Consider the following 57,671-nt stretch of genomic DNA (forward strand, 5'->3'; position numbering starts at 1 on the left):
ATTTAAGACTTCAAAGTTTTTGAGAAGTCTCCAGCAAGCGCCCACACAAATTATCTGATTATCTATTTTAAAGAGCGTTGACACATTCTCTTAACCTTTAGGGTTAATCGCTTACCGTTTCCAGTTCGCTGTGCAGTCCGTGGTGGTCTGCCGTGTCAGTGGAGGCGTATAATACGCATCAGAATTTTCAGCGCAAGCACTTTTTGAAATAATTTTAAAAAAACGTCATTTAATGCGTCAAAACCACCAAATCGTTCATTTATTGATCACAAACAAGCATTTAGTGATCAATAAATAGCCAGAGCAGTTTTTAATGGTCTTCCGTGGAGGTTGCACGACCTCCAACCCCACCCTAACCCTCCCCTTACTAAGGGGAGGGAACACGAAACATCGCAACACAACAAGACTAAGCTCCTCCCCCTTGCCAAGGGGGAGGCTGGGAGGGGGTTAAAAAATTAGCCGTGCCCCTTAAAAAACAAAAAGCCCGATACTGATTTCAGTAGCGGGCTTTTAAGTGAATGAATGCTTCTATTACATATTCGGGTAGTTTGGACCGCCAGTCCCTTCCGGCGTTACCCAGGTAATGTTTTGCGCAGGGTCTTTAATATCACAGGTTTTACAATGCAGACAGTTCTGCGCATTGATCTGTAGTTTAGGGCCCGCTTCTTGTTCCACGATTTCATAAACGCCCGCTGGGCAGTAACGCTGGGCAGGTTCTGCGAACTGCGACAAGTTACTGCCTGTCGGAATACTGTCATCCGCTAGCGTCAAATGGCATGGCTGATCTTCTTCATGGTTAGTATTCGATAAGAACACTGATGAAAGACGATCGAAGCTTAATTTGCCATCCGGTTTTGGATAGTCAATTTTCTTGGCTTCGTTGATTGTTTGCAGCTGCGCGTAATCCAACGAAGTATCGTGCAGAGTAATCGGCATTTTACCGCCAAGGATATTCTGGTCGATGTAGTTGAAAGCACCACCTAAGAAAGTACCGAACTTATGCATCGCTGGTGCAAAATTACGGGTACTGTACAGCTCTTGCTTCAACCAAGAGGCCTCAAACAGCTCACTGTAAGTATCGGCGATAGATAGCGCATCATCCGCCAACACTTTATTAATGGCCTCTGCTGCTAACATCCCTGACTTCATCGCCGTGTGTGTGCCTTTGATTTTGGCAACGTTCAAAGTCCCCGCATCACAGCCTACTAATAACGCGCCTGGCATAGTCATGGTTGGCAATGCATTCCAACCACCTTTAGTGATGGCACGGGCACCGTAAGAAACCCGCTCACCGCCTTCTAGGTATTGTTTAAAGACTGGGTGATGTTTCAAACGTTGGAATTCTTCGTATGGACTCATCCAAGGATTTTTGTAGTTCAGATCAACAATCAGACCCACCACTACCTGGTTGTTATCCGTGTGATATAAGAAGAAACCACCACTCGCCTCTTCTAACGGCCAACCGGCACCGTGTACTACTAAGCCTGGCTGATGTTTACTTGGATCGATTTGCCAAAGCTCTTTGATACCTAGGGCGTAGTGTTGTGGATCAGCATCCTTGTCCAATGAGAATTTTTGGATCAGTTGCTTACCAAGGTGACCACGACAACCTTCAGAGAACACCGTGTATTTCGCATGCAACTCCATGCCTTCCATATAGGTTGGCAGTTTTTCACCGGAGGCGGACACACCCATATCACCGGTCGCGACGCCTTTTACACGGCCATCTTCATGGTACAGAATTTCTGCTGCAGCAAAGCCTGGAAAGATCTCAACGCCAAGACCTTCCGCTTGCTCTGCTAACCAACGACATAAGTTACCGACACTCACAATGTAGTTACCATCATTCTTCATCGAGTTGGGTACTAAAGAATGTGGAATTTCTTTACTCAGCTCACCGTCTTTTAACAGGTAAACTTCGTCTTTCGTAACGGGCGTATTCAAAGGAGCGCCCAGTTCCTGCCAGTTATCAAACAGCTCGTTGAGCGATCTAGGTTCCAGCACGGCACCAGAAAGAATATGCGCACCGACCTCTGACCCTTTCTCCAATACACAAACGTTCAATTCAGCATTTAGCTGTTTCAAGCGAATGGCAGTAGATAGGCCAGAAGGACCAGCTCCTACGATGACTACATCAAATTCCATCGATTCACGCATAACTGCACTCCTCTTATTACTTTATCGTTATAGTTTTTCAGTCAGTTCTGGGAGAACATCAAACAAATCACCTACCAAGCCGTAATCCGCTACTTGGAAAATCGGTGCTTCTTCGTCTTTGTTTACAGCAACAATGACTTTCGAGTCTTTCATACCCGCCAAGTGCTGAATCGCACCTGAGATACCAAATGCCATGTATAGACTTGGCGCGACGATTTTACCCGTTTGACCTACCTGTAGATCGTTTGCCACAAAGCCTGAGTCAACCGCGGCACGAGACGCACCAACCGCCGCACCAAGTTTGTCAGCTAATGCTTCCACAAGTGCGAAGTTCTCGGCACTGCCAACACCACGACCACCAGAGACAATACGTTCCGCCGCTGTAAGCTCTGGACGCTCAGATTTAGACAATTCATCGCCCACCCAAGTTGCTGCAGCGTTTGCCGCTGGCGCTGCAACCGACTCCACTGGCGCTGATCCACCTGTTGCCGCCGCTTTATCAAACGCCGCTGCACGTACAGTGATCACTTTCTTCGCGTCTTTAGAAGTCACGGTAGCAATCGCGTTACCGGCATAAATTGGACGCTGGAACTGAGCATCACTTAGTACCGCGGTAATATCAGACAGCTGGCCCACATCAAGTAGTGCAGCCACGCGTGGCATGGCATCTTTGCTCACTGAGTTAGAAGGCGCCATGATGTGAGAGTAATCACCCGCTAGAGAAAGAACTAGCTCACTTAGGTTTTCCGCCAAGTCATGAGCCAAGCTATCGCCTTCTGCCAGCAATACTTTGCTGACACCAGCGCATTGTGCTGCGGCATCGGCTGCGGCTTTTGCGTTCGCACCGGCCACCAAAACTGTAATATCCGAACCGATCTGCTGCGCAGCCGTCAAAGCACTTAGCGTTGCAGGAGCCAATTCTGTTCCGTTGTGTTCTGCAATAAGTAAAGTAGCCATTAGATCACCTTCGCTTCGTCTTTCAGTTTCTGGATAAGCTCATCAACCGAGCCAACTTTCACACCACCTTGGCGTGCAGCAGGTGCTTCCACCTTATCTAGTTGAATGTGTTGTTTCACTTCCACACCCAAGTCAGCAAATGTTTTCGTGTCCAGCGGCTTACGCTTCGCTTTCATAATGTCAGGAAGTTTCGCGAAACGCGGCTCGTTCAAACGAAGATCCGTAGTGACAATCGCAGGAAGCTCAAGCTTCACAGTGCGCAAACCACCATCGATTTCACGGGTAACAGAAACCGAGTTGCCATCCACTGCAACGTTAGACGCAAAGGTACCTTGTGGACGCTTAGTTAGCGCTGCCAGCATCTGACCCACTTGGTTGTTATCCGAGTCAATCGACTGCTTACCAAGGATGACTAGGCTCGCTTGTTCTTGTTCCATGATTTTGGCAAACGCTTTGGCCACGTTTAAAGGCTCAGCGCCGTCTTCTGATTCCACCAAAATCGCACGATCAGCACCCAGCGCCATCGCCGTACGCAGTTGCTCTTGGCTTGCACTTGTACCCACGCTCACTGCAATGACTTCGCTTGCAACGCCCGCTTCTTTCAAACGAATCGCTTCTTCGACTGCGATTTCACAAAATGGGTTGATCGCCATTTTCGTGTTGCTTAGATCTACATCTGTGTTATCTGACTTAACGCGTACTTTAACGTTGTAATCTATTACGCGTTTGACACCGACTAATACTTTCATAATCGTCACCTAAAGATACTTATTCTTATAACAATAAACGCCAGCTAGGCTTAAAGAGTCGCTGCTATACTGGCGTTCTTCAATAACATTAAACGCTAATTACGCTAACAGATTGAGGCTCTTGGTATAATTCCTCGACCTGATCTGCACGATGCGCTTGTACATTTCGCTGGTTTAGAGAGCCTTTATCGGTTACTTCATGAGCATTTAGACTAGGCGCTTCATGTTGCAACAAGATACGTTGTACCACAGTTGATGAACCCGTTCCTTGCGCTGCGAAGGCTTTTAGCTTTTCTGCAAACGCTGCTTTCACTTCAGGATGCTCAACCAACTGCTGCTCTGTCAACACATCACCGCCTTCAATCAATTTGCGGCAATGGACTAAATCAGGAAACACTAAACCAGTAATGTACGCACGGTTCGTGCCACAAAGCACCACGTCTTGAACCAAAGGCGCGCAGGCACTGATAAATTTCGCACGTAGTGTGCCGGCACTGACCCAAGTACCACTGTCTAGTTTGAAGTCTTCAGACACACGGCCATCAAAACGGAAACCTCGATCAGGGTTGTTTTCATCCAGGTAAGCAAAGGCATCCCCTAAACAGTAGAAACCTTCTTCATCGAATGCTTTCGCAGTTAGCTCTGGTTGACGCCAGTAGCCCGGCATCACGGTGACGGCTTTAACACGTGCTTCCAACTTACCTTCGTTTGGCACAAGCTTAAGCGTCACGCCTGGCGCAGGCTTACCAATCACTCCTGAAGCACTTTCTTCAATGGAAGCAAAGGTCACTGAAGGCGCCGTTTCTGTCGCACCAAGGCCAGTCAACATTGGAATTTTCTTGCCCGTGTACTTGATCGCTAGGGCATCAATATCGTCCCAAATATGCTGTGCCATACCCGCTGCAGCAAAGAACATAAACTGCAAACGTGAGAAGAATTTCTTCGCTAGTTCATCATCTTGCTGAAGCTTTTTCACCAGTAGTTCAAAGCCTTTCGGTACGTTGAAGTAAACTGTTGGCGCAATTTCAGCAAGGTTGTTAAGTGTTTTATGGAAATGGTTTTCGGTAGGTTTACCATCATCAAGGTAGAAAGCACCACCGTTGTACAAGGCAATACTCACGTTATGGTTACCACCGAAGGTATGGTTCCAAGGCAACCAGTCAACCATCACTGGCGGCTCTTCAGCTAAGAAAGCCATGGTGTCACGAATCATCACCGCGTTGGCACATAGCATACGATGTGTATTCATCACGCCTTTAGGCATACCTGTAGTACCGGAAGTGAAGAGAATCTTAGCCACGCTGTCGCCAGTGACTTCGGCATTGCGCTCTTCGATCGCTGGATCTTCTGCATGGTCCCAGAAATCAGCAAAGGACACCGTTGGGTTCTTAATCAATTCTGCTTTGGTATCGCCGTACATGACCGCTACTGGAACATCCGCGTCCGCTACCGCATTGATGGCTTTTTCGTATGGACCAAGCTTATCCACTACGATTAGACCAGGCGTCAGCAATTCAACGACATGCTTGAGCTTAGAGTAATCGGTCGCAATCAATGAGTAAGCCGGTGATACCGGTGCGTGGGGCACACCAATATAGTAGCCCGCCATTGCCAGCATCAAATGCTCTAGGCTATTACCAGATAGGAAAGCAATGGGGCGCTCTGGTGAAACCGGTTGTTCTAGCAACCAAGACGCCAATTGACGTACTTTCACCAAGGCCTCAGCGTAGGTGTAACGATCCCATTCATCGTTATCATCGCGCTGTGCGACAAACACTGCATCCGGTGTTTTTTCCGCCCAGTATTCAAGACGATCGGTTAGACAACGAGCGTATTCAGCAAGCGGCGTTGCGCAGCTGACGATTTGCTCACCATTATCGCGTTTCTCGATCGCAACAGAGTGACTCACCACCTTAATTGGATGGAATTCGCTGGTCATTTTATACTCCTGAGACTTGTTATTTTTATTCGTTCAAAGAAGGCTATGCACCTTGTGTTAGACGCTAAAACAGATAAGCATCGACCCCATTTTGTTCCTGTGTGACGGTTGTTAGAGCAGCTTGAGCAAGCGGTAGTTTGTAGGCACTGTAAAATTCCGCTAGTGCTTCTACGTTGCCAAAGAACTCTTCGTCTTGTGCTTTGCTTTCTTGCGCTTTAAGCGCTAAACGAGCCAATTGCCATGCGCAACAGATGCCTCCCATTGCGTTTAAGAAGGGTACTGCTACCGCATCCAATTGACCGATATCGGCATTAGGACTTAATACCGTGGTATCCAATACTTGCGCTAGTTGATCGACTGCAGCCGATAAACGCTGATTCACTACGTACTCTGGCGCTTGAGCGATATCGCCACGCATTTCCGCTAGCAATTCGCTGATCGCTTGACCTTGGTCCATACGAATCTTACGGTGAACTAAGTCTTTTGATTGCACACCCGTGGTGCCTTCATAAATCGTTGTGATACGCGCATCACGCATCACTTGCGCAATACCGGTTTCTTCAACGAAACCCATACCGCCATAAACTTGAATTGCATCACCCGCCAATTCGTTCGCTTGTTCAGTAGCAAAACCTTTAAAAATAGGCGTCAGCAAGGCAATACGTTTTTCCGCCGCTTTTACTGATTCTTCATCGTCTGATTGCTCAGTCACATCGATCAAGGCTGCAATTTGGTAGCCTAAAGAACGTAGCGCAAAGCTTTCTGAGCGAAGGTTCAGCAACATGCGTTTCACATCAGGGTGTTCAATGATGGCAACACGTTGACCATCAGCACCGGCGCCCTGCACACGCTCTTTTGAGTATTGCAGTGCTTTTTGGAACGCTAATTCACTTAAACCTACACCTTGCATACCACAGCTTAAGCGAGCTTCGTTCATCAATACGAACATCGCCATCAGACCTTGGTTTAAGTTGCCAATTAATTCACCAACACAGGCATCGTTATCGCCGTAGCTAATCGAGCAGGTTGGACTACCGTGTAGACCTGTTTTGTGCTCAATACCGGTACAACGGATATCGTTAAATTCGCCACAAGAGCCGTCTTCATTGACTCGATACTTAGGTACGGCAAACAAAGAAATACCGCGACTACCTGCTGGGGCATCTGGCGTACGTGCTAATACCAAATGCACGATGTTGTCGGCCATGTCGTGCTCACCGTAAGTGATGTAGATCTTTTGGCCTTTGATTTGGTAAGTACCATCCGCTTGTGGAATCGCTTTTGTCGTCAATGCACCTAGATCAGAACCCGCGTTCGGCTCAGTCAACGCCATAGCCACGGTCCATTCACCGCTGACAATTTGAGTCAGGTAACGGGCTTTTAGTTCATCAGAACCAAACTTCAATAGGATTTCAGAGCCACCTTGCGCCAATGCCGCGAACATGACGAATGCTAGGTTGCTAGACAACCACATCTCGTTCACAGGCTGAGCAATGTACTTTGGCAAACCTTGACCACCAAACTCTTCCGGTAGTGCTAGACCGATCCAACCTGAGTCACGGAATTGCGCGTACGCATCTTTCCAACCCGTTGGCGTGGTCACTTGACCATCAGAGAATTTACAACCTTCTTCGTCACCCACCATATTAAGAGGGGCAAGTACGCCACTGGCGAATTTATTCGCTTCATCAATAATGGCGTTAGCAAGATCTAGATCGAAATCTTGTAGCGATTCAAGGTTGCCAAGTTGTTGCGTTTGGTATGCTTGCTCAACCAACCATTGCATGTCTTTGTATGGGGCTTGGTAGCTCATCATCGATCTCCTATTTCGCCGCCATACGGATCGCGCCATCTAGACGAATGACTTCACCGTTCAGCATGCAGTTCTCAATGATTTGTTGTGCCAACATGGCAAATTCATCTGGATCGCCCAAACGTGGTGGGAATGGCACCGCAGCACCTAGGGATTGTTGCACTTCTTCTGGTAGCACATCCATCATAGGTGTTTTGAAGATACCAGGAGCGATGGTCATCACACGAATACCAAAACGCGCTAGCTCACGCGCAATCGGTAGTGTCATCGCCGTCACACCACCCTTAGAGGCAGAGTAAGCTGCTTGACCGATCTGACCGTCAAAGGCTGCGACCGATGCGGTATTAATGATCACACCGCGCTCTTGAGTAGACTGAGGTTCGTTGTGCTGCATCTTATCTGCTGCCAAACGAATCATATTAAAGGTACCTAGAAGGTTGATACGTAGTGCACGCTCAAAACCTGCCAGTGAATGCGGACCTTCACGACCTACGACACGCTCAGCACCAGGAATACCAGCACAGTTCACCACACCGTTGATTTCACCAAAGGCAGCAACCGCTTGATCTAAAGAGGCTTTAACAGAGGCCTCATCAGAGATATCCGTAACCGCGTACTGTACGCGCTCGCCTAGACTCTCAGCAACGCGCTTTAGGCCTTGCTCATTAATATCCGCTAGAGAAACGCTAGCACCTAAGCCATGTAGACGACGAGCAACCGCTTCACCAATACCGGAAGCCGAACCTGTAACTACGAAATGACGACCTTGAACTTGCATGACTTGACTCCTGAAATGACTTATTTTTTCTTACGATTTAGGAAGGACTCGATACGTGCTTTCACTTCATCACTGGTTTGCGTAATACCGCAAATGAGTGACTCTGTGTACAAACCATCATCAGCGGCCATGTTGCTGATGTGCGCTAGACCTGTGGTCATCGCCCAGTTTGAGTACTTCGAGTTTTTCGCGATGCTTGAAGCAAGTTCCATTGCTTTATCCAAAGATGCACCGTTTTCCACAACGTAATGTCCTAAGCCAATGCGGTAGCCCTCTTCGGCATCCACATCACGGCCAGTCAACATCATCTCAGTCATACGGCTAGTGCCGATCACGCGAGCCACATTTACTGAAGCGCCACCACCGACGAAGATACCGTGACGGCCTTCTGGCAAACGGTAGAAGGTGCCCTTTTCAGTGACACGGATGTGTGCACAGATCGCCAGTTCCAAACCGCCGCCGATGACAGCGCCTTGCATGGCAGCAATCACTGGGATACCCGAGTTTTGGATATGACCAAATACGCGGTGCCACATGTTGGAGTGTTTCACCACTTCAAATGGCTCACGAGCTTTGTGTTCCGCAAGATCTAGACCGGCACAGAATTCAGGGCCCGCGCCAGAGAAGACGATAACGTTGACGTCATCAGGAAGGTTGATGAACGCATGTTCGATCTCTAGACATAGAGAATCGTTGATCGCGTTCTTTTTTTCAGGTCGGTTCAGTCGAAGATGACCAATGCCATTATCTACTGAAAATTCGATGAATTGATAAGTTGTCATTCGCTTACCTCTTTTTTTTATGTTTATGGCTGAGGCGCCTTAATATAGGTTGAACCACTAATTGAAAACATAATAGTTGTATTGCTAAACAAATGTCAAACACAACTATTTAACTTTTTCTCAAAAAAAAGCCACACTCAGGTGTGGCTTAAAATGGAGACGTCTAACACTTAACGATCAGAAACTCGGATCACAGTGGCCATGCCGGTATCACCCGCCGCACAGCCAGTAAACAAGCCATAACCACCACCGCGCAGCGCCAATTCTTCAATCATTTCGATCATGGCACGCAGACCGGTTGGGCCTTGTGGGTGACCCCAAATCAATGAACAGCCGAAGTTGTTCATCTTCATTACATCAATATCCATGGCTTTCGCGAACGCCACATCATTTACCGCAAATGGGTTATGGGTCTTGATCGCATCCACTTGATCAATACCAATGCCAGCCATATGCAAAGCGCGCTTCGCTGCTTCAATCGGAGCGGCTGGCATGTACGCCAAATCATCACGCGCCTGACCAAAACCTACCACTTCCACCTTAATCGAGCTGTTCGTAGAAAGCTCTTGGGCTTTATCACTGTGACAAACAATGATTGCCGCGTTACCGTCCGCTGGGTGCGTCTGGTTACCAAAGGTAATCACGCCCCCTTCCATTACTGGCTTCAGCTTCGCTAGGCCTTCCGCAGTCGTCGGGAATACCCCTTCATCACCAGTAATGACACAGGCTTCTTTCTTGAAGTTAGGCGTTGGCACAGACAAAGGCAGTGTCATGTAACGCTTCTGGAACGCTTGCTCATCTTTCAAAGCTTCTTGGTATTGCTCGTAACGACGCAGCGTTACCGCATCCAGCTCTTCACGAGTGATATCAAAACGCTTAGCTACGTTCTCACCGGTTTGCATCATGGAATGACCACCCATTGGGTCATTCATCATGTTGTAAAATACTTGATCTTCTGACTGACCAGCACCACCGATACCTTGTGGGTTCGGGTAGAAAATGTGCGGACCATTGGAACAACGGTCGGCCGCCATCAATAGTGACACACTGGCCATACCACACATAACTTCTGATGCCGCTGCAAACAGACCACGCGCACTGGTCGCACACACTTGGTTCACCGCATGACCTGGGGTATGCACTGCACCGATATCAAATAGTGGCCAAGGCGCGCCGTTAAACGATTGGTATTGGTTAATGGTCATACCCAATACACCCGAATCAAACACGGTTGGATCAATCGAGCGTTTAGCCAACTCTTGTTTAGCAACGTGGGCTGCAAACTTCATCGAGTGCAGGTACTGCAAGGAACCCTGCCATTTCGTAAACGGCGTACTCCAATAGGCACCGTATGGAATTTCTACATTTTGCATTGTCATTTAGGTCACCCTTATTGTTATTTTGCTGTACCAGCCATGTACTCACCTAGACCACCCCAAACATCTTGGAAGATCGCCGCAGGCATTGTTTTCAGATCGTCGGCAATGATTGGCTTGAAATCCATCATACTTAATACATCTTTTTCTAGGTCAAGACCTGGTGCGATCTCCGTCAACACCATGCCTTCTTTGCGCAGTTCCAACACGCAGCGTTCAGTAATAAAGAACACTGGCTTGTTATTCGCTTGAGCAAATTCACCACTAAAGGTCACATGATCGACTTGCTCAACAAACTTACGGGTACGGCCTTCTTCTAATACCGCCACCTTGCCACCTTCAAACGACATTTTCGCGCCGTTCACCAAGGTGCCACAGAACACCACTTTCTTAGCGGTTTGCGAAATATTGATAAAGCCGCCAGGCCCCACTACCTTAGGACCAAACTTACTAACGTTTAGGTTGCCGTGCTGATCCGCTTGCGCCAGACCAAGGAAAGCGATGTCCAAACCGCCGCCATCGTAAAAGTCGAATTGCGCCTCGTGCTCAATAATGGCTTCCGCGTTCCAAGCTGCACCAAAGTCACCACCTGACGCTGGAATACCACCGTAAGTACCCAATTCAGTGGTGAGCATAAAACGGTTCGCGACTTTTTCTTCTGCGGCCACCGATGCCACACCATCCGGCATACCGATACCCAAGTTCACAATGGCGTTATCGTATAGCTCCATCGCCGCACGACGAGCAATGATCTTACGCTCGCCAAATGGCACTGGCGGAATGGCGTTTAGCGGAATGCGAGCATTACCCGCAAGACTTGGGTTGTATTCTGTGGTGATGGTTTGCATATGCTGTTCGGCTGGCGCCACGGTTACGTAGTCCACTAGCACACCAGGTACTTTGACATCTTTTGGCTTGATGGTTTTCGCTTCGGCTAGGTACTTCACCTGAGCGATCACAATACCACCTTGGTTACGAGCCGCTTGCGCCATTGGTAGGATTTCTGCCAACTGAGCTTCTTCTTCAACCGAAAGGTTACCGTGCTCGTCCGCCGTGGTCGCACGAATTACGACAACGTTTAGCGGGAACTTTTTGTACAGCAACCATTCTTCGCCTTCGATATCGATGCGCTTAACCAGATCTTCAGTGGCTTTAGAGGTCACCTTACCACCACTGTTTAGTGGATCAACGTAAGTACCCATACCGACTTTGGTGATCACGCCTGGCTTATTACCGGCAATTTGACGCCACATGGTGGTTAGAACACCTTGTGGCAATAGGTAGGCTTCGATTTTATCCTCCACTACCATACCCGCCATTTTTGGCGCTTGACCGGTGTGACCAGAAATCAATCGTTTAACTAGACCATCATGAGCAAGATGGGACATACCACCATCTTTACCATCACCACAACCACAATCGTGGATCAGGGTTAGGTTCTTTGGTTGACCCGTTTCTAGGAAGCGCTTTTCAAGCTGGCTCGCTACCGCTTCTGCGAAATAGGACATACCAATTGTCGACCAAGCGACCGAATCGCCATCTTTGATCAGGCCAGCAGCCTGCTCTAGAGAAATCACCTTGCTCATGTTTCACCTTCTATTTTTAGCATTGTTCCGGTGTTTAAAAAAATCGCTACATGCTGTAGTCTTTGTTTGTTGTACTATACAACAATTATTTTTACAAATAGTTTTGCTTTCTATTGTTAATTATTCTAAAAAGAAAAAGGGAGTTATCTTTTTTTCCGATGGGCATAGGAAAAATTCTATGATCCAGATTGTTGAAATGCTCAACAGTTTGTGCAAAAAATGTATAAATCGTCGTCAGCTAATGTGACTGCGACGGACCAAAAGCCATAAAAACACGAATAAAAAAAACAATGTGAGGTGGATAAATGAAGTATCTAGGACGCAAAAGCCTAGCTTTAATTGCAGGCGCAGTACTATCGGTAAACGCAATGGCGGAAGCGGAATACACGCTGAAGCTACACCATATGCTGCCGCCAATGGCGATGGCTCATGCCAAGTTCTTAGAGCCTTGGGCGGAAAAAGTCGAAGCCGAATCTAACGGCCGTATTGATATTGAAATCTATCCAGCGATGCAGCTGGGCGGCAAGCCACCTCAATTGTTTGACCAAGTTCGTAAGGGTATCTCGGATATCACTTGGACTGTGGGCGGTTATACGCCTGGCCGTTTCCCGAAAGCAACGGTTTTTGAACTGCCGTTTATGCCTGGCACAGCCAGAGCCACTAGTATGGCGCTACAAGAATACGCCGAAACTGAAATGCAAGATGAAATGAAAGATGTTCATCTGCTTGCCATGCACACCCACGCTCCAGGCTCCTTCCACTCACGCGAAAAAGCCATTAAAACGGGCGCTGACCTTGACGGCCTAAAAGTGCGTGCACCGAACAAAATCATGTCTGAAGGCTTCAAAGAATTTGGCGCCAATACCATCTTTATGCCGGTAACAGAAATGGCCAGCGCTATATCTAAAGGCGTTTTGGACGTAGCTGTTCTGCCCTATGAAGTAGTGTTACCGACCAAGATCTATGAACTCGTGAAACATCACACCGAAATCAAGGCTGATCGTGGTCTCTACACACAGTTCTTTGTCTTCGCTATGAACAAAGATGTTTACGCCAACCTACCCGCAGACCTTCAAAAAGTCATCGACGACAACTCTGGCGTTGAACTAGCAGGCCACATTGGCGGCTTGTTTGACAGCTACGAACAGCACGCTCGTTCTTACGCAGTCAACCAAGGTAACAGCTTCGATTACATCGAAGGTGCCGAATACGAAGCTTGGAAAGAAAAGCTAGCACCAGTGCGTACTCAATGGATCAAAGAGATGAAAGGTGACGATTACGACGCCGAGCGTTTGATTGAGAAAGCAGAAGGCTTGATCAAGAAATACGAAGCGATGTAATGCGATTAGCGCTAGGCGGGCAGGGACTCCTTTCCCCTACCCGCCCAGCGAGTATCAAAGTTACCCATATTTTGCGACTCAAACCCAAATACACATATAAAAAAAACAATGTGAGGTGAACAATGAAATATCTAGGACGGAAAGGTCTAGCCTTAATAGCTGGTGCAGTACTTTCGGTGAACGCGATGGCTGAGGCGGAATACACACTGAAGCTTCACCACTTCCTTCCCCCAATGTCGATGGCACATTCTAAGTTCTTAGAGCCATGGGCGGAGAAGATCGAAGCGGAATCAAATGGACGTATCGACATTGAGCTTTACCCAGCCATGCAGTTGGGCGGCAAACCACCTCAATTGTTCGACCAAGTACGCAAGGGTATCTCGGATATCACTTGGACAGTAGGCGGCTACACGCCTGGTCGTTTCCCGAAAGCGACCGTTTTCGAGCTACCTTTCATGCCAAGTACTGCGCAAGCAACCTCTATGGCACTGCAAGAATACGCCGAAACTGAAATGCAAGAAGAGCTAAAAGATGTGCATCTGTTAGCCATGCATACACACGCTCCAGGCTCTCTTCACTCTCGTGAAAAAGCCATTAAAACCAGTGCTGACCTAGAAGGTCTGAAGCTTCGCGCACCGAACAAGGTAATGTCTGAAGCATTTAAAGAATTCGGCACTAACACTATTTTTATGCCAGTCACCGAAATGGCCAGCGCGATTTCTAAAGGTGTACTAGATGTTGCCGCTTTACCTTACGAAGTAGTGCTACCAACTAAAATCTACGAATTGGTTAAGCACCACACTGAGATCAAGGGCGATCGTGGTCTTTACACCCAGTTCTTTATCTTTGCTATGAACAAAGAAGTGTATGAAAGCCTACCAGCCGATCTACAAAAAGTGATCGACGATAACTCTGGCGTCGCGCTTGCGGGTCACATCGGTAACCTATTCGATAACTACGAGCAACACGCTCGCACCTATGCGGTAAACCAAGGCAACAGCTTCGATTACATCGAAGGTGCTGAATACGAGTCTTGGAAAGAGAAACTTGCTCCAGTGCGTACACAATGGATCAAGGAAATGAAAGACGATAACTATGATGCAGAACGTTTGCTTGATAAAGCGGAAAGCTTGATCAAGAAATACGAGTCTATGTAACAGCTGTTCGGTGATTAAGCATGAAGCTATCCGTTGTTGATGTTGTTGGAGTTGGGCTAAAGCGCGTTGCGCACAGCTTTGCTCTGTTAGGGGGTCTGATCATGCTGTCGCTGGCAATCATTACGGTTGCCAGCATCATCGGCAGGACATTTTTTGGCCAATCCGTAGAAGGCGACTATGAGCTGACAGAAGTCGGTCTTGCCATGTCTGTTTTCCTATTCTTACCTGAATGTTATTTACGTAATGGGCACATCATTGTTGACTTGTTTACAGCCAACTGCCAACCCAAAACGCTGTACCTTCTGGACCAGTTAGGAAACCTTATTTTCACGTTCGTATCGATAGCCTTTGCCTACCGCATGGTATTAAGCGGCATCGAGTCAAAAGATTACTACGAACAAACCATGATTCTCGAGCTGCCAATATGGTGGGTTTACGTTGTCGGTGTGATCTGTTTTAGCCTTTGTGCCCTATGTGGTATCAATCGCCTACTAACATGCCGTTCGGGAGAAGGTGATGAGTAACGTTGAATTAGCATTCTTGATGATGGGGATTCTATTGGTCCTCATGAGTATCCGTATTCCAATTGCACTGTCTATGATGGTCTGTGGCGCAGCGGGTTACGTGATGATCGGTGGCTTACCTGCCCTACTGGAATACTTGGGTACAGCACCTGTTGCTAAGTATTCCACTTACGACTTATCGGTGGTGCCATTATTCCTACTAATGGGGGAGCTCGCGACACGTTCGGGGATTACCACCGAGCTGTTTCGAACTTGTAATACCTGGGTAGGCCGCCAAAAAGGCGGTATCGCCATGGCCGCTGTTGCAGGCTGTGCAGCGTTCGGGGCTATCTGTGGTTCCTCACTAGCCACCGCTTCAACCATGGGTAAAGTAGCACTACCGGAAATGCGTCGCCTAAATTATGCCGGTAGTTTGGCTGCAGGCGCTCTAGCGGCTGGTGGTACCTTAGGTATTTTGATTCCACCATCTATGGTGTTGATCATTTTCGCAGTACTAACCGAGCAAAACATTTCTAAAATGTTTATCGCGGCTTTTATTCCAGGTTTCTTAGCGGCGGCTGGTTACATGCTAACCATTGCTATCTATGTACGCATGTACCCACATACAGGTCCACGTGGTGAGCAAACCACTTGGGCACAAAAATTTCGTTCAACCAAAGATGTGTGGCACATCACCACTATCTTCTTGATTGTACTGGGCGGTATTTACTTTGGTGTCTTTACACCAACAGAAGCTGCGTCCGTGGGTGTGGTACTCACATTAGTACTGGCAGTCACGCACGGCAAGATGCGTATGGAAGGCCTGCTTTCTAGCTTGATCCGTACTGCAGTGTCATCTGCGATGATCTTCTTTATCGTTCTTGGTGCAGACTTATTCAGTGTCTTTATTGCCCTGTCTAAATTACCTGAAATCGGTGTGGAAGTACTGACTAACTCCGGTATGTCGCCTTATACCATCCTTGTGGTGATGCTGATCACCTATCTGATCATGGGTTGTTTCTTGGACAGTCTGGCGATGATTTTGCTGACCATTCCAATCTACTTCCCAATCATTATGGCAATGGACTTCGGCATTCCTGCCGCTGACCTAGGTATTTGGTTCGGTATCATTGCCCTAGTGGTGGTAGAGGTCGGGTTAATCACACCACCGGTAGGGATGAACATCTTTATCATCAAATCATTTGATAGCACTCTACCACTGAAAGAGTGTTTCAAAGGGGTGGTACCCTTCTTGATATCTGACTTTGTCCGCGTGGCACTTTTGGTCATCTTCCCAGGCATTTCGCTCTGGTTAGTTCATGCCATCGGATAGTTAAACGAGTGAGTGACTGTAGTAGTCGAAATTTGAGGGCTCTTCTGAGCCCTTCTTTTTAACGATTTTATATGCATTTTCGCTTATAAGTCCGCTAACTTCGCCCACTTTTATAGCTTTTACCAAACTAACGCGTTGGTATACAATACAGCGCTTTATATTTGACCATGCTAGGAACTCTACACATGCAAGATCAACCAAAAAAGTCTGATCAAGAAATTGATTTTGGTGTTTTAGACGAATTTTTGGGTTATCGCTTGCGTCGCGCTCAGATGAACTTTTTTGCAAAGTTCGGTGAGGTTTGCGAAGACTTAGGCATTAGCCCTGGATTATTTGCAGTGCTAGCGATTGTCGAACGTAATCCTGGATTAACTCAAACGGCCGTCGCTCAAGCTTTGGGCAACGATCGTTCTGCCATGGTGGCAGCGGTCGATAAGCTAGAAAGTAAAAATTTGTTAGAACGCCGCCCTGCTGTCAATGATCGCCGTTCATACGCTTTGTTTTTGACCGCAGAAGGTGGTCGCTTTTTCGATAATGCAGTAAAACGCGTAAGCTGTTACGAAAATGAGATGGCAAAATGCTTGGATGGCGAAAACGAAAAGCAATGGCTACTCAATGCTCTAGAGCGTTTGGCAAATAAATCTTTATAAAAAATCTATTTGCCCAACACTTTGCACGTTATCAGCGTCGTAATTAAAAAAGCCCCTTGCGACACAATCGCAAGGGGCTTTTTAGTCAATTCTTAGAACATTCTATGATGACGAATTAACACTCAATGGCGTTAACCGCTAGACCACCACGAGAAGTTTCTTTGTACTTGTCTTGCATATCTTTACCGGTATCGCGCATGGTACGAATAACTTTATCCAATGAGATAAAGTGTTCGCCATCACCACGCAAGGCCATTTGCGTTGCGTTGATCGCTTTCATCGCCGCAATTGCGTTACGTTCAATACATGGCACCTGAACTAGACCACCTACTGGATCACAGGTCAGACCAAGGTTATGCTCAAGACCGATCTCAGCTGCGTTTTCTACTTGGGCTGGAGTACCACCCAAGACTTCACATAGACCCGCTGCCGCCATAGCACAAGCAGAACCCACTTCGCCCTGACAACCCACTTCGGCACCAGAGATCGAAGCATTCATCTTACACAATGAACCGATGGCCGCCGCCGCTAGGAAGAAGTCCACCACGTTTTCATCCGTTGGGTTTGGTACGAATTCCATGTAGTACATCAATACTGCAGGAATAATACCTGCCGCACCATTGGTAGGCGCAGTGACCATGCGACCACCGGCGGCGTTTTCTTCGTTTACCGCTAGCGCGTAAAGGTTCACCCAATCCATAGCACTCAGCGTAGAACTGATGATGTTTGGGCGAGTGGCACGAATCAAAGATTTATGCAGCGTCATAGCACGGCGACGAACATTCAGACCGCCAGGCAATTTGCCATCTTTGTGAAGACCGTTGGCGATACATTCTTTCATCGCGCCCCAGATCTCCATCAAGCCTTCACGTACTTCTTTTTCAGTACGCAAAACCTTTTCGTTTTCCATCATCAGCTGACTGATACTCAAATTATTTTCTTTACATAATTTAAGTAGTTCAACTGCGTTTTTGAAGCTGTAAGGCACATCCACTTGAGGTACCAAACGCGCATCCGCAGTCGCTTCAGATTCATCGATAACGAAACCGCCACCGATGGAATAATAAGTGTTTTGATACAACACATTTTCGGACGCATCGTACGCCGTCAAACGCATCGCATTTGGGTGATATGGCAGATCTTCGTTCAGAAGCAGCATATCGCGAGCCCAAATGAATTCAATTTCATGACCGCCTGCTAACAACAAGCGATTACTTTCTTTCAGTGCTTCGATACGACCTAATACACATTCAGGATCGATACGGCTTGGGCGTTCGCCCATTAAGCCCATAACAACAGCATTGTCGGTACCATGACCTACCCCTGTCGCACTCAATGAGCCATAAAGATCACAAACCACTCGTACAGTATTTTGTGTTGCTTCCTTCGCTGTCAAAGCGTCCACAAAATCTGCCGCGGCTGCCATAGGGCCAACAGTGTGGGAGCTTGAAGGACCAATGCCGATTTTAAAAAGGTCAAATACACTGATAGACATAAAGCCTCCAGAAGATTCCTATCTCGGAAATATATAGATGTATTATTATAAGAATATCCATATTAAGGCAAGGTCGAGATATTTCCTCGACCCAGCCTTAGCTATGTACGACATGGTTAAATGCAGATAATTAGAACAGCAAATTTTGGAAGGAATTAAGTCTTAGCGACCGAACACTACCGTACGCTTACCGTTTAAGAATACGCGTTTTTCAACATGACATTTGATCGCATTAAACAATGTAATACGTTCAATATCTTGCCCTTTTGCGACCAAATCCTCAGGATAATGCGCATGATCCACTGATTGGATACCTTGAGCGATGATTGGACCTTCATCAAGGTCGTCGTTTACGTAGTGCGCTGTCGCACCTACCATTTTCACACCTTTTTCCCATGCTTGGTGGTAAGGACGTGCGCCTTTGAAACCAGGTAGCAATGAGTGGTGGATATTGATCGCACGACCATCTAGGTACTGACACATTTCAGAAGACAGAACCTGCATGTAACGTGCTAACACAACTAGCTCAGCATCGTATTGTTCGATCAGTTCACGAACTTTTGCTTCTTGCTCATGTTTTGTGTCGGCAGTGATTGGCAAGTGGTAGTAAGGGATGTTGTGCCACTCGGCCAATGACTCTAAATCTGGGTGGTTAGAAATAATAACCGGTACTTCGATATTTAGCTGACCTGTACGGTAGCGGTAAAGTAGATCGTTCAAACAGTGATCGTACTTTGACACCATGATTGCAACACGAGGGCGATGATTTGGTGGAGTCAGTTCCCACTCCATCTCAAACTGCTTAGCACGTGGCATGAATTCAGCCGTGAATTCGTCTGCAGTGAAGTCTGCAGATTGTGGGTAAAACTCAACACGGATGAAAAAACGATTCGCTTCGCGGTCGTCAAAAGAATGAATTTCTTCAACATAGTTGCCTGCTTCTGCCATGTAACGTGTTACCACGTCTACAGTGCCGATAACACTTGGGCAGTTAGCGGTGAAAATCCATGGTTTTGTAGTTGCTTTCATAGGAAGTTCTCTCTGGAAAGAAAAGCCGACCTGCTTTCACAGGTCGGCTTATGGGAGGGGGATTTACTTAGGCTTCAACAACCAAGCCGTATTCGCGGCTCGCGTCTTGGAGCCACAGCCATAGGTAGTCTGAGAAACTACGGCGGATCACCAACTCGAATTCGTTTTCACCAGAGCGGCGGATGATCGCAGAGCTCTTAGCGAAAACAGAAGTAACAACTTTACCCACTGGGAAATCGCTTGGGTGAATATCAATCGGTGAAGATTTCTTAATCACGTACTTAGCGTCTTTGCCAGAAAGCTTAACGATTGTTTGACCGCCACTAACGTTAACCACTTGGAAATGACCTTTCATTTCTTTATGGAACGCAGCTTCAACTTCAAACGCTTTCAAGCCAGGAACTGTGATCAACCACTCGTCTGGAGAAATCCAACGAGCTACCACATCACCTTTGCTAGCAGAAGTCAGTGGCTGAGTTGGCAGAGCCACACCTAGTACTTTCTCTGCAGCTTTTAGCTGATCAGCATTTTCTGGGTTCATTCGAAGCGTTAGGTGACCCAACAACGCTTCTTCTTTGAATGTAACACCACCAGTTTTTGGGCCGCTCTTAGCAATCGTTGCTAGGTCAGCGTGAAACAGTGGAGACTGGCCTTTGATTGAAGCATCAGCCAACTGATTCATTACTGCAACAGTTACTGTTTCGTTTTTAACATCAGACATTTTGACGTTCCCCTTTTGGATCTAGGAAAATTGGGCTGCAGATTTCTGCTTCAACAATACGGCCATCTGCTAGTGGGTAGTAAACTTTTTCGCCCATCTTGTCTAGGCCGCCTTTAACGAAGCCCATTGCAATAGAACGACCCAAGTTTGCAGACCAGTAACTAGAAGTTACGTGACCAACCATTGGCATTGGGATTGGCGCAGTAGGATCGAATACACCTTGAGCACCTTCTGGCAATACAATGTTTGGATCAATAGTCTTCAGACCAACTAGTTGTTTACGATCTGCACGTACACAGTCTTCACGCTTCATACCACGTTTACCGATGAAGCTGAATGGCTTGTTCATAGATACTGCCCAACCCATACCTAGGTCGTAAGGGTGTACTGAACCGTCTGTGTCTTGACCAGCGATAATGAAACCTTTCTCTGCACGAAGGATGTGCATTGTTTCAGTACCGTATGGTGTTAGGTTGTACTTAGCACCTGCTTCGAACAGTTTTTCCCAAACATGTAGGCCGTAGTTCGCTTGTACGTTGATCTCGAAAGACAACTCACCAGTGAACGAGATACGGAATACACGAGCTGGAACGCCAGCAACTGACATTGGTTTCCAATCCATGTAAGGGAAAGCTTCTTTAGAAACATCCGCATCAGTAAGCTCTTCTAGAAGCTTACGGCTGTTTGGACCAGAGATAGTCATAGTCGCCCAGTGGTCAGTTACAGAAGTGAAGTACACTTCTAGTTCTGGCCATTCTGTTTGATGGTAAAGCTCCAACCAACCAAGAACTGTTGCAGCACCACCAGATGTTGTTGTCATCAAGAAGTGGTTTTCACCAAGACAAGATGTAACACCATCGTCAAATACCATGCCGTCTTCTTTCAGCATTAGGCCGTAACGACATTTACCAACAGGTAGTTTCGCCCAAGCGTTTGAGTACACACGACCCAAGAACTCACGCGCATCCTTACCTTGGATGTCGATCTTACCTAGTGTAGAAGCGTCTAGGATACCTACAGATTCACGAGTCGCTAGACACTCACGGTTCAATGCTTCTTGCATTGACTCGCCAGCTTTCGGGAAGTACCAAGGACGTTTCCATTGGCCTACATCCTCAAACTTAGCGCCGTGCTCTAGGTGCCACTTGTGCATCGCAGTGTAACGCTCTGGATCGAACAACTCTTTACAATCACGGCCAGCAATCGCACCGAAAGTGATTGGAGTGTAGTTCGGACGGAAGATCGTTGTACCAGTTTCTGGAATAGACTGGTTCAAGAACTTCGCAGCGATCGCCATACCGTTGATGTTACCCAATTTACCTTGGTCAGTACCAAAGCCCATTGCAGTGTAACGTTTAACGTGTTCGATCGACTCAAAACCTTCACGACAAGCAAGCTCGATACCAGAAGCGGTTACGTCGTTTTGGTAGTCAACGAACTGCTTAGGTGCTTGTGAAGTCGGTTTAGTGTGCGGAATGTGGAACAAAGCCATTGGCTTAGATTCTTTGATTTCCGCAGTTGCAGGTACTGCAACGTCAGCAACTTTAAGGCCAAGTTTCTCAAGTGCGTCAACACCTGCTTGTTTACCTTGCTCTAGAGCACCAGAAGTTGTGAAGTTACCGTTGATCGCACCAGCAGTAAGTTGTTTCTGTACTGTTGCACCTGGAACGAAACCGATGATTTCGTCGTTCCACTGAGGACGTGAACCAGTGTGACAAGATAGGTGAACAACTGGGCTCCAACCACCAGAAGAAGCAACAGTGTCAGCACTTAGTTTCTTAACAGAACCAGTTACTTTAGAACCGTCTTCACTGATAGAAGCAACAGATACGCCAGATACGCGTTTGCCACCTTGTACGTCGATTACTGCAGAACCAGCCATCACAGTGATGCCACGCTCGCGCGCTGCTTCAACTAGTGCACCTGTTGGGTTCTTACGAGTATCAACGATCGCTTGTACTTTACGACCCGCATCGTGCCAATCAATAGCTGTACGGTAAGCGTTGTCGTTAGTTGTCATAAGAACAAGTTCGTTGCCTGGTACAACACCGTAACGGTTGATGTAAGTAGACACCGCACCTGCAAGCATAACGCCTGGTACGTCGTTGTTAGCGAATACTAGTGGACGCTCGTGCGCACCAGTCGCTAGCACAACCCATTTCGCACGTACACGGTGGTAACGAGCGCGCACTTGACCATTTGGAGCACGGTCAGCTAGGTGCTCAGTCATACGCTGGTGGATTGTTAGGAAGTTGTGGTCGTGGTAACCGTTCACAGTAGAACGTGGTAGAACCAAAACGTTTTCGTTTGCTTCTAGCTCTTTCGTTACACTTGCAACCCATGCAGCAGCCGCTTTACCGTCAACAGTTTCTTTACTGCTTAGTAGGCTACCACCAAATTCGTTTTGTTCGTCAGCGATGATAACGCGAGCGCCGCCACGAGCAGCAGTCAACGCAGCCATCAAACCAGCAGGGCCTGCACCGACAACCATCACGTCACAGTGCTGGTTCATTTTGTCGTAGATATCTGGATCGTATTCTTTTGGAGAACGACCTAGACCCGCTGCTTGACGAATAACTTTCTCGTATGTTTCCCACATTGATTGTGGGTACATGAAGGTTTTGTAGTAGAAACCAGGAGGCATCATCTTGCCACCGATCTTACCAACAAGACCCATCAAGTCCATTTCAACGTTCGGCCAACCGTTAGTTGAACCAGCAACAAGACCAGAGAAAAGTTCTTGTTGAGTAGCACGTACGTTAGGTACTTGAGTTGCTTCAGTCGCACCAAGCTGCATGATTGCGTTTGGCTCTTCTGCGCCTGCTGCAACGATACCGCGTGGACGGCTGTATTTGAAACTACGACCAACAAGGTCAACACCGTTTGCTAGAAGTGCAGACGCTAGTGTATCACCAGCGAAACCTTCTAGTTGCTTACCATTGTAGGTAAAAGTAAGTGGCTTAGAACGGTCAATTCGGCCACCGCTTTGTAGACGATTTTTTTGAGACATGATCCGCTCCCTTTACGCAACCACTTTTGGCTGCTCGCCGATTTTGTAAACTTCTTTGATTTCATACGTTGCAGTGTTACGTGTAACGTTGAAGAACTTACGGCAGCCAGCCGCATGAACCCAAAGCTCATGATGAAGACCTTTAGGGTTCTTACGGAAGAACATGTAGGTACCCCATTCTTCGTCAGTGCAAGAATCAGGGTCTAGTGGACGCGCAATGTGCGCTTGACCGCGGTTTTGAAACTCTTCTTCTTCACGGTACTCACCACAGTGCGGGCAATAAATAAGAAACATGAAATAACTCCCCGTTAGTGTGCTACGCCAGCTGCGCCGTGCTCGTCGATTAGCGCGCCGTTGTGGAATCGGAACATAGAGAATGGCTTAGCCAACTCATGCATTTCGCCTTTCGCAAGAGATGCTGCGAATACGTTGCCAGAACCAGGTGTTGCTTTAAAGCCACCAGTACCCCAACCACAGTTGAAGAATAGGTTCTTAACAGGCGTTTCCGAAATGATCGGACATGCATCAGGACATGTATCTACGATACCACCCCATTGACGGTTCATACGTACGCGGCTGAAGATCGGGAACATTTCAACAATCGCTTGGATTGTGTGTTCGATCGTAGAGTAAGAACCACGCTGGCCGTAACCAAGGTAACTATCGATACCCGCACCGATTACCAAGTCACCTTTGTCAGACTGAGATGCGTAACCGTGTACGTGGTTAGACATTACAACTGTGTCTAGGATTGGTTTGATTGGCTCAGATACCAATGCTTGTAGTGGGTGAGACTCAAGTGGTAGTTCGAAACCAGCTTTCGCCGCCATCACACCAGAGTGACCAGCAACAACACAACCTACGCGGTCAGCTTTGATGTCACCGTAACGGTCAGTTTTAACACCAACAACAGTGCCGTCTTCAATGATGAAGTCAACTACTTCTGTTTGTTGAATTAGGTCAACACCGTGCATATCTGCACCACGCGCGAAGCCCCAAGCTACTGCGTCGTGACGTGCGATACCAGCACGTGGCTGCCAAGATGCACCCATTACTGGGTAACGAGCATTGTCAGAACAATCCAACGCAGGAACGATTTCTTGAACTTGCTTAGCATCTAGAACTTCACCATCGATACCGTTTAGACGGTTAGCGTTTACACGACGCTCGATGTCACGCATGTCTTGTAGCGTGTGGCCCAAGTTTAGACAGCCACGCTGAGAGAACATTACGTTGTAGTTAAGGTCTTGAGATAGGCCTTCCCACAATTTCATTGCGTGCTCGTATAGGTGAGCCGCTTCGTCCCATAGGTAGTTAGAACGAACGATAGTCGTGTTACGAGCTGTGTTACCACCACCTAGGTAGCCTTTTTCAATTACGGCAACGTTAGTCACGCCGAATTGCTTAGCTAGATAGTAGGCTGTGGCCAAACCGTGACCACCACCACCAACGATGATTACATCGTATTTTTTCTTCGGTGTCGGGTTGCGCCAAACCCGTTGCCAATTTTCATGATGGCTTAGACTGTGCTTTAACAAGCCAAATCCGGAATACTGCTGCATTGTGTCAGCTCCTTATCATGGCAGTCTGTTTTAAGACTGCATTACAAAGTGGTAATACTAGCGATAGACTGGGTAGTCGGCGCGAGAGGCGCTTTTACTTGCTCTTTCACTGCGTTGATTTTCTCTTCTGGTTATTTCAACAATTGAAATAACAGAGTTAGATCCGTCTGAAACCTGCTTTGTCTGGCGACCCAAATGCCGACAAAGAAGGCTCACGTCATTGCGACTGTCTCTCAATAACTGCTACTTTAACGAAGAAACAATTTACGAGAGAAATACTATGAAAACCACCCTTCTGTCACATTCTCGTATGCGTCATATAGATGGTTATTTACGACAGTAAAAATGCAACAATTCCAGCCACCCAAATGTGCTAAATTCCTACGTTGTAGCAACATTTTCACCTTTAATACGCACGAGAGCCTTACCTTGGATTCATGTTTATTTTAAACTTGCACAATTACTGACGAAATCCCCTTTCAGGAATCACAGTTACAAATGACCCAAACCTACCACAAAAAACACTTCAGCCCATCGAACGCAGATCATAATCACGCCCATGTCACCTCGCCTGAGCGTGAGAACAAGCCGATCATGATAGGCTTCGTGTTGCTCAACCATTTCTCCATGGTGGCCTTTACTGGGGCCGTCGATGCTCTCGTCACTGCAAACTTGGTACAAACAGAAAAGCTGTTTGATTATGCAACCCTCAGTCTCTCAGGGTCTTCCGTTGTCAGTGATTTAGGCATCGAAATCGCAACGGGCACAAGTATAGAAGAACAATTACAGGGCGCCAGTCATCCGTTCGATGTTTTGATAGTTTGTGGTGGTTATCGTTGCCAATTGTCCGAACAATGCAAGTTAACGGACTATTTGAAGACCTATCATAAGCAGAACGCCTACTTAGGCGGTTTGTGGAATGGCGCTATTTCTCTGGCCCATGCGGGACTAACCAACAAGACTCGTATTGCCGTTCACCCAGATAACCATCCCTATGTGCGCGAGCACTTTCAAGATACTGTGATCGCCAAAGAGACCTCGGTATTAGATGGCCACATTTTAAGTTGCTCCGGCCCTGTCAGCGCCTTGAGCATGATGTTAACGCTAGTGGAACACCTACAGGGCAATCGTATTGCTCGCGCCGTGAAAGAGATCCTAACCTGCGATCAACTGTCTGAAAGCACGGTCACACCGATCGCCCAACCTGCCGACGATGCTAAGTACCCAGAAGCCTTGAAAAAAGTGCTGGAGCTAATGCGCAGCAATATCGAAGAGCCATTAACGCTTGAAGAGTTATTGCATTACGCCAGTGTCTCGCGCCGTCAGCTTGAGCGCCTATTCCAAAACCATTTGGAAACCAGTCCTTCACGCTATTACCTAGAGCTAAGAATCACCTACGCACGTCGCTTGTTACAGCAAACTAACAAGCCAATTATCGAAGTGGCCATTGCCAGCGGTTTTGTTAGCTCAAGCCACTTTAGCAACTGCTTTAAAGACTACTTTGGCGTGGCACCGAGCAATTTCCGAAAGCGCTCTAACCAGCAATAAAAGCGATAAAAACAGCAAAAAGACACAAAAAAGGCCTCAAATTGAGGCCTTTTTAAGATCTTCACATCAGCTAAGTAACGCCTTACTCAACTTCAATGACTTCGTAGCTGTGTACGATGTTCACGCCGCCACGCTCCAGCATCAAGGATGCTGAGCAGTATTCTTCCGCCGACAACTTCACCGCACGCGCCACATGACTTTCTTTGATGTTGCGACCCGTTACCACGAAATGTACACGAATTTCGGTAAACACAGACGGTACCGAATCGGCACGGTCGGCATCGATATGCGCCACACAAGACACGATATCTTGGCGCGCTTTTTTCAGGATATTGACCACATCGTAAGAAGTACAACCACCTAGCCCTGCTAGGATCAACTCCATTGGGCGTGGACCTGCGGTTTGGTTGCCATCGATCTCAACTTTAAAACCGGTACCCGTTTCTGCCGTAAAATGAACGTCTTCTTGCCAAGCAACACTTGTTTTCATGCTGTTAATCTCTCAAATCTTATTTAAACAATTCCGCCAGCTTGTCGCCCGGATTGTCTGCTTTCATAAAGGCTTCGCCCACTAGGAAAGCATGAATATTGTTTTCGCGCATCGCCGCCACGTCATCACGGGTATGGATACCACTTTCCGTCACGATCAAACGATCTTTTGGCACATCGTTCATTAGCTCAAAAGTATGCTGTAAGCTTAATTCAAAGGTGTGCAGATCGCGATTATTGATGCCTAGAAGCTCAGTTTCAGTGTACTCCAGCGCCAACTCAAGCTCAGCACGGTTATGCACTTCTACCAATACATCCATCGACAGATCACGGGCCATTTGGTCTAGCTCACGTAAATCTTTGCCCGACAGACACGCCGCAATTAGTAGGATACAGTCCGCACCGATCGAACGCGCTTCCATTACCTGATAAGGATCGACAATAAAGTCCTTACGAATCACCGGCAATGAACAAGCCGCACGAGCTTCCACTAGATAGTCTTCGTGACCTTGGAAGAAATCTTGGTCGGTCAATACCGACAGGCACGCCGCACCACCCTTTTCATAAGAGATAGCAATGTCTTTTGGTGAAAATGGATCACGCAAGATACCTTTGCTTGGCGACGCCTTTTTCACTTCCGCAATAACACCTGCTTTGCCCTGACCGATCTTACGGCGCAGCGCCGCGGCAAAACCACGGGTAGGGTTATGAGCATTGGCTGCTGCCGCCGCAATTTCAAGGTTTGCGAATGGCGTACGCGCTTGGCGTTCAGCAATTTCTTCGTACTTACGCGCTACGATTTTCTTTAGAATCGTTGGAGTTTCGACTTGCATAATAACTCTCTGTCTTAATTCTCTGTTTCACTAGGATCAGGCATAAAGCAACGAGAGAAACTCGCCAACTCTTGCAACTTAATTTTAGCTAAGCCACCGCAAATCACATCTTCTGCAATCGCCACACCCTCTGCCAAGGAATCCGCTACACCAGACACATAAATCGCTGCACCCGCATTCAAGGACACAATATCACGTGGTGCGTTTTCTTTACCCTTGCCCTCTAGCGCATGCTTCAGCATTTCAAAGCTGGCGTCCGCATCGTCTGCTTGAACCAAAGACAACGGCTGGCGCTCCAGACCAAAGTCCTCTGGTGCGATCTCGTATTCAGTGATTTCGCCGTTCTTCAACTCAGCAACATAGGTCTTATCTGAAATACTGATCTCATCCAAACCATCGGCAGAATGCACCACTAGCACATGACTGCTACCTAACGCTTTTAGCGCCTCGGCAATAGGACGTACCCACTCTTTGGCAAACACCCCCATCACTTGACGTTTTGCGCCCGCAGGGTTGGTCAAAGGGCCTAATAGGTTAAAAATAGTACGCGTCGCCATTTCTTTACGTGGCGCGATCGCATACTGCATCGCTGAGTGGTAATTTGGCGCAAACATAAAGCCCAAACCTAACTCTTGTACGCTGCGTTTCACTTGCTCGCTGTTTAAGCCCAGGTAGACACCCGCTTTTTCCAGCACATCGGCACTGCCCGATTTAGAAGACACCGAACGACCGCCATGTTTCGCTACATGCGCGCCCGCACCTGCCGCAACAAAGGATGCCGCCGTGGAAACGTTAAACAAATTGCCGCCATCGCCACCAGTACCGCAAGTATCGACAATCTCATCACCGCCAAGATCAACTTTAGTGGACAGTTCACGCATGACTTGAGCGGCTGCAATAATTTCTTCGACGGTCTCGCCCTTCATGCGCAAGCCAATTAAAAATCCGCCAATCTGAGCATCGGTTGTTTGGCATGTCATGATACTCATCATCACATCACGCATTTCATCGCCAGTCAGGTTTTCTTTGTTCACAACCTTGGCAATCGCTTGTTTAATATCCACCAGCCAACTCCTAATGTTTGAAAAAGTTGTCTAACAGAGCGTGACCATGCTCTGTCAAAATCGACTCAGGGTGAAACTGCACCCCTTCAATGTTCATTGTTGTGTGTCGTAAGCCCATGATCTCATCCAGCTCACCTTGCTCGTTCTGTGTCCACGCCGTGACTTCTAAACAATCAGGCAAGGTGTCCTGCTTCACCACCAAAGAATGATAGCGAGTCGCGTTGTAGGGATTAGGTAAATCACGGAACACACCGATTCCCTTATGGTACACCTTAGAGGTTTTACCGTGCATGACTGTTTTCGCACGAATCACATCACCACCGAATACCTGAGCGATACTCTGATGACCAAGACAAATGCCCAACACAGGGATTTTGCCCGCAAAATATTGAATCGTTTCTAAGGACACGCCGGCTTCATTCGGCGTACAAGGCCCCGGAGAAATAACGATATGACTCGGCGCTAACGCCTCAATATCGGCAATCGTTAACGTGTCGTTACGACGCACATCGACTTCATAGCCCAACTCACGAATGTATTGCACCAAGTTATAGGTGAACGAATCGTAGTTGTCGATCATCAGAACCATAGAGTTTAAACCACTGATATGTAAAGCTTTTTAGACATTCAGCCCAATGGTATCCGCCATGCTTTTGGCAGCATATTAGAAGGAGGGAATTTGAGCTCGGTCAATACTACATGATTGTCAGAATGAGCGCCATTTCATGACACTTATCGTAACAAGCTGGATACTGTAGAAACAAAAAGCGCCAGACCTAGGTCTAGCGCTTTTCAACCACCCTAAAAAGCGTGCTTAGAGATCCAGTTCGATTAAGCCACCAGCTTCTTTAGCACGGGAGCAGCAAGTCAGCATTTGCGTACTAAGAAATAAATTACCGCGTTTCATTTTTCTGCTGATAACTCTTTCCGTAGTATGTATTTAAACCTGCATGTGTACCAGCTGCGCTGGCATCTATCATGCCAGTGAACGCCGCAGGCCATTGCAATCTGCAGAACGTCCGTGAGGTTTACTACGATTCCGAAGTTTTGCCGATGCAAGCGATCTGGGAAGAATTAAACGATGTGCTACCGCAGTGCGGACGCATTGAGTTTAAAGAGCCTCGTTTGTTGGTGGATTGTAAGCAGGCGTGATTTGTGTATAACCTATGATCAATACTCAGCATTAAACCCAGTTTGTAGTCATTTTGTTTACCTATTTCTAATGACTAGAGTCGAAGCTTAATATCTAATCATTGTTCTCTTTTTAACTTACTTAGGAGTGTTCAAATGGCTTACTCTGATGATGAAAGATGGATCTATGAATCCCAAGGACTTTGCGCTGACTGTGGTGGTGACGGCTGCAACGAATGTGAGGGAACAGGGAGTAACTCTGATTACGGCTATGACAATGAAGATGAAGATGAAGATGAAGATGAAGATGAAGACTAGTAAATATTGAAACTGGTATTCATAGCCATAAAGAAGCACCCACATCGGGCGCTTCAATACCATTTTCAGTATTAACCCTTGTTTTCCACTAAATCACTATGTAGCTCATAGCAGTCATAAATAGATTTTCTGCGTCATTAATATGCAAAATCTCAAGCCATTGATTAGCTAACGTAAATGGGTCAATAGAATGAGGGACTGAACCAGTCGCTTCTAAATACATCCACAAAAATACAGCCGCAGTTCCAACGAATATTTTCGCAACTGAAATACCTACAGCTGCAGGAAGTACCGTGCATAGAGCCGTGTACAGAACGCCTTCTACGACAACAAACGCTAAACAAAAAAGCATCGCCACAGCTAGTATCAAAGCCCTGCCCTTTACTTGTGGCATTTCATGAAATGTCTTCATCAGCTCCCTGAAAGTAATAAACATATAGATTCCCTTACCCATCTTCATAATTACACATTATTAAGGCGCTCTGATTGAGCAGAAAACGATCACCAAACTAATGAAATCTATATCTCGTGTCAATACCTTAGACATCCACTACATATAGTAGCAGTACACCTATATCCTCTCTGACATCTAATGTTTCAAACACTTTAAATTTTCTTTATTGTCCTCACTGCTTTGAGGCGAGGAGGATAAGGATATGTTCAAAAGCATTGTAACTAGGACACTTGCTCTACTGATACCACTAGCCCAATGATGACATTGAAGTCTTGTTGGTTGGAGACACAACCATTGAGGGATCACCAGCTATTGACGTGGCATTTGGTGATAACGACCAGTCATTCTGCTCAATTACCCTTAAAACGTCTAACATCAGGCGTGGGTTTGTATACTCATCAAACCATACTTTTGGTGGAGGTCTATCTGCTAGCTGTAACAGCGATTCGACTTACTTCACGACTTCTAGCAAACACCCAACCCAAGTCGACCTTGAAGTTCTGGATGTTCAACCCGAAAGCCAAACAATAACTTTCCAGGCACATATAAAAGCCGTAAATGTCAGCCAAAATAGTGAGACTTACTTCGAGCTTCCAAGTACAACCATTAGCGCCGAAAGTCCATTGTTTGCTGGTTTAGCAAATTAAGCCAAACAAAAAAGCGCCCGACTAGGGCGCTACTCTAAACTTCGATCTACTTTATCCTCAGGCGTTAGCTCTATATTCATACCTGAGATTTTTTGCATGCCCTGCAAAGCAATTTCTTTTTTATCTTCTTCCGACGACACCCATAGGAACATCAGTAGATAAAACAAAACTGTCACGATTAAAGCCGCAATAGCAGATGGCACGCCCGATAATAGCCAGAATCCCAATTTACTCAGCCAGCCACGCTTATCTGCTGTGTACCCCTGAACATTTTTCAATAAATCTTTTTCGGCTTTTTGAATATTCTTTTTATGCTGTTTATCTAACTCTTGAAGCTCAGAGGCGTGACGCCTCTTTAGCTGCTCTAGTTCAGCATAATGCTTTCTAGCAAGGTCATCAGCTACACTGCTTACCATATCATCTAAAAAGTTCATGGCACGTTCGTTATATGTCTTTAGCTGCGCGCTAGCGATTTGATCATCATGGTATATTTTCACCCTACGATCTATCTCCAGCTCACTTAGTCCGTCATTCCTTAAATTTACAGCTAAGTTATGCTTGCTGTACTTGTATAGTGCGTAAGCTAACAAACCTTGAGCATCTTTCTCACTTTTAACAAGCTGCTCAAATACCCAAACTTTTTCCTTCACAAACATTCCCTATAACAAACAAAAACGCCCCATCTAAGGGGCGTTTCTAATTCAATTTTTCACTTGGCTTTAGCCAGACAAAGCAGCCTTTAGCGCTCTTGAAGATACATTTCTGATGTACTCCTTGCGCTCTTTCGATAGCGTCTTTCCACTACTTAAACTCTTATCACTAAAGCTCACAGAGCTAGCAATACGAATCAAGCGTGCTTTTTCCGTTTTTTTCAATTCAGCCATTCTTCCCCCTCACCTGGTAGACAACAGCTTCACTGGCAAGAACAAGGTATAACTTTTATTCCGATACCGTTCATTGCAGTTCGTATCCGTTCATTAATACTAATACGTTTCAGTAATTGCGAAAAGTGAATTTACAGATTTTCGCCCAAGCGTCCCGTTTCAAAACTCGAAACTAAAGTGCGAGGTTACGCTTCCTATGCGTCAGGAAGCATTCCCCACGGCCTTTGAATTTCCCTTCGCAGTTGTTGGGCCATGTCTCGCCGCAGAATTCGCACGGTTCGATGTTGGCTTTGATTTCCTGCATGTTCTGGTGTGCGCGGCGTATCAATGTGGCTAGGCATTCGCTGATATCGTATCCACCGTGGCAGTGACGCATACTTCGTCCAGAAACAAAAAGCGCCAGACCTTAGTCCAGCGCTTTTTAATAACTATTAATCGAGCTTATAGATCTAGCTCAATTAATCCACCGGCTTCTTTAGCACGGGAGCAGCAGGTCAGCATTTGCTTGCCTTCGGCTTTCTCTTGTTTGCTTAGGAAGACATCACGGTGCTCGATATCGCCACTGATGACATTGGTTAAACAAGTACCGCAGACTCCTTCACAGCAAGACACTGGAACAAAGATGGCGTGTTCATCCAGCACATCGGTGATGGACTGATTGGCGGCCACATCAAACACCTGTCCGGTGCTGGCTACCTTGATTTGGAAAGCATGGTTGTCACCATGATCCACATCCATGGCAGGGGCGGCGAAGAACTCGCGATGTACGCGCTCTTCTGGCCAACCTAACGCTTCCGCATGCTCCAACACACTAGAGATAAACTCCGCAGGACCACAGACGTAGAGGTCAGAGTCTTCAACATGCTGACTTAAGACCGATTTGATATCCATGCGGCCCGAGCTTTGTGGCTCGCTACTAAAATGAAAATGCATCTTGTCGGCAAAGGATGCTTGCTTAAGAATTTCGCTAAAGGCCGCGGTACGCGGTGATTTGCCACAGTAGTGAAATTCAAACGGTGTGCCAGCACACTGCAGGGTTTGCGCCATGGGCAATAACGGCGTTACACCAATACCACCGGCGATCAGTAGAGATTTAGCTTCTTTGCTGCGCAAAGGAAAGTGGTTCTTTGGTTCACTGATCTGCACCAGATCGCCAATATTTAGGCTATGCACTTCTTCTGAGCCACCACGAGATTGCGGGTCTTTTAACACGGCAATTTCGTAATAGCGCGGATCAGACTGCAAACGACATAAAGAGTACTGGCGCAATAAACCGCTCGGCAGCTTGATATCGATGTGTGCGCCCGCTTCAAATGGCGGCAGCGCCGCGTCATTAGCTTTTCCTAGCACTACACGCACTACTGCCGCGGCTTCTTCAACCTTATTTAAAACAACAACTTCCATCATAACGCCACCTTAGAAAGAGATCGTTTGCAAAGGAACGTCTTTCAGAGCCACTTTGGCCGCACTTTCCGCCTTGATCAAACGCTCAATCACGCGACGAGACTGCACACCACCGGCGTCGATGTTGAGTTTTAGTAAATCGTAATCTGGGAAGGCTTTAAGGTTAGCTTGCTGGCGCTCTAGCACTTCTAGGTCTTCTTGGAAGATACCGCCCTGACCTTCACGGATTTTATCGGTCAGTGCCGCATCGTCCGCTTTGAAGTTACGCGCCATGCCCCAGAAGTACCACATAGTGTCTTCAGTTTCAGGGGTAATAAAGTCCACCACGATACTGCTGGCTTTTTTATCTTTTGGCGCATCAAAACCACCATGACCTTCTAGTGCTACACCCACATCAATCATCACGTGCGAAGGGGGTGTAAAGCGACAACGCTGCCAACGATCCACTGGCGCGTCTTTTGGTAGACCATTGGCTTCTAAAGCGGCTTGCCAGAATGGTGGTGCAGTGATGTTTTCCATGGTACGGCTAGTGATGACTTCATCGCCGTTGACCTTGGTATCCACCGGTGATTCATCAATTTCTTTTTGGCCGATGCTGGACGCATGGACGTAGGTTTCGTGGGTTAAATCCATCAGGTTATCGATCATCAAACGGTAGTCCGCATGGATATGGTACAAACCGCCGCCGTAGGCCCAGTCATCGCTGATGGCCCATTCTTGCACAGGGATCAAACTTGGATCCGCTAAATCTTGGTCACCCGGCCATACCCAGATAAAGCCGTAACGCTCTTCCACAGCAAAGGCTTTCATACATGGGAAACCTTGCACTCGCTGCAGTGGCATTTCTTTGGTTTTACCGTCAGCGCCCATTTTTAGACCGTGGTAACCACAGACCAATAGACCATCTTCCACATAGCCTAGAGACATGGCCGCACCACGGTGTGGACAGAAATCTCGTACCGCAGCGATTTCATTGGCAGATGGGCGGTAAAAAGCAATGCTTTCCCCACAAATTTTACGGCCTAGCGGCTTCTCTGTGCCGATCTCATCGGACATCGCCGCGACATACCAAGTGTTTTTTGGGAAAGTTGACTGGCTCATGATTTTCTCCTGATAGTATTATTTTTGTTCTTTAATGGATCCAATATAGACGGAAAACGGGGGGATTACCCATAAAAAAAACGCATTAGTGGATCCAATTAATCGATATTCTGACAATCACAGCAGATTTTTTCCCTTATACTTTGGTTTAACGCATAATATTGGATCCAAAGATTGGATCCAAAAATAAGGTCACCCGCTACCATGCAAAAGACTCAAACCAACGTTGTCACCACTTTGCGCCAAATGATTCTCGAAGGAGAACTGGCCGCAGGCGCACGCCTCGCCGAGATCCCCACCGCAGAAAAGCTCGGTGTCTCGCGCACACCGGTACGCATTGCCTTTCGCGCCCTAGAGCAAGAAGGCCTGCTCACCAAGCTTGCGGGGCGTGGCTATGAAGTGCGTTCTGTGTCGGTGGCAGAAATTATGGGCGCAGTAGAGGTACGTGGTGTGTTAGAGGGCCTTGCCGCACGCCAAGCAGCAGAAAACGGTTTAAGCAATGCCCACAAAGCGGAGCTACAAGCCTTGCTCGATCTAGGAGATGAGATCCTATCCGGCGCGGAATTATGTGAAGCGGACCTGGAGCGCTACCAGCAGATGAACAAACGTTTTCACGATATTGTCATTGAAGCCGCCCATAATCCGGCTATCCAAGCAGCGTTGAGCCGCAATGAGCATTTACCTTTTGCATCGTCCAGTGCGTTGGCATTTGATAAAAAACAAATGAGTAAAGAAACCAAGCGTTTCGAGTTTGCCCATCAGCAACACCACCATGTGTTTTACGCTATGGTGAACGGCTTTGGCTCACGGGCAGAAGGCATTATGCGTGAACACGCCAATGCCACACTTGGCTATATTAATAATCCACGCAATACTGATGAGTTAACTGTCATCAGTGAGCGAGATAGCACTCGGAATTGAAAAAGCCCCGTAAACTAACGTTTTTATCGATGCTTACTTCATTGATTCTAAAGATGAATTCGCTCAAACTGATAGCATTAATAAAGACGTATAAGGGGCAAGCCAATGTCCAACCCGATTGCAGAACTGATTGAGTTACTGACTCAAGAGAACATTTCCAACGACGCCATCAATAAAGCCATCAGCTCGATGCCGCCGGATGACGTCGCCCTTGCCCTAGAATCCATCCCCGTCTCCCAACGTCGCTTTGTTTGGGACAGCATCAAGCAAACTAATCGCCTCGACATCTTGGTAGAGATGCGTGGTGAGTCACGCTTATTGCTATTAAAAGAGCTAAACGATATTGAAATCGCTGAGCTGTTCTCTGACGTGGACGCGGAAGATCTACTCGAGATCGCCGATTCGTTACCGGATCCGATGATCGAAATCGCGCTGCAAAAGATGGATACCAAGCAGCGTGAATACTACCAACAGGGTGTTACGTACGAAGAAGACGAAGCTGGCCGCTGGGTAGACCACGAATTAGTGGTGGCCGCCCAAACCATTCGTGTGTCCGAAGCCATGCGTCTTTTCCGCCGTGCATCAGCGCCCTACTCAGACACCATTTACTTAGTCAACCGTACTGGCCGCTGGGTGGGCTGTGTACACTTGCACGAATTACTCAATGCTCAGCCCCATGAATACGTGTCTGGCTTAATGGAAGAAGACTATCCATTTGTTACTGCCGATACGGATGTGGTCAAAGCCGCAGATTTATTAGAGAAAAGCGAAGTCTCGGCACTGCCTGTATTAGACAACAACCAGCTACTAGTGGGCCGTTTTCACGCTGGGCATGCCTTAGAGGCACGTCGTCTTGAACAAGAAGCGGTACAGATGTCGAACACGGGTCTCGACGAAGACTCGGATTTGTTCTCGCCAGTGAAACGCAGTGCCGCGTCCCGTGGTTTTTGGCTCGGTATCAACTTACTCACAGCGTTTATGGCGTCGGCCTTCATTGGTCTATTTGAAGCCACCCTTGAACAAGTGGTGGCCTTGGCCGTGCTGATGCCGATCGTTGCCTCTATGGGCGGTATCGCCGGTAGCCAGACGTTAACCTTGATTGTGCGTGGTTTGGCACTGGGGCAGATTACCCGTGCTAACTTTTCTTCCCTATTAAAGAAAGAACTCCAAGTCGGCGGCTTAAACGGTATTGTCTGGTCGATCTGTATCGGTGCCGCAGTCTTGTTCTGGTTCCAGAGCCCGATGCTCGGTTTCACAATTGCGATGGCTATCGTTATTAATATCTTAATGGCTGCACTTTCAGGCGTCATAATCCCTGTGGTATTAGATAAGTTGAAAATCGACCCAGCCTTATCTGGCTCGGTGATTCTGACGACTGTGACAGACATCGCCGGTTATATTGCCTTCTTGGGCTTGGGTACCTTACTACTTTTGTAATAAGGCAACTTGTAAACCGCTATTTGTAAACTTTTAAAGGGATCAGCAAGCATGACTTGGGAAACCATTCAGCCATACTTGGGTATTGGTGACGGCCAGATGCACTGGATTGTTAAGGTATTTATCGTGGTGTTTGTCACCCTGACCTTAAACTTCGTGATTGGTCGTCTACTTCTGCGTATCGACGACAAACTGCAGCGCACACGCACACCTTGGGACAATATGATTGTCGAGGCGGCCATTCCGCCACTGCGTCTATTTATCTGGCTGATCGGCCTTAGTATTGCCGCACAGATTTCTGAGAATCAGCTGGATGAAGAATTTACTGCCATCGTAGTGAAAATTCGTGAGATCGGTGTGATCGCCATCATCGCCTGGTTCCTATTGCGCTGTGTCAAAGGCATTGAAACCACCTTGATTTCAGGTCGCGCCAGCAGCAAACCGGTGGACTACACCACTGCCAGCGCTATCAGTAAGTTATTACGCGCTGCCGTGATCATCACCGCAGCGCTGGTGATTCTACAAAACCTTGGCTACAGCATTTCTGGGGTACTCGCCTTTGGTGGTATCGGTGGTATCGCTGTGGGTTTTGCCGCGAAAGATCTATTGGCCAACTTCTTTGGTGGTTTGATGGTGTACCTAGATCGCCCGTTTAAAGTGGGTGACTGGATCCGTTCTCCAGACAAAAACATTGAAGGTACGGTAGAACACATCGGCTGGCGTCAAACCCGCATTCGCACCTTTGATAAGCGCCCTTTGTATGTGCCAAACGCTACCTTTTCGACCATTTCGGTGGAAAACCCGTCGCGTATGTCACACCGCCGCATCAATGAAACCGTGGGCGTGCGTTACGATGACTTTAGCAAGCTAGCGCAGATTCTGGACGACATCAAAGCCATGGTCGGCGAGCACCCAGAAATCGATAATAACGAAATCTACATGGTTAACTTTAACCAGTTCGGTCCGTCGTCGTTAGACTTCTTTATTTACGCCTACACTCGTACTACAGTTTGGGCGAAGTACCATGAAGTAAAACAAGATGTGCTGTTCCAAGCGATGCAAATCATTGAACAACACGGCGCAGAAGTGGCCTTCCCGACGCGCACACTGCACTTGTTTAACGAGCAACAGGCGCCGCAGGACGAGTTTCTTGCTAGTAAACCTGCCGCAGGGGCCAAGCCAAAAATTTCAGCAAAGCACTCGCGCCAAAACGGCAATGAGAACCAAGCGGATACCTCTCAAGTAGGCAGTGCCGAATCCTCTGACTAAGCGCCATCAAACCGCAAAAAAACGGGGCATCGCTAGATGCCCCGTTTTTGTTTTCACTCATCCAGCAAATTAGAAAGACGCGTTCACACTCGCCCAGACAGTACGCCCAGACTCATTAAAGGCCGTATCCGCTGGGTAGCCAAACGCTGAGCTTCCGGCTTTATTTAAATACTCGCTATAGGTGCGATCAAACAGATTATCGATGCCCGCACGCAGTGTCACTACCTTGTTAACGCGGTATTCACCATTAACATCAAACGTAGCAAAGCTCGCTGATTCTGCGAAGTCATAGCCCACCACGTTACCTTGATCGATGGCGACACGATCCTGCTTCGCCACCATACGCAGCACGGAGTTTAACATCCACGCTTGTTGCTCGTAGGTTAAGCCAAGCTTAGCTTCCAACGGCGCGATTTGTGGTAACGCTTCATTGCTGTCACGATTTTCGCCCCAAGCGTACGCCAACGAACCATTGGCACTCCAGTTATCGTTCAACTGGTAACGTGTACCCGTTTCAAAGCCGGCGATGTAACCATCCACATTGCCGACCTGAGTGCCATTGGCGTAGTCAAACAGAATGTAATCGCTCACTACACCTGCATAACCCGATAACCACCAGCTTAACGCTTGATCTTGGTAGTTGATGCCCATGTCTATTTGGGTGGTTTTCTCAGGTTGTACACCGGCAAAAGCATTCACATCTCCAGACAAGCTGCCGTTACTAGGTTTTAGCTCCCAGTAATCAGGAAAACGCTCCGCATAGCCAAGACCAATATAAGTGGTCGCGGGCATAGAACTGAGGTCGTTCTCTAAGCGCACAAAGCCACTCACCAAATTATCGGAGCGCTCTTGTCCCGCGGTGGCCGTGGTCATCATTTCATCGGTGGCGCTAACTCGGTCAAAACGAAGCCCCGAGACCAGCTGTTGTGCATCATTGATAAACCAAGTCAGTTCTGAGAACACCCCAATCTGCTCACTGGTGTAATCCAAGGTGGTCATCGGCATATTTAAACCACGACGGTGTTCTTCCTCTTTAGCATCCACACCCGCAATGAAGGAATAGTCATTCCAATCCCAAGTGGATGCCACTCGGCCACTGCGGGTGCGTCGATCAAGCTCCATCACCATGGGCATCATCGGCGGCTCACGTAGGGTAAAGTTATCCATCACATGATCGGCGTAACCATAGTTAAATTGTGCTTCCAGCTTACGCCAGTTTTCTCCGAGGTTTTGTTTTTCAAAACGCAGCGCTGCCGTTTCACGTAAAAACTTGGTGCCGTCCATAGTGCGACCCGCGTATTTTGACTCACCATCACCGCGCCCCACTTCTAATTCCAACAGCGTATCTTGATCAGGCGTCCAGCCGATGGCTGCGCTAGTGTTCCACTTATCCCACTCGGATGGCACCACTTTATCATTACCATCTTTGTAATCATCAGCCTCAGAAGCATTGGCTTCTAAACGCAAATAGCCCTGTTCATTACCGACCGCACCATTTAGGTAGCGATCAAAGCGCCCATTAGAGCCCACCAAAGCACTGGCATCTAGGCGGTAATTCTTGTCAGTGAAATCTTCGCGGGCGCGCTCAAAACGCACCGTCGCCGCGGATGCCCCCGGCCCCCAAAGCACGGTTTGTGGGCCTTTGATAATCTCCACTTCATCGTAGGAATAGGAATTAATGTAGGCGCTCGGGTTGTCCATACGATTAGGACAAGCACCCGCCATTTGTGCACCACTAGTCAGAATCGCTAAGCGTGAGCCAAACATACCGCGGAACGTCGGATCGCCATTGGTGCCGCCGTTACCAATCGCAGCAAATCCTGGGATTTGCGCTAACACGGTTGCGCCATCGGTGGCCGATTGCAGGACTGGGGTTTCAACTAAATTGACACGAGTAACCACTGGCGCTTCGATTTCTGGAGCGCTGACCACAATGGCATTCGATAACGCCACTTCCTGAGCCCTGGCCTGATTGGCAAAGATGACCGCCATGGTCAGAGGCGCTAACGCCCACACTGGACGACGAGTGATAAATTGAGGGCGAGCAGTTTTCTCTGGACGTGATTGTCCAGCATCAAAAAATTGAGTCATGATGACATCTCTAAATCAGTTAATAAAAATTCAAAAACGGTTAACTGATCAGAATTGGCGGGGCGCGATTAGGGGCATGGGCAAACAAGGCCTTATTACGAAAGGCGCTGCGTACCGGTATAACGGGACCTGACTCCACCAGGCCATTGGCGGCGGTGAACTTAGGCGTGTAAACACTTAAGAAAGGAAAGTGCTGAACGAGAGAACAGTATTCACACTGCTCATACCAAGCATGATCATGATCGGCGCCATGCTGTCCGTGAGACATATTGCCCATGGCAATGTCATCACCACAGACCCAATCGGCCATGGATGCTTGATGGGATGCAGCGCTAATCTGTCCTACCAAAGGGCCAAACGTCAGCAACAACATGGCCAAAAGGCCGATGCGTGCCAGCGCATTTGCTTGGGTTAGAAAGGTTTGCAACATCTACAGCATCGTCGTTCAAAGTTTAAACGGGCTGGATTCTAACCAAAAAAAATGGGCAGGTCATGCCCATAACGACACACACCAGCCCATTCATTAGATTTAACGCATAAACCTAGCAGCTAGATCACATCAAGAGTTCAGCCAGATCATCAATCAGCACATCGGCTTCCAGCTCTTTAAGATCGACACCGTGGTTGTAACCATAGGTCACCAGAGCGCATTTGAAGCCCGCCGCTTTGGCGGCACGATAATCCGCTAGAGAGTCGCCGATCATCAGACATTTTTCCGGCGTGGATTCAATGTCTTCCATACAATGCAGTAGTGGCACGGGTGAAGGCTTCTTGTCTTCTAAAGAGTCGCCACCGAGCATCCAACTAAAGTAAGTGGAAATACCAAAGTGATCCAACAGCGGCTTAATAAACAAGCTTGGCTTATTGGTGATCAGCGCCACCGGCACCTTTTGGTATTTAAACGCTTTAAGGATAGATTCCACATTGGCGTATAGGGTTGAACCGGTCGCCAAGTTAGCGAAATATTCCTGCAAGAAGGTTTTATAGCCTTCTTCAAGACGCTCATCGGGTAAGCCTGCCCACTCCAATGCCTGTTGCACCAACTTAGCGGAACCATAGCCGACCCAGCCACGCACACGCTCTTCCCCAGCTGGGTTAGCGCCCATAGAGACTAGACTTTTATCTAACGCAGCGGCAATCGACGGCACACTGTCGACTAAGGTGCCATCAAGATCAAAACAGACCAGCTCAGGCCAGCCGTCAAACAGTCGCTTTAGGTGTCGCGGCGTTTTCATCGCTTCACACCAGCTAACTCGGCACGCATCTGATCGATGATCGCTTTGTAATCTGGTTTGCCAAAGATCGCTGAACCCGCCACAAAAGTATCCGCGCCAGCTGCCGCACATTCCGCGATATTCTTCTCGCTCACACCACCGTCTACTTCAAGACGAATGTCGTAACCACTCTCATCGATTAGGCGGCGTGCTTCACGTAATTTATCCAGTGTGGCAGGGATAAATTTCTGACCACCAAAGCCTGGGTTCACCGACATCAGTAGAATCATATCGACCTTGTCCATCACGTATTTCAGATCATCTAGCGGCGTCGCTGGGTTAAACACTAGACCAGACTTACAACCACCATCACGGATCATCTGCAAAGAACGATCAATGTGCTCACTGCCTTGCGGATGGAATGTGATGTAGCTTGCGCCTGCTTCAATAAAATCGCCAATCAAACGATCCACCGGTTTCACCATTAGATGCACATCAATGTCGGCTGTCACGCCATGGTTACGCAACGCTTTACACACCATAGGACCGATGGTTAGGTTCGGCACATAGTGGTTGTCCATAACATCGAAGTGCACAATGTCGGCACCCGCCGCCAACACGTTATCGACTTCTTCGCCTAAACGAGCAAAGTCCGCGGCTAAAATAGACGGTGCAATAAGAAAATCTTTCATATTTGTCTCCGGCAGTGACAGAATGTTGTTTGCGCAATATTCTAACAAGGCACGTTGCATAAGTATTGGATTCAATGAAGAAATTAACCCTGACAACATGGCTTTTGGCGCTGTCGCTCAACAATGTGTGGGCCGAAGACCCACCTGCTCCGGCAGCAGACAAGGCCGCGGGTGGTAGCAATATCGTCCAAGCGGATGTGCCGCGGGTCATGCCTACGCCACAGCAAACCCGTATAGCGGGGCTAATTGATCGATTAAATGAAAACTATGCTCACGAAATCGAGACATTGAATGCCAATGGCACCGACTTTTTAGGCTTATTTCGCGAGTCTGAAAGCGGCGATCCGCAAGGATGCCTGGTGATGTTACATGGTGACCATGGCCATCCGGATTGGCCACAAGTGATCCAGCCACTGCGCGAAGCTTTGCCGGTACATAGCTGGTGTACTCTCTCCATCGAAGTACCTGATATTGGTGGTCGTGCCACCCCCGTGACGGTCACCACCGCCGAAAACACTGGTGCAGCCCCCGAAGAAAACCCGGCCTTACCGAATGAAGAGACGGTGTTTGCCAGAATCGATGCAGCCGCGCAATTGATTCGTGATAAAGGCTACAGTCAGGTGGCGTATTTGGGCTATCGCACGGGCGCTGCCTATGCCCTACGTTTTGCTGCCGAGCGGGGCACCACTAATCAAGCCTTGATACTGATTGAACCACGTAGCTTTACGCCCGTCAGCGAATTCGATCTGGCACAAAATATTGAGCGTCTACGCTTACCGGTATTGGATTATTACTTTAACCGCACACCTCAGAACGAGCGCTTTGCTCGCCAACGCCAAGCGGCTGCCAACAAACGCACCAACCGTCAAGCGGCTTATACTCAGATCGATGCACTGCCCGATGCGCGCTATGACCCCACGGGCAACAAGCGTTTGGTACAACGGGTGTGGGGCTTTCTAAAACAAAACACCAACCAACAAAGTCAGCGTAAAGACTTGCCTGAATTCGAGAAAGAGCTGTTTTATAACGGTTCATTAGATTGATCACTCCGTCTAAGCGGAGTGATCAGTGGAGAGAGGCTTATTTGCGGGATTTTTTGATCAACTCATAGGCTGATTGAATCTCTTGAGTACGCTCTTTGGCCAACTCAATCATTTCATCCGGCAAGCCTTGTGAGCTCAACTTATCTGGGTGGTTTTGGCTCATCAAGCGACGGTAAGCTTTCTTGATCTCCGCATCGCTCATGCTTGGCTCCACTTCTAGCACATCATAGGCCGCCTTCAATAAATCCGGTGACGACTTGCCTGAAGCTTGCTGCTGATAACCCTGATGGAAGTGGGTTTGGCGTTTGATCTGCTCATGGATGCTGTTGTATTCCGCTTCTGACATGCCCAATTTCATGCAGATCTGGCTTAACAGATTCTTCTCTTCCAAGGAGAAATAGCCATCTGCATAGGCTGATAGCAACAATACCTCTACCAAGGAGCGGCGCATCATACCGCCACCGACGACACTGTTAAAACGATTCAGTGCGGCGTCCACATCGAAGTGTTCCGCTTTACCTTGATTGAACAAGTCTTGTGCTTGGCGCTGAGCCTCAGGCGACAAACGCAAACGCTGCATCACGGCTTTCGCTAGCTCAATTTCAGCTTGAGAAACTTGGCCATCAGATTTAGCCAAACGTCCCATTAATTGGAATAAGGTTTGGAAAAACACCTGTTGTTGCTCAAACAAAGATGCGCCTGTGCGACGGTAGACAGTGCTGGTGCCTTTTGCGCGGTCAATAAACATACCGATAAAAAAACCTGCAATCAGGCCTATAAAGCCCGCAAACAGCATCCCAACGATTGCCCCAACCCATTTCCACATAAAGATATTTCTCCAGAATCGGTAGCCCCCTAGGGGGCGCATAGATTATTATTTGTCGACAATATGGACCGACATGTGCCGCGCCGTTGATCGCGCTAGCACGTAATAGAGATTTAGTATACTCCGCATGCCAAAGCATTTACGCTCTTACGCGCTATTATTTCAAAGTCTTTTCATCTTGCCTATGGCTCAGGCAAATGAGTGGGATTGGGTACCAAGGGAATCGCTTAGCGACGCCCAGCAGGCAACCCTAAGCCAATACTGCCGTGGCGCTTACGTCGACAGCTGGCAGGTGATTGATGGTGAAAACACTCACTTACTGGCCGATATGATCTATCGGGATGAACAAGGCACTCTGTTTATGGACGGTGCAGCGACGTTGCGCCAGCCCTTGTCGCAGTTGGATGCTGACTCGATTAAAGGGGTACCTGGTGAATACTATGAAGCTAAAGGCGACGTATCGCTACGGGCTGACGGACAGCTAATTCGTAGTGACAATGCCTACATCAGCTCCATGGACGGTAACCAAACCGCCCAATTCGATAATGCCAAGTTCCTATCTCACAAAAGCCGTATCCGTGGTGAAGCCGGAGAAATTTCCCGTACCAAAGATGGCCTAATCTTTATCAAAGAGGGCTTCTACACAACCTGTGAACCGGGCGAAAACAGCTGGCAACTGTACGGTTCTAGTATCGAGTTAAATCCAGACAGTGGTTTTGGCACCGCCAAGCATGTCCAGATTCGCATTCACGATGTGCCTGTTTTTTACTTCCCTTGGCTACGCTTCCCATTGGATACACGACGTCAATCAGGCTTTTTGTTCCCAAGTTTTGGCATCAGTGGCAAAAGCTTAACCCTGTCCGCGCCCTACTATCTCAACCTTGCGCCAGAGTACGATGCGACCATCACGCCCAACCTCGTCTTGCCTATCGGTGAATCCGATCAAGAAGACAAGGATCAGAATGGCCAAGGGATCGACATTGAATTACGTCACCTGAGTCGTTATGGCGAAACCCAGTTTGAGCAGTCTACTTTTTACGATGAAAACGGTGATGAAGCGACGCTGCGTAAATTCACCACCGATCAGCGTCTCACTAACAACTTCGGTGTCGGTGCCTACTTAGAAGATAACCCAACGGACAACCGTGTTCCGGAAGTTAACAACACCAGTATTCAAGAAGAAGACAACTACGAGCGTCGTGGATATGCCAATTACAACTTAGGCAACTTCAGCTCGAATGTTCAGGTGCGTCGCTTCCAAACCCCGGATCCTGCGGAAGACAAGCCGTTAGAATGGCTACCTCGTATTAGCGCGTCGTATCGCTTTGCCGATACCCGATACAGCTACCGCCCGGATATTGAGTTCACCGACTTCTTCGAGCCAGATCAAGAAGGGCAAGACGGCCAGCGTGCGGTATTGAACCAAGACTTTAACGCCAGTTTTGGTAATCAATGGGGCGAGCTGACCGCTGGTATGCTGCACCAATACCGTGATTATCAACTGCACGATTACGATGCGGACCAAAATAACCGCGCCAGCGTGAACCACCTGTCTTACTACCTTGATACCAGCGTAGTGTTCGAGCGTCGCTTCAATGGCAATTGGCGTCAAACCCTTGAGCCACAAATGAGCTACCTGTATGCGCCCTATGAGGAGCAGTCGGACATCCCTGACTTTGATGCCAACCAGATGGAAATGACCTATGCGCAAGCCTTTTCCCATCGTCGCTTCAGTGGTAACGACCGTATCGGTGATACCGAGCAGGTAGCGTTAGGTTTAGAAAGTCGCATTTACGATGACAACAACGTCAACCGCTGGACCCTACAAGGGGGCCAGGTCTTCTACTTAAAAGATCGTAAAGTCGGTATTGATGGTGACACCGGCGATGTCGTCGATGACAGCGCCCACAGTGCGGTACTGACCACAGCGTCTTACAACGGTGATGACTTCACCCTAGCGAACCACTTTAACTATGATTTTGATGAAGATCGTGTAGATCTTGCGCAAAGTGCACTGAAATACGCTCCCGACAGTGGCTTTGTGTTCAATCTTAGTTTCTCATACCTATACGATGACAATGAAGATGAGATGACCAAGCAATCGAGCTTTGGCACCATCATCCCAATTAATGACAACTGGCATTTCTTCCACCAGCAATCCTACGACTGGGTTGATCGCGAGCAGACCGCTCAAGTGGAAGGATTTGGCTATGAAAACTGCTGTATTAAAACCACTTTCAGTTATCAACGCTGGCGTGACAACGATGGCCTATTTGACGAAGGTGTTTTCTTACAATTTATTTTACGTAGTTTAAGTGGCGTGGGTCGCACCAACTCGGACATCGACACCATCGCGGACGACTACTGGAACCAAGGCAAGGTCGGATATTAATGATGTATAAGAAGCTTATTTGCTCACTGTTAGTGACTTCCGCAGTATGGACCGCAACTCCAGTATTGGCTGAGCCAGTAAAAATTGACGGCCTAGCAGCTATTGTAGACTCGCGTCCAATTTTGGATAGCGATGTCAAGGCGCGTTTCCAAGTGGTGAAAGACCGTGTGCCTGGAGGTGTTTTAACCAGCACTATTCATCGCCAAATCGTAACGCAACTGATCGACGAAGCCCTGCAAGTCAACTACGCCCGCAAGCAAGGCATTCGCGCCAGCTCACAAGAAGTTGACCAAGCGATCATGACGGTTGCCACCAACTTCAATACCGATCTTGAAGGTTTAAAACGCATGCTGGCTGGCCAAGGAGTGAACTACAACACCTACCGCCAGCAAATTGAAAACGAAATTCTGATCAGTAAAGCACGCCAGCAAGTGGCTCAATCGCGTATTTCTGTGACCGAACAAGAAATCGATGATTACCAACAAGCGCAAGTGGCGAATGGTCAAAACCAAGCAGAATTCCGTCTACGTCACATCGTTGTCCGTGCCGCGGACGTCGCCGAAGCGCGCAGTAAAATTGACAACATTGCCCGTCAAATTAGCACTGAGCAGGACTTTATCAACCAAGCCATTGCGAACTCTGAAGGCCAATTCGCCATCCAAGGTGGCGATCTAGGCTGGCGTAAAGCGAACGAGCTACCACGCTTATTTACCCAAGCAATCAATGCACAAACTCAAGGCACATTGATTGGCCCACTACAAAGTAATGCGGGCTTCCACTTGCTTTGGGTAGTGGAAAAACGCTCGCAAGAAGTGGCATTGCAACAGCAAACCAAAGTCAGCCACCTATTGCTGCGTCCAAACGAAATTCGTAATGATGAGCAAACCAAAGCCTTGGCCGACCAGCTTTACCGCCGTCTGCAAAATGGCGCACAGTTTGCCAACATTGCCCGTGAATACAGTGAAGACCAAGGTTCAACGCTACAAGGCGGTGATCTAGGTTGGGTCACACCTGGCACCATGGTGCCTGAGTTTGAAGCCAAGATGAACGAAACTGCGGTAGGCCGTATCAGCCAGCCATTCCGTTCACAATTTGGTTGGCACATCCTAGAAGTAGATGGCCGTCGTCAGAACGACATCAGTGATCAAGTGAAACGCCGCAACGCAGAACGTGCCATCATGGCTCAGAAACAGGACTTTGTACTGGACAACTGGCTATCAGAACTGCGTGCAGATGCCTTTATTGATCGTAAAGGCGAGTAAGTTTTAGGAGAACAACGTGAGTCCACGTATTGCTATCACTTCCGGTGAACCTGCTGGTATCGGCCCAGATATTATTCTTTCTGCGCTGCAATCTTCCTTTGCTGCTCAGCTGGTGGTGGTTGGAGACCCTGAGCTGTTCCGAAAGCGTGCTGAGCAGCTAGGTCTGTCACTGGAGATTAAGGTCTGCAACAACCTTACGGAGATCACAGAACATCAAGCTGGTCAGGTGCAAATCCTACCAACACCGTTAAGTGCTGAAGTTCAGTGCGGCAAGCTTGATGTGGCGAATGCCCCTTACGTGCTCGAAACACTTCGCATCACCGGTCAAGGTTGCCTAGACGGCGACTTTGATGCGGTGGTCACCCCACCAGTACACAAAGGTGTATTGTGTGAAACGGGGGTGCATTTTTCAGGACATACGGAGTTTTTCCAAGATCTGTGCAATAGCCCGCAAGTGGTCATGATGTTAGCCAGCCAAGCCATGCGTGTGGCGCTAGTCACCACTCACCTACCTCTGAAAGACATCCCAGCTGCGATCACACCAGAGACGATTAAGACCGTCACCCGCGCTTTGCATCACGACCTAAAGACACGCTTTGGTTGTGACGAACCACGCATTCTAGTGTGCGGTCTAAACCCACACGCGGGTGAAGATGGTCATCTTGGCCGTGAAGAAATCGAGATCATCAACCCGACGCTTGAAGAACTTCGCCAAGAAGGCATCCAACTGATCGGCCCTTTGCCGGCAGACACCTTGTTCCAGAATAAATACTTACAGCAAGCGGACTGTGTGCTGGCCATGTATCACGATCAAGGCCTGCCTGTGTTAAAATACTCTGGTTTTGGCAATGCGGTGAACATCACCCTTGGCCTACCGATTATCCGAACTTCCGTTGATCACGGAACGGCTCTCGATCTAGCGGGAACCGGACAAGCGAGTGATGGCAGCTTAAAGGTTGCCATTGAAAATGCCATCACCATGGCAACTAACGCCCGAAAAAGACATTAAATGAGCAAATCACATCCCCACAAAGCCCGTAAACGCTTTGGTCAAAACTTCCTTCATGATATGGGTATTATCCGCCGTATCGTGGCTTGTATCGCACCGAAAGAAGGCCAGCGCATCGTTGAGATCGGCCCTGGTAAAGGTGCCCTAACGGAAGGCATTATCAGTGTCACCAAACGCATGGATGTGGTGGAGCTTGACCGCGATTTGATTCCGATCTTACGCGTCAATTTATTCCGTTACCCTGAATTGAATGTGCACGAAGCCGACGCGATGAAGTTCGACTTTGAAAGCCTAGCGACCGAAGGCAACATTCGTGTAGTCGGTAACCTACCGTACAACATTTCCACACCATTGATTTTCCATCTACTGAGCTTTGCCGAGAAAATCGATGACATGCACTTTATGTTGCAAAAAGAAGTGGTCGATCGCTTAGCGGCGCGCCCAGGTGACAACCTGTACGGCCGCTTGAGCGTCATGGCACAGTACTACTGCCGCGTAGAATCGCTGTTTATCGTGGGTCCCGACTCATTTGATCCGCCACCGAAAGTGGATTCGGCGATTGTGCGTATGGTGCCACATAAGACACTGCCATTTGTTGCCAATGATCTGAAGATGCTAGAAGACATGGTGCGTATTGGCTTCCAACAGCGTCGTAAAACTCTACGCAATAACTACAAAGGCGTGTTAAACGACGAAGACTTCGCTGCCTTGGGCATTGATCCAGCGTTACGTCCAGAACGTTTAGACGTAGCAGACTTTGTTAACATCGCCAATCATGTGAGTAAAAAGGACTAAGCATGCAGTCAGAGCACGATATCGTGGTCACCGTCCGTACCCAGTACCTTGAGGAGCAATCGACTCCTGAAGACGATCGTTATGTGTTTGCTTATCACATCACCATGACCAACTGTGGTACGGAATCTGCAAAGTTATTATCTCGCCATTGGGTTATTACCAATGGCAATGAGAAGGTACAGGAAGTTAAAGGCGCTGGCGTAGTCGGTGAATACCCGTACTTAGCACCGGGCGAATCATACGATTACTCCAGTGGCACCGTGCTCGAAACCGTTGTCGGCGTCATGCATGGCAGCTACCGTTTTTTAAGTGATGATGGTACTGAATTTGATGCTCCCATCGCGCCTTTCACTTTAGCGGTGCCTAATCAAGTTCATTAAGGTTTTCTATGTCTACCTACGTTATTGGTGACTTGCAGGGCTGTTTTACTCCACTGTTAAAATTGCTCGAGCAAATTCAATACAACCCTGAAGCAGACACCTTGTGGTTTGCTGGGGATCTGATCAACCGCGGCAGCGAGTGCCTGCAAACCATACGCTTTGTCAGTTCATTGGGCGATAAAGCCAAGGTTGTACTCGGTAATCACGACCTACATTTGCTAGCCGTGGCCCATGGTTTTGCCACCTTAAAGCGCGGCGATACCCTGATGAATATCCTACAAGCCAGTGATCGTGATGAGCTGATGGAATGGCTACGTCAACAGCCGCTGTGCCATTACGATCCTGACTTTAATGTCATCATGACTCACGCCGGCGTCCCCCCTTGCTGGGACATTGAACAAACCATTCGCCTTAGTGGCGAGGTGGAAAAAGTCCTACGTTCAGACCAGCTAGAGGAATTTCTTCAGGTCATGTATGGTAATAAACCGGATGCATGGTCAGAAGATTTAACCGGTATGGATCGCTTACGAGCGATCACTAATTACCTGACCCGTATGCGCTTTTGCCGTGCTGACAGCAAACTGGACCTAAAAACAAAAGAAGGCCCAGCGACAGCCCGTCAAGGTTACGCACCTTGGTTCTTACAACCAAGTAAATTGCCACAAGATACCCGCGTGGTGTTTGGTCACTGGGCGGCCCTTGAAGGCATTACCAACACAGCCAATATTTATGCTTTGGACACCGGTTGTGTGTGGGGCGGTGCCCTGACGGCACTGCGACTGGACGATAACCAGCGTTTCAGCACTCCTTGTAACTTAGCCTGAGAGAACCATGAGCACTTATTCTTGTATTGATATTAATGACGCCCTTCCTATTCTTGAAAACGCAGTCGTAGTGGATATTCGCGACGCAGTGAGCTTTCAATCCAGCCACATGAATTCTGCGATCAACTTGAATAATGACAATGTTCAAGCCTTTATCGCCAGCACTAATAAAGACGTTCCCGTGATTGTTTGCTGCTACCATGGCAACAGCAGTAAAGGGGCGGCGGAGTTTTTAGCCGGCCAAGGTTTTGCCGAGGTGTATTCCTTGAATGGCGGCTTTAGCCAATGGAGCGCCATGTACCCAGATCAGTGTGAGCAAGGCTAAATGCACGCTACGCACACGGTGTACTTGGTGGGCGGAGCGGTTCGCGATGAACTGCTCGGCCTTGCCGTAAAGGATAAAGATTGGGTCGTGACAGGGGCTACCCCTGAGCAAATGCTGGCCCAAGGCTACCAACAAGTCGGCAAACAATTCCCCGTCTTTCTACATCCGCAAAGCAAAGAAGAATACGCATTAGCACGCAAAGAGCGTAAGCAAGGCGTTGGTTACACCGGCTTTATCTGTGACTTTGCCCCTGATATTCGCTTGGAAGAAGACCTAGAACGCCGCGACCTAACGATCAATGCCATCGCTAAAAGCGAAGACGGTCAGTTGATCGACCCATTTAATGGCCAGCAAGATTTACAAGATCGTGTGTTACGCCATGTTTCCGAAGCCTTTATCGAAGACCCTCTGCGTGTGCTACGCGTGGCGCGTTTTATGGCACGCTTCGCCAACTTCGGTTTTCACATCGCTCCGGAAACCAAAGCCCTAATGACCGCCATCGCTGAATCCGGTGAACTGGACAGCCTGACACCAGAACGCGTCTGGCGTGAAACCGAGAATGCCCTTCAAAGCCCAACCGCTCATGTGTACTTCGATGTGTTGCAGGAAATCGGCGCTTTAGTGCATCTGTTTCCTAAACTTGCCTATCAAGCTCAAGTGTTATCAAAACAGTGGGACAAACACAGTCGCTGGAGTTTGATCACCGCCGCCACCCCGATTGTGGATCTGTCTGAGCTGAACGCGCACCTGCGCGCACCGAATCAGTTTTGCTGGTTTAGCGAGCAAAGTCGCGCCTTTATTGAAGCGTATCAACTGCCGTTAGCGGCAAGCATTTGGGAGCCTTGGCTAACCAGCGTCGCAGCCATCAAAAAGCCACAGCCATTTGAAAAACTAGTCAGCATTCTCGCCCACTTAACGCAAACCGAAGAAAAACACTGGCTAGCGCTACGCGCAGGCATTGCCAAAATCAATGCACAGGTGTTGATTAAACAAGGATTCAGTGGTGCTGAATTGGGGCAGGCGTTAAAGCAAGCGCGAATTGAAGCCCTCGAAGGACTGAACAATCCGCTGCTGCTAAAAGTCTAACTTAGGCGCTACGACGAATCTTTACACCGACAGCGCGGGCCGATGGCACCGCGCCTGGTTTACGCAACGTCATCGTAATGGTGGTCAAACCAAAGCGATCAATTAATACCGCACACAGGCGCTCTGCTAAGGTTTCGATCAACTCAAACTGGTGCTCTTTACAGAAGCCGATAATGGCGTTGGAAATGGCCTCGTAATCCAGAGTTTTATGGATGTCATCATTGGCCGCTGGCACACGGTTGTCGTGTTCCATCTCAATATCAAACACCAATTCTTGCCAAATCACCTTTTCCCATTCGTACACACCGATGACCGCTTTAGTGTGCAGACCTTCAATAAACACGATGTCTTGCATGCTTATACTTCCTCATTAATGTCAGGCAAATCTGCCAACGGCCAACGAGCACGGATCGACAGATTTAAAGGCGAATGCTGACCGGCCAACAAACGTTGAGCACCAGCGTAGGCGATCATGGCGCCGTTATCGGTACAAAACTCAGGACGGGCATAGAACACGCTCGAGTTAATTTTCGCCAATTGAATTTCTAACTGGCTTTGTAGGCGCTTATTGGCACTTACGCCACCCGCAATGATCAATTGCGTTAGACCTTCTTGCTCTAGGGCGCGACGACACTTGATCACCAAGGTATCGACGATGGCTTGTTCAAACGCCAAAGCAATGTCCGCTTGGAATTGATCATCAAAACCATCACGATCCAAAGCATCGTGTACCGCGGTTAGAAAGGCTGTTTTCAAACCACTGAAGCTGAAATCCAAGCCCGGGCGATCGGTCATCGGGCGTGGGAACTTGATACCCGCATCTGGGTTACCGTTTTGCGCCAGCTTAGCGATGTAAGGGCCACCAGGGTAAGGTAAGCCAATCATCTTCGCGGCTTTATCAAAGGCTTCACCGGCCGCATCGTCCAGCGACTGACCTAACAGCTTGTACTGACCTATGGCGTCGACACGTACCAGCTGGGTATGACCACCGGATACCAAGAGCGCAATAAAAGGCATTTTCGGCTGTTTTTCTTCCAACATAGGCGCCAACAAGTGACCTTCCATATGATGTACGCCCAAGGCCGGAATGCCTAAGGAATAAGCCATCGAACGACCAATGGTGGCACCTGCCATCAAGGCGCCCACTAGACCTGGGCCCGAGGTGTAAGCCACCGCATCCAAATCTGACTTTTTCAGGTTAGCGTCGGCCAACACTTCGTCGATCAAGGGTAAGGTTTTGCGCACGTGATCGCGCGATGCTAATTCTGGCACCACACCGCCGTATTCTGCATGCTGTGCAATTTGAGTGTAGATCTTATGAGTCAGTAGACCTTTTTCAGTATCGTAAATGGCGATACCTGTCTCGTCACAAGAGGTCTCTAAGCCTAAAACTTTCATGGTATTCCTACGCTGTTCGCTAATGCGGGCATTGTACCTCAAACTGTTTACACAACGTAGGTACTATTCACGCCGAAATCACAATCGCTCGGTAAAGCATTGGACAGGGGCGATCATTTCCTGTACCATGCCGCCCGATTTGATCGTTTAATTAAAAGGCAGGTGATTTTTTCCCGTCCCTCTCCTTATAAGACTCTATAATTAGAGCTAAGGATCGCTAAGTCAGGGGCACCCAAAGAGAATTTTGTACAATATTTGGGTACACACACTGTGAAAGCCGCACATTACGGCTCGTACCAATTTATTTTATGTTGAAAAATCGGTATGATTCGCGCCGTTTTGTGTATACAAACGACTAAATTATTTATAGGTAAATAGATATGCCAGCAGTTAAAGTTAAAGATAACGAACCATTTGACATTGCACTACGTCGCTTCAAGCGTTCTTGCGAAAAAGCAGGCATCCTAGCTGAAGTTCGTCGCCGTGAGTGCTACGAAAAACCAACTACTCTACGTAAGCGCGCAGCAGCTGCAGCTGTTAAGCGTCACGCTAAGAAAGTATCTCGCGAACAGAAGAAATTCCAACGCCTGTACTAAGCAATTGCTGATTGCTTAATTTTAAGCAATACCGATTGCAGTAGAGTTGAAAAGCTTTACGATAAGAAATCGGCTAGTTGTACAACTAGCCGATTTTTTTTGTTTCAATAACACGATTGCCCATTCCTAAGGAAGACAACCATGTCAGAATTGAAAAAACTAATTTCCGATACCCTTAAAACCGCTATGCGCGCGAAAGAAAAAGAGCGTGTTACCATCATTCGTTCCATCCAAGCAGAAATCAAACGCGTGGAAGTAGACGAACGCATCGAAGTTGAAGACGACCGTGTATTGGCAATTCTGGATAAGATGGTTAAGCAGCGTAAAGATTCTTTCCAACAGTTCACTGACGGTGGCCGTGAAGACCTTGCAGAAATCGAAAAGAACGAAATGGAAGTGATTGCTGAATTCCTACCGCAGCAACTGACCGAAGAAGAAATCACGGATATCGTCAAAGCAGCCATTGCTGAAACAGGCGCAACTGGCATGCAGCAAATGGGTGCTGTGATGGCCATTGTTAAGCCGCAAGTTCAAGGCCGTGGCGATATGTCTGTAGTGAGTAAGCAAGTTAAAGCACTGCTAGGCTAATAGACGATGGCGGGGCGCATTCCAGATCAATTTATTGATGAGCTACTGGCTCGTACCGACATCACTGATGTCGTTGCGTCTCGCATCACCTTAAAAAAGACCGGCCAAAACTACTCCGCTCTTTGTCCGTTTCATAACGAAAAATCCCCTTCTTTCAGCCTCAACCCAAACAAACAGTTTTACTACTGCTTTGGCTGTGGTGCCGGTGGTAATGCCATTTCCTTTGTAATGGAACATGACCACCTCGACTTCGTTGAAGCCATTGAAGTACTGGCCAAAGACGCCGGTATGGAAGTACCACGTGAACAAGGCGTACCGGATCGTTATGAACAAAACAGCGAACTCCTGAAACGTTTAAGCGAGTGCGCAACCTATTTCCAAGAGCAATTAACCCAAAGCCCACATAAGGACAAAGCACGTCATTACTTGGCTAATGAACGTGGTTTAACTGGCCAGATCGCCAAAACCTATGGTTTAGGCTTTGCCCCGCCAGGTTGGGATAATCTTCTGAAAAAGCTGGGCAGTCGTGCCGAGCATCAAGAACAGCTGCTGCAAGGCGGCATGTTGATCGAGAAAAAAGAGCAAGTGGGCCATTATTACGACCGTTTCCGTGATCGTATTATGTTCCCGATCCGTGATGCCCGCGGTCGCGTAATTGCCTTTGGTGGACGAGCGTTTGGTGACGAAAAGCCAAAGTACTTGAACTCCCCGGAAACCCCCGTTTTTCATAAGAACCTAGAACTGTATGGCCTCTATGAAGCCAAGCAAAATACTACGGTTCTCGACCATATCATCGTGGTCGAAGGCTATATGGACGTGATTGTGCTGGCGCAATATGGCATCACCAATGCGGTAGCCACCCTGGGCACTTCGGTCAACAGCCAGCATTTTAAAAAGCTGTTTAAGCTGGTGGATAAAGTCACCCTGTGTTTTGACGGCGATAAAGCCGGTCGAGCGGCGGCGATCCGTGGCTTAGAAGCCACCCTGCCAGTGATTCAAAACGGCAAACAGGTACGTTTCTTATTCTTGCCAGAAGGGGAAGATCCAGATTCCTTAGTGCGCAAAGAAGGCACCGAAGGCTTCTTAAATCTGTTAGACGATTCCTCGTCACTGGCCCATGTGTTGTTTGAGCACGCCCGCTCTTTAGTGACGTTAGCGGATGAAGAAGGCGAAGCCCAATTCACCCAGAATGCTATGGCTTTAATTCAAAGCATTCCGGCCGAAGCCACACTACGCTCACTCCTGATCAAACAGCTGTCGGAACAATCTGGCTTAAGCTCTGAGACGCTCACTGCCAACGCTCCCGTGGTACGTCACTATGATCACTCGCAGCCCAGCAGCTACGCACCACAAAGCTCTGATCAACCGCATTACGATGATTACGGTTATGATCAGATGGACGATGGCTATGCCCCCCATGACTACGATGATGCAGGCTACGCCCCCTACCCTGATGAGGGACACACATCTACTTCAGGCAATAAATCAGGCTTTGGTCAAAAAGGCGGCTTTAAGGGCAAAAAAGATCAGGGCAAATGGCAAGGTAAGGGCAAAGGTAAATGGCCGTCCAATGAGCGCGAGCAGTTTGCACCCTTGTCCCAGCAACCCAAGTTAGGACGCATCGCCCAAGCCACCTTATGTTTGCTGATGCACCCCGCCATTGCTCAAGAAGTAGACGTGCCCGACCCGTTATTATCCGGTGATACGCCAGAACGCCAAGCCTTTAGTCGGGTATGGCGTTATTTTGTCAAACATCCAGCCCATAATGCTGGGCACTTTTTATACCAAGAACGTAATCAAGAACTACTGCATACGGTTTATGAATGGCTCAATCACCCAGATGCCACCACCAAGCAGAAGCTTGGCAATGCGAAACAGGAAGTACTTGACCTGATCACCCTTCAATCGGATGCCCTAGGATTAAATTCTAGTATTCAGCGCTTGAAAAACAGCGGCAATGACGCCATTAACAATCCTCAGACACAGCAAGAACTGCGCGCTTTGATGGAACAGTTACGTAAAAAGAAGTCATAATTTCTGACTAATTATTACCCAATAAAAACGAGAATATCTGGATAAAATCCAAGGTTTTTGTTATAATACGCGGCTTGCTAATCTCCCAAACGAATTTCTAAACGAAGGTTGTCGAATGCCAGACACTCAACAGTCACGTCTTAAAGAGCTGATCGCCAAAGGTAAAGAACAAGGTTACTTAACTTTTGCGGAAGTTAATGACCATCTACCTGATGACCTTTCTGATCCAGAGCAGGTTGAAGAAATCATTGCCATGATTAACGACATGGGCATCGTGGTTTCTGAATACGCGCCTGATAAAGAAAGCCTTCTAATGGAAGAAGGCGACTCTACCGATGACGACGCAGCGGAAGAAGCTGCTGCAGCCCTAGCCGCTGTAGAAGGTGATGTGACCCGCACCACCGACCCTGTACGTATGTACATGCGTGAAATGGGTACTGTAGAACTACTGACTCGTGCCGGCGAGATCGCGATTGCGAAACGCATCGAAGAAGGCACACGAGAAGTCATGGCGGCGTTGTCATACTACCCAGGCGCCGTAGAAGTACTGCTTGATAACTACGATAAAGCCCTAGAAGAAGAAGGTCGCCTAAGCGATATCTTCAGTGGTTTCATCGATGGCGATGGCGAAGAGCCTGTTTTTGAAGAGCTTGAAGAAACGGTAGTTGAAGTCGACGAA

General features: G+C 47.9%; 55 protein-coding genes (1 of these 55 running past the window's edge). 24 read left to right on the forward strand and 31 right to left on the reverse strand.

The features are described 5' to 3' along the window. Positions 1-531: 531 nt before the first annotated feature. From ACOSVP_RS16760 to ACOSVP_RS16800, 9 genes are all read right to left on the reverse strand, one after another. A complete protein-coding gene (locus tag ACOSVP_RS16760; RefSeq protein ID WP_487348624.1) occupies positions 532-2,157 on the reverse strand; it encodes an electron transfer flavoprotein-ubiquinone oxidoreductase in 1,626 nt (541 codons plus the stop codon). 27 nt (positions 2,158-2,184) lie between these two features. Next, positions 2,185-3,114 (reverse strand): FAD-binding protein, encoded by a 930-nt coding sequence (locus ACOSVP_RS16765; RefSeq protein ID WP_487348625.1) that lies wholly within the window; start codon positions 3,112-3,114, stop codon positions 2,185-2,187. Further along, on the reverse strand, positions 3,114-3,863 hold the full coding sequence (locus tag ACOSVP_RS16770) for an electron transfer flavoprotein subunit beta/FixA family protein (RefSeq protein WP_487348626.1): 750 nt from the start codon (positions 3,861-3,863) through the stop codon (positions 3,114-3,116). Before ACOSVP_RS16770 ends, ACOSVP_RS16765 begins: the two co-directional genes overlap by 1 nt. A gap of 88 nt (positions 3,864-3,951) precedes the next feature. Beyond that, entirely contained in the window at positions 3,952-5,802 is a 1,851-nt protein-coding gene (locus ACOSVP_RS16775) for a feruloyl-CoA synthase (RefSeq protein WP_487348627.1), read from the reverse strand. Between the two features lie 64 nt (positions 5,803-5,866). Continuing rightward, positions 5,867-7,618 carry an acyl-CoA dehydrogenase family protein gene (locus tag ACOSVP_RS16780; RefSeq protein ID WP_487348628.1) on the reverse strand — a complete coding sequence of 584 codons (1,752 nt, stop codon included), beginning with the start codon at positions 7,616-7,618 and terminating at the stop codon, positions 5,867-5,869. A 7-nt stretch (positions 7,619-7,625) separates the two neighbouring features. Next, positions 7,626-8,393 carry a 3-hydroxyacyl-CoA dehydrogenase gene (locus tag ACOSVP_RS16785; protein WP_487348629.1) on the reverse strand — a complete coding sequence of 256 codons (768 nt, stop codon included), beginning with the start codon at positions 8,391-8,393 and terminating at the stop codon, positions 7,626-7,628. Between the two features lie 20 nt (positions 8,394-8,413). Then, the gene (locus ACOSVP_RS16790; RefSeq protein WP_487348630.1) at positions 8,414-9,175 is read right to left on the reverse strand and encodes a crotonase/enoyl-CoA hydratase family protein; all 762 of its coding nucleotides are present in this window, start codon (positions 9,173-9,175) and stop codon (positions 8,414-8,416) included. A gap of 170 nt (positions 9,176-9,345) precedes the next feature. Next, entirely contained in the window at positions 9,346-10,554 is a 1,209-nt protein-coding gene (locus ACOSVP_RS16795; RefSeq protein WP_487348631.1) for a thiolase family protein, read from the reverse strand. Positions 10,555-10,571: 17 nt separating this feature from the next. Beyond that, complete coding sequence (locus ACOSVP_RS16800) at positions 10,572-12,137, reverse strand: acyl CoA:acetate/3-ketoacid CoA transferase (RefSeq protein WP_487348632.1); 1,566 nt, start codon at positions 12,135-12,137, stop codon at positions 10,572-10,574. Between the two features lie 305 nt (positions 12,138-12,442). Here ACOSVP_RS16800 and ACOSVP_RS16805 point away from each other — a divergent pair, with 305 nt between their 5' ends. From ACOSVP_RS16805 to ACOSVP_RS16825, 5 genes are all read left to right on the forward strand, one after another. Beyond that, positions 12,443-13,477, forward strand: a complete 1,035-nt coding sequence (locus tag ACOSVP_RS16805; RefSeq protein WP_487348633.1) for a TRAP transporter substrate-binding protein — start codon at positions 12,443-12,445, stop codon at positions 13,475-13,477. A 122-nt stretch (positions 13,478-13,599) separates the two neighbouring features. Beyond that, positions 13,600-14,634, forward strand: a complete 1,035-nt coding sequence (locus ACOSVP_RS16810; protein WP_487348634.1) for a TRAP transporter substrate-binding protein — start codon at positions 13,600-13,602, stop codon at positions 14,632-14,634. Positions 14,635-14,654: 20 nt separating this feature from the next. After that, positions 14,655-15,158 carry a TRAP transporter small permease gene (locus ACOSVP_RS16815; protein WP_487348635.1) on the forward strand — a complete coding sequence of 168 codons (504 nt, stop codon included), beginning with the start codon at positions 14,655-14,657 and terminating at the stop codon, positions 15,156-15,158. Then, positions 15,151-16,470, forward strand: a complete 1,320-nt coding sequence (locus tag ACOSVP_RS16820; protein WP_487348636.1) for a TRAP transporter large permease — start codon at positions 15,151-15,153, stop codon at positions 16,468-16,470. The genes ACOSVP_RS16815 and ACOSVP_RS16820 overlap by 8 nt, the downstream gene beginning before the upstream one ends. A 185-nt stretch (positions 16,471-16,655) precedes the next feature. Further along, positions 16,656-17,120, forward strand: coding sequence for a MarR family winged helix-turn-helix transcriptional regulator (locus tag ACOSVP_RS16825; protein WP_487348637.1), 465 nt, complete (start codon positions 16,656-16,658; stop codon positions 17,118-17,120). Between the two features lie 115 nt (positions 17,121-17,235). On the opposite strand, the gene ACOSVP_RS16830 is transcribed toward ACOSVP_RS16825, so the two are convergent. The 6 genes from ACOSVP_RS16830 to ACOSVP_RS16855 all read right to left on the reverse strand — a co-directional run bounded on the left by ACOSVP_RS16830 (position 17,236) and on the right by ACOSVP_RS16855 (position 24,937). Continuing rightward, entirely contained in the window at positions 17,236-18,615 is a 1,380-nt protein-coding gene (locus ACOSVP_RS16830) for an L-serine ammonia-lyase (RefSeq protein WP_487348638.1), read from the reverse strand. Positions 18,616-18,777: 162 nt separating this feature from the next. Further along, on the reverse strand, positions 18,778-19,644 hold the full coding sequence (gene purU, locus ACOSVP_RS16835) for a formyltetrahydrofolate deformylase (RefSeq protein WP_487348639.1): 867 nt from the start codon (positions 19,642-19,644) through the stop codon (positions 18,778-18,780). Positions 19,645-19,711: 67 nt separating this feature from the next. Next, positions 19,712-20,365 carry a sarcosine oxidase subunit gamma gene (locus ACOSVP_RS16840; protein ID WP_487348640.1) on the reverse strand — a complete coding sequence of 218 codons (654 nt, stop codon included), beginning with the start codon at positions 20,363-20,365 and terminating at the stop codon, positions 19,712-19,714. Beyond that, a complete protein-coding gene (locus ACOSVP_RS16845) occupies positions 20,358-23,375 on the reverse strand; it encodes a sarcosine oxidase subunit alpha (protein ID WP_487348641.1) in 3,018 nt (1,005 codons plus the stop codon). The genes ACOSVP_RS16840 and ACOSVP_RS16845 overlap by 8 nt, the downstream gene beginning before the upstream one ends. Before the next feature lie 12 nt (positions 23,376-23,387). Further along, positions 23,388-23,669 (reverse strand): sarcosine oxidase subunit delta, encoded by a 282-nt coding sequence (locus ACOSVP_RS16850; RefSeq protein ID WP_487348642.1) that lies wholly within the window; start codon positions 23,667-23,669, stop codon positions 23,388-23,390. 14 nt (positions 23,670-23,683) lie between these two features. Then, on the reverse strand, positions 23,684-24,937 hold the full coding sequence (locus ACOSVP_RS16855; protein WP_487348643.1) for a sarcosine oxidase subunit beta family protein: 1,254 nt from the start codon (positions 24,935-24,937) through the stop codon (positions 23,684-23,686). A gap of 498 nt (positions 24,938-25,435) precedes the next feature. Here ACOSVP_RS16855 and ACOSVP_RS16860 point away from each other — a divergent pair, with 498 nt between their 5' ends. Next, on the forward strand, positions 25,436-26,485 hold the full coding sequence (locus tag ACOSVP_RS16860) for a GlxA family transcriptional regulator (RefSeq protein ID WP_487348644.1): 1,050 nt from the start codon (positions 25,436-25,438) through the stop codon (positions 26,483-26,485). Between the two features lie 82 nt (positions 26,486-26,567). Here ACOSVP_RS16860 and ACOSVP_RS16865 read toward each other — a convergent pair whose 3' ends face one another. From ACOSVP_RS16865 to ACOSVP_RS16880, 4 genes are read right to left on the reverse strand one after another with little or no spacing between them, the layout of a single operon-like run. Then, positions 26,568-26,975 carry an OsmC family protein gene (locus ACOSVP_RS16865; protein WP_487348645.1) on the reverse strand — a complete coding sequence of 136 codons (408 nt, stop codon included), beginning with the start codon at positions 26,973-26,975 and terminating at the stop codon, positions 26,568-26,570. A 19-nt stretch (positions 26,976-26,994) separates the two neighbouring features. Continuing rightward, positions 26,995-27,807 carry an indole-3-glycerol phosphate synthase TrpC gene (gene trpC / locus ACOSVP_RS16870; protein WP_487348646.1) on the reverse strand — a complete coding sequence of 271 codons (813 nt, stop codon included), beginning with the start codon at positions 27,805-27,807 and terminating at the stop codon, positions 26,995-26,997. 14 nt (positions 27,808-27,821) lie between these two features. After that, positions 27,822-28,871 (reverse strand): anthranilate phosphoribosyltransferase, encoded by a 1,050-nt coding sequence (gene trpD, locus ACOSVP_RS16875; protein WP_487348647.1) that lies wholly within the window; start codon positions 28,869-28,871, stop codon positions 27,822-27,824. A 10-nt stretch (positions 28,872-28,881) separates the two neighbouring features. Beyond that, the gene (locus ACOSVP_RS16880) at positions 28,882-29,460 is read right to left on the reverse strand and encodes an anthranilate synthase component II (RefSeq protein ID WP_487348648.1); all 579 of its coding nucleotides are present in this window, start codon (positions 29,458-29,460) and stop codon (positions 28,882-28,884) included. 389 nt (positions 29,461-29,849) lie between these two features. Between ACOSVP_RS16880 and ACOSVP_RS16885 the strand changes: the two genes are divergently transcribed. Further along, a complete protein-coding gene (locus ACOSVP_RS16885; RefSeq protein ID WP_487348649.1) occupies positions 29,850-30,023 on the forward strand; it encodes a hypothetical protein in 174 nt (57 codons plus the stop codon). Between the two features lie 135 nt (positions 30,024-30,158). Beyond that, positions 30,159-30,320: a hypothetical protein gene (locus tag ACOSVP_RS16890; RefSeq protein WP_487348650.1), complete on the forward strand. Its 162-nt coding sequence runs from the start codon at positions 30,159-30,161 to the stop codon at positions 30,318-30,320. Positions 30,321-30,408: 88 nt separating this feature from the next. Here the strand turns inward: ACOSVP_RS16890 and ACOSVP_RS16895 are convergent, their stop codons facing one another. The 5 genes from ACOSVP_RS16895 to ACOSVP_RS16915 form a co-directional block, all read right to left on the reverse strand. Beyond that, entirely contained in the window at positions 30,409-30,756 is a 348-nt protein-coding gene (locus tag ACOSVP_RS16895) for a hypothetical protein (RefSeq protein ID WP_487348651.1), read from the reverse strand. A gap of 694 nt (positions 30,757-31,450) precedes the next feature. Continuing rightward, complete coding sequence (locus ACOSVP_RS16900; protein ID WP_487348652.1) at positions 31,451-32,071, reverse strand: hypothetical protein; 621 nt, start codon at positions 32,069-32,071, stop codon at positions 31,451-31,453. 69 nt (positions 32,072-32,140) lie between these two features. Next, on the reverse strand, positions 32,141-32,305 hold the full coding sequence (locus ACOSVP_RS16905) for a hypothetical protein (protein ID WP_487348653.1): 165 nt from the start codon (positions 32,303-32,305) through the stop codon (positions 32,141-32,143). Between the two features lie 441 nt (positions 32,306-32,746). Further along, positions 32,747-33,712 (reverse strand): PDR/VanB family oxidoreductase, encoded by a 966-nt coding sequence (locus ACOSVP_RS16910; protein WP_487348654.1) that lies wholly within the window; start codon positions 33,710-33,712, stop codon positions 32,747-32,749. 9 nt (positions 33,713-33,721) lie between these two features. Beyond that, positions 33,722-34,810, reverse strand: coding sequence for a Rieske 2Fe-2S domain-containing protein (locus ACOSVP_RS16915; RefSeq protein ID WP_487348655.1), 1,089 nt, complete (start codon positions 34,808-34,810; stop codon positions 33,722-33,724). A 204-nt stretch (positions 34,811-35,014) separates the two neighbouring features. Between ACOSVP_RS16915 and ACOSVP_RS16920 the strand changes: the two genes are divergently transcribed. The 3 genes from ACOSVP_RS16920 (at position 35,015) to ACOSVP_RS16930 (ending at position 38,437) form a co-directional block, all read left to right on the forward strand. Beyond that, entirely contained in the window at positions 35,015-35,731 is a 717-nt protein-coding gene (locus ACOSVP_RS16920; RefSeq protein WP_487348656.1) for a GntR family transcriptional regulator, read from the forward strand. Positions 35,732-35,836: 105 nt separating this feature from the next. Then, positions 35,837-37,168, forward strand: a complete 1,332-nt coding sequence (locus ACOSVP_RS16925; protein WP_487348657.1) for a magnesium transporter — start codon at positions 35,837-35,839, stop codon at positions 37,166-37,168. 51 nt (positions 37,169-37,219) lie between these two features. Further along, positions 37,220-38,437: a mechanosensitive ion channel family protein gene (locus tag ACOSVP_RS16930; RefSeq protein WP_487348658.1), complete on the forward strand. Its 1,218-nt coding sequence runs from the start codon at positions 37,220-37,222 to the stop codon at positions 38,435-38,437. Positions 38,438-38,506: 69 nt separating this feature from the next. On the opposite strand, the gene ACOSVP_RS16935 is transcribed toward ACOSVP_RS16930, so the two are convergent. The 4 genes from ACOSVP_RS16935 to rpe all read right to left on the reverse strand — a co-directional run bounded on the left by ACOSVP_RS16935 (position 38,507) and on the right by rpe (position 42,434). Further along, entirely contained in the window at positions 38,507-40,528 is a 2,022-nt protein-coding gene (locus ACOSVP_RS16935; RefSeq protein ID WP_487348659.1) for a TonB-dependent copper receptor, read from the reverse strand. Between the two features lie 40 nt (positions 40,529-40,568). Next, positions 40,569-40,958 carry a DUF2946 domain-containing protein gene (locus ACOSVP_RS16940; protein ID WP_487348660.1) on the reverse strand — a complete coding sequence of 130 codons (390 nt, stop codon included), beginning with the start codon at positions 40,956-40,958 and terminating at the stop codon, positions 40,569-40,571. Between the two features lie 124 nt (positions 40,959-41,082). Next, positions 41,083-41,763 (reverse strand): phosphoglycolate phosphatase, encoded by a 681-nt coding sequence (locus ACOSVP_RS16945; protein ID WP_487348661.1) that lies wholly within the window; start codon positions 41,761-41,763, stop codon positions 41,083-41,085. Further along, a complete protein-coding gene (rpe, locus tag ACOSVP_RS16950; protein ID WP_487348662.1) occupies positions 41,760-42,434 on the reverse strand; it encodes a ribulose-phosphate 3-epimerase in 675 nt (224 codons plus the stop codon). Before rpe ends, ACOSVP_RS16945 begins: the two co-directional genes overlap by 4 nt. A gap of 74 nt (positions 42,435-42,508) precedes the next feature. Here rpe and ACOSVP_RS16955 point away from each other — a divergent pair, with 74 nt between their 5' ends. Further along, the gene (locus ACOSVP_RS16955) at positions 42,509-43,477 is read left to right on the forward strand and encodes a DUF3530 family protein (protein WP_487348663.1); all 969 of its coding nucleotides are present in this window, start codon (positions 42,509-42,511) and stop codon (positions 43,475-43,477) included. Positions 43,478-43,514: 37 nt separating this feature from the next. On the opposite strand, the gene djlA is transcribed toward ACOSVP_RS16955, so the two are convergent. Next, positions 43,515-44,303, reverse strand: a complete 789-nt coding sequence (djlA, locus tag ACOSVP_RS16960) for a co-chaperone DjlA (RefSeq protein WP_487348664.1) — start codon at positions 44,301-44,303, stop codon at positions 43,515-43,517. Positions 44,304-44,430: 127 nt separating this feature from the next. On the opposite strand from djlA, the gene ACOSVP_RS16965 reads away from it, so the two are divergent. Genes ACOSVP_RS16965 through ACOSVP_RS17000 form a run of 8 tightly spaced genes read left to right on the forward strand, consistent with a single transcriptional unit; the run spans position 44,431 to position 52,376 of the window. Then, positions 44,431-46,695 (forward strand): LPS-assembly protein LptD, encoded by a 2,265-nt coding sequence (locus ACOSVP_RS16965; RefSeq protein ID WP_487348665.1) that lies wholly within the window; start codon positions 44,431-44,433, stop codon positions 46,693-46,695. Continuing rightward, positions 46,695-47,957, forward strand: coding sequence for a peptidylprolyl isomerase (locus tag ACOSVP_RS16970; RefSeq protein WP_487348666.1), 1,263 nt, complete (start codon positions 46,695-46,697; stop codon positions 47,955-47,957). The genes ACOSVP_RS16965 and ACOSVP_RS16970 overlap by 1 nt, the downstream gene beginning before the upstream one ends. 16 nt (positions 47,958-47,973) lie before the next feature. Beyond that, positions 47,974-48,966, forward strand: a complete 993-nt coding sequence (pdxA, locus tag ACOSVP_RS16975) for a 4-hydroxythreonine-4-phosphate dehydrogenase PdxA (protein ID WP_487348667.1) — start codon at positions 47,974-47,976, stop codon at positions 48,964-48,966. Next, positions 48,967-49,761 carry a 16S rRNA (adenine(1518)-N(6)/adenine(1519)-N(6))-dimethyltransferase RsmA gene (gene rsmA / locus ACOSVP_RS16980; protein ID WP_487348668.1) on the forward strand — a complete coding sequence of 265 codons (795 nt, stop codon included), beginning with the start codon at positions 48,967-48,969 and terminating at the stop codon, positions 49,759-49,761. 2 nt (positions 49,762-49,763) lie between these two features. Next, entirely contained in the window at positions 49,764-50,141 is a 378-nt protein-coding gene (gene apaG / locus ACOSVP_RS16985; RefSeq protein WP_487348669.1) for a Co2+/Mg2+ efflux protein ApaG, read from the forward strand. An 8-nt stretch (positions 50,142-50,149) separates the two neighbouring features. Next, a complete protein-coding gene (locus ACOSVP_RS16990; RefSeq protein ID WP_487348670.1) occupies positions 50,150-50,965 on the forward strand; it encodes a symmetrical bis(5'-nucleosyl)-tetraphosphatase in 816 nt (271 codons plus the stop codon). Positions 50,966-50,972: 7 nt separating this feature from the next. Beyond that, on the forward strand, positions 50,973-51,290 hold the full coding sequence (gene glpE, locus ACOSVP_RS16995) for a thiosulfate sulfurtransferase GlpE (RefSeq protein WP_487348671.1): 318 nt from the start codon (positions 50,973-50,975) through the stop codon (positions 51,288-51,290). Then, a complete protein-coding gene (locus tag ACOSVP_RS17000; protein WP_487348672.1) occupies positions 51,291-52,376 on the forward strand; it encodes a tRNA nucleotidyltransferase/poly(A) polymerase-related protein in 1,086 nt (361 codons plus the stop codon). A 1-nt stretch (position 52,377) separates the two neighbouring features. Here the strand turns inward: ACOSVP_RS17000 and folB are convergent, their stop codons facing one another. Both folB and tsaD read right to left on the reverse strand, forming a co-directional pair. Further along, entirely contained in the window at positions 52,378-52,731 is a 354-nt protein-coding gene (folB, locus tag ACOSVP_RS17005) for a dihydroneopterin aldolase (RefSeq protein ID WP_487348673.1), read from the reverse strand. Positions 52,732-52,733: 2 nt separating this feature from the next. Then, the gene (gene tsaD, locus ACOSVP_RS17010; RefSeq protein WP_487348674.1) at positions 52,734-53,774 is read right to left on the reverse strand and encodes a tRNA (adenosine(37)-N6)-threonylcarbamoyltransferase complex transferase subunit TsaD; all 1,041 of its coding nucleotides are present in this window, start codon (positions 53,772-53,774) and stop codon (positions 52,734-52,736) included. A gap of 380 nt (positions 53,775-54,154) precedes the next feature. Here tsaD and rpsU point away from each other — a divergent pair, with 380 nt between their 5' ends. The 4 genes from rpsU to rpoD form a co-directional block, all read left to right on the forward strand. After that, positions 54,155-54,370 (forward strand): 30S ribosomal protein S21, encoded by a 216-nt coding sequence (gene rpsU / locus ACOSVP_RS17015; RefSeq protein ID WP_055463821.1) that lies wholly within the window; start codon positions 54,155-54,157, stop codon positions 54,368-54,370. Between the two features lie 141 nt (positions 54,371-54,511). After that, positions 54,512-54,958: a GatB/YqeY domain-containing protein gene (locus tag ACOSVP_RS17020; protein WP_487348675.1), complete on the forward strand. Its 447-nt coding sequence runs from the start codon at positions 54,512-54,514 to the stop codon at positions 54,956-54,958. Between the two features lie 6 nt (positions 54,959-54,964). Then, positions 54,965-56,992 (forward strand): DNA primase, encoded by a 2,028-nt coding sequence (gene dnaG, locus ACOSVP_RS17025; protein ID WP_487348676.1) that lies wholly within the window; start codon positions 54,965-54,967, stop codon positions 56,990-56,992. Between the two features lie 115 nt (positions 56,993-57,107). Next, on the forward strand, positions 57,108-57,671 hold the start of the coding sequence (rpoD, locus tag ACOSVP_RS17030; RefSeq protein ID WP_487348677.1) for an RNA polymerase sigma factor RpoD. It continues 1,290 nt past the right edge of the window; 564 of the gene's 1,854 nt are visible here — the first part of the coding sequence; its start codon is at positions 57,108-57,110; its stop codon lies beyond the right edge, outside the window.

It is taken from the genome of Marinomonas sp. HM11-D, assembly GCF_057626615.1.

Excerpts from the sequence above, each read along its gene's own strand:
- ACOSVP_RS16760 (WP_487348624.1), bottom strand. The coding sequence starts at position 2,157 with ATGCGTGAATCGATGGAATTTGATGTAGTCATCGTAGGAGCTGGTCCT.
- ACOSVP_RS16765 (WP_487348625.1), bottom strand. The coding sequence starts at position 3,114 with ATGGCTACTTTACTTATTGCAGAACACAACGGAACAGAATTGGCTCCT.
- ACOSVP_RS16770 (WP_487348626.1), bottom strand. The coding sequence starts at position 3,863 with ATGAAAGTATTAGTCGGTGTCAAACGCGTAATAGATTACAACGTTAAA.
- ACOSVP_RS16775 (WP_487348627.1), bottom strand. The coding sequence starts at position 5,802 with ATGACCAGCGAATTCCATCCAATTAAGGTGGTGAGTCACTCTGTTGCG.
- ACOSVP_RS16780 (WP_487348628.1), bottom strand. The coding sequence starts at position 7,618 with ATGATGAGCTACCAAGCCCCATACAAAGACATGCAATGGTTGGTTGAG.
- ACOSVP_RS16785 (WP_487348629.1), bottom strand. The coding sequence starts at position 8,393 with ATGCAAGTTCAAGGTCGTCATTTCGTAGTTACAGGTTCGGCTTCCGGT.
- ACOSVP_RS16790 (WP_487348630.1), bottom strand. The coding sequence starts at position 9,175 with ATGACAACTTATCAATTCATCGAATTTTCAGTAGATAATGGCATTGGT.
- ACOSVP_RS16795 (WP_487348631.1), bottom strand. The coding sequence starts at position 10,554 with ATGACAATGCAAAATGTAGAAATTCCATACGGTGCCTATTGGAGTACG.
- ACOSVP_RS16800 (WP_487348632.1), bottom strand. The coding sequence starts at position 12,137 with ATGAGCAAGGTGATTTCTCTAGAGCAGGCTGCTGGCCTGATCAAAGAT.
- ACOSVP_RS16805 (WP_487348633.1), top strand. The coding sequence starts at position 12,443 with ATGAAGTATCTAGGACGCAAAAGCCTAGCTTTAATTGCAGGCGCAGTA.
- ACOSVP_RS16810 (WP_487348634.1), top strand. The coding sequence starts at position 13,600 with ATGAAATATCTAGGACGGAAAGGTCTAGCCTTAATAGCTGGTGCAGTA.
- ACOSVP_RS16815 (WP_487348635.1), top strand. The coding sequence starts at position 14,655 with ATGAAGCTATCCGTTGTTGATGTTGTTGGAGTTGGGCTAAAGCGCGTT.
- ACOSVP_RS16820 (WP_487348636.1), top strand. The coding sequence starts at position 15,151 with ATGAGTAACGTTGAATTAGCATTCTTGATGATGGGGATTCTATTGGTC.
- ACOSVP_RS16825 (WP_487348637.1), top strand. The coding sequence starts at position 16,656 with ATGCAAGATCAACCAAAAAAGTCTGATCAAGAAATTGATTTTGGTGTT.
- ACOSVP_RS16830 (WP_487348638.1), bottom strand. The coding sequence starts at position 18,615 with ATGTCTATCAGTGTATTTGACCTTTTTAAAATCGGCATTGGTCCTTCA.
- purU (WP_487348639.1), bottom strand. The coding sequence starts at position 19,644 with ATGAAAGCAACTACAAAACCATGGATTTTCACCGCTAACTGCCCAAGT.
- ACOSVP_RS16840 (WP_487348640.1), bottom strand. The coding sequence starts at position 20,365 with ATGTCTGATGTTAAAAACGAAACAGTAACTGTTGCAGTAATGAATCAG.
- ACOSVP_RS16845 (WP_487348641.1), bottom strand. The coding sequence starts at position 23,375 with ATGTCTCAAAAAAATCGTCTACAAAGCGGTGGCCGAATTGACCGTTCT.
- ACOSVP_RS16850 (WP_487348642.1), bottom strand. The coding sequence starts at position 23,669 with ATGTTTCTTATTTATTGCCCGCACTGTGGTGAGTACCGTGAAGAAGAA.
- ACOSVP_RS16855 (WP_487348643.1), bottom strand. The coding sequence starts at position 24,937 with ATGCAGCAGTATTCCGGATTTGGCTTGTTAAAGCACAGTCTAAGCCAT.
- ACOSVP_RS16860 (WP_487348644.1), top strand. The coding sequence starts at position 25,436 with ATGACCCAAACCTACCACAAAAAACACTTCAGCCCATCGAACGCAGAT.
- ACOSVP_RS16865 (WP_487348645.1), bottom strand. The coding sequence starts at position 26,975 with ATGAAAACAAGTGTTGCTTGGCAAGAAGACGTTCATTTTACGGCAGAA.
- trpC (WP_487348646.1), bottom strand. The coding sequence starts at position 27,807 with ATGCAAGTCGAAACTCCAACGATTCTAAAGAAAATCGTAGCGCGTAAG.
- ACOSVP_RS16880 (WP_487348648.1), bottom strand. The coding sequence starts at position 29,460 with ATGGTTCTGATGATCGACAACTACGATTCGTTCACCTATAACTTGGTG.
- ACOSVP_RS16885 (WP_487348649.1), top strand. The coding sequence starts at position 29,850 with ATGCCAGTGAACGCCGCAGGCCATTGCAATCTGCAGAACGTCCGTGAG.
- ACOSVP_RS16890 (WP_487348650.1), top strand. The coding sequence starts at position 30,159 with ATGGCTTACTCTGATGATGAAAGATGGATCTATGAATCCCAAGGACTT.
- ACOSVP_RS16895 (WP_487348651.1), bottom strand. The coding sequence starts at position 30,756 with ATGTTTATTACTTTCAGGGAGCTGATGAAGACATTTCATGAAATGCCA.
- ACOSVP_RS16905 (WP_487348653.1), bottom strand. The coding sequence starts at position 32,305 with ATGGCTGAATTGAAAAAAACGGAAAAAGCACGCTTGATTCGTATTGCT.
- ACOSVP_RS16910 (WP_487348654.1), bottom strand. The coding sequence starts at position 33,712 with ATGATGGAAGTTGTTGTTTTAAATAAGGTTGAAGAAGCCGCGGCAGTA.
- ACOSVP_RS16915 (WP_487348655.1), bottom strand. The coding sequence starts at position 34,810 with ATGAGCCAGTCAACTTTCCCAAAAAACACTTGGTATGTCGCGGCGATG.
- ACOSVP_RS16920 (WP_487348656.1), top strand. The coding sequence starts at position 35,015 with ATGCAAAAGACTCAAACCAACGTTGTCACCACTTTGCGCCAAATGATT.
- ACOSVP_RS16925 (WP_487348657.1), top strand. The coding sequence starts at position 35,837 with ATGTCCAACCCGATTGCAGAACTGATTGAGTTACTGACTCAAGAGAAC.
- ACOSVP_RS16930 (WP_487348658.1), top strand. The coding sequence starts at position 37,220 with ATGACTTGGGAAACCATTCAGCCATACTTGGGTATTGGTGACGGCCAG.
- ACOSVP_RS16935 (WP_487348659.1), bottom strand. The coding sequence starts at position 40,528 with ATGACTCAATTTTTTGATGCTGGACAATCACGTCCAGAGAAAACTGCT.
- ACOSVP_RS16940 (WP_487348660.1), bottom strand. The coding sequence starts at position 40,958 with ATGTTGCAAACCTTTCTAACCCAAGCAAATGCGCTGGCACGCATCGGC.
- ACOSVP_RS16945 (WP_487348661.1), bottom strand. The coding sequence starts at position 41,763 with ATGAAAACGCCGCGACACCTAAAGCGACTGTTTGACGGCTGGCCTGAG.
- rpe (WP_487348662.1), bottom strand. The coding sequence starts at position 42,434 with ATGAAAGATTTTCTTATTGCACCGTCTATTTTAGCCGCGGACTTTGCT.
- ACOSVP_RS16955 (WP_487348663.1), top strand. The coding sequence starts at position 42,509 with ATGAAGAAATTAACCCTGACAACATGGCTTTTGGCGCTGTCGCTCAAC.
- djlA (WP_487348664.1), bottom strand. The coding sequence starts at position 44,303 with ATGTGGAAATGGGTTGGGGCAATCGTTGGGATGCTGTTTGCGGGCTTT.
- ACOSVP_RS16965 (WP_487348665.1), top strand. The coding sequence starts at position 44,431 with ATGCCAAAGCATTTACGCTCTTACGCGCTATTATTTCAAAGTCTTTTC.
- ACOSVP_RS16970 (WP_487348666.1), top strand. The coding sequence starts at position 46,695 with ATGATGTATAAGAAGCTTATTTGCTCACTGTTAGTGACTTCCGCAGTA.
- rsmA (WP_487348668.1), top strand. The coding sequence starts at position 48,967 with ATGAGCAAATCACATCCCCACAAAGCCCGTAAACGCTTTGGTCAAAAC.
- apaG (WP_487348669.1), top strand. The coding sequence starts at position 49,764 with ATGCAGTCAGAGCACGATATCGTGGTCACCGTCCGTACCCAGTACCTT.
- ACOSVP_RS16990 (WP_487348670.1), top strand. The coding sequence starts at position 50,150 with ATGTCTACCTACGTTATTGGTGACTTGCAGGGCTGTTTTACTCCACTG.
- glpE (WP_487348671.1), top strand. The coding sequence starts at position 50,973 with ATGAGCACTTATTCTTGTATTGATATTAATGACGCCCTTCCTATTCTT.
- ACOSVP_RS17000 (WP_487348672.1), top strand. The coding sequence starts at position 51,291 with ATGCACGCTACGCACACGGTGTACTTGGTGGGCGGAGCGGTTCGCGAT.
- folB (WP_487348673.1), bottom strand. The coding sequence starts at position 52,731 with ATGCAAGACATCGTGTTTATTGAAGGTCTGCACACTAAAGCGGTCATC.
- tsaD (WP_487348674.1), bottom strand. The coding sequence starts at position 53,774 with ATGAAAGTTTTAGGCTTAGAGACCTCTTGTGACGAGACAGGTATCGCC.
- rpsU (WP_055463821.1), top strand. The coding sequence starts at position 54,155 with ATGCCAGCAGTTAAAGTTAAAGATAACGAACCATTTGACATTGCACTA.
- ACOSVP_RS17020 (WP_487348675.1), top strand. The coding sequence starts at position 54,512 with ATGTCAGAATTGAAAAAACTAATTTCCGATACCCTTAAAACCGCTATG.
- dnaG (WP_487348676.1), top strand. The coding sequence starts at position 54,965 with ATGGCGGGGCGCATTCCAGATCAATTTATTGATGAGCTACTGGCTCGT.